This is a genomic window from Pseudomonas morbosilactucae (assembly GCF_023241665.1).
Classification (GTDB): Bacteria; Pseudomonadota; Gammaproteobacteria; order Pseudomonadales; family Pseudomonadaceae; genus Aquipseudomonas; species Aquipseudomonas morbosilactucae.
The window spans coordinates 57,672-114,229 of the sequence record NZ_JALQCX010000028.1; the positions used below are offsets into that span (position 1 = coordinate 57,672).

General features: G+C 63.2%; 49 protein-coding genes and 5 pseudogenes (2 of these 54 cut by a window edge). 23 read left to right on the plus strand and 31 right to left on the minus strand.

Translation table 11 applies throughout. The annotated features are described in order from the left end of the window. The 10 genes and pseudogenes from M1B35_RS15500 to M1B35_RS15540 all read right to left on the minus strand — a co-directional run. On the minus strand, positions 1–288 hold the 5' portion of the coding sequence (locus tag M1B35_RS15500; RefSeq protein ID WP_268262431.1) for a VOC family protein. Its footprint begins 105 nt before the window's first position; 288 of the gene's 393 nt are visible here — the first part of the coding sequence; its start codon is at positions 286–288; the stop codon falls past the left edge of the window. A gap of 141 nt (positions 289–429) precedes the next feature. Then, positions 430–1,293, minus strand: a complete 864-nt coding sequence (locus tag M1B35_RS32260) for a methyl-accepting chemotaxis protein (protein WP_425273417.1) — start codon at positions 1,291–1,293, stop codon at positions 430–432. Continuing rightward, a pseudogene (locus tag M1B35_RS32265) lies at positions 1,285–2,070 on the minus strand (MCP four helix bundle domain-containing protein); the annotation flags it as partial. The pseudogene M1B35_RS32265 and the gene M1B35_RS32260, both read right to left, overlap by 9 nt. Positions 2,071–2,357: 287 nt before the next feature. Beyond that, the gene (pcsA, locus tag M1B35_RS15510; RefSeq protein WP_123335221.1) at positions 2,358–3,077 is read right to left on the minus strand and encodes a phosphatidylcholine synthase; all 720 of its coding nucleotides are present in this window, start codon (positions 3,075–3,077) and stop codon (positions 2,358–2,360) included. Between the two features lie 220 nt (positions 3,078–3,297). Further along, a complete protein-coding gene (gene ampC, locus M1B35_RS15515) occupies positions 3,298–4,464 on the minus strand; it encodes a class C beta-lactamase (RefSeq protein ID WP_268262433.1) in 1,167 nt (388 codons plus the stop codon). 127 nt (positions 4,465–4,591) lie between these two features. After that, positions 4,592–5,590, minus strand: coding sequence for a DMT family transporter (locus M1B35_RS15520; RefSeq protein WP_123335225.1), 999 nt, complete (start codon positions 5,588–5,590; stop codon positions 4,592–4,594). Between the two features lie 247 nt (positions 5,591–5,837). Beyond that, a complete protein-coding gene (locus tag M1B35_RS15525; RefSeq protein WP_123335227.1) occupies positions 5,838–6,725 on the minus strand; it encodes an alpha/beta hydrolase in 888 nt (295 codons plus the stop codon). A gap of 20 nt (positions 6,726–6,745) precedes the next feature. After that, positions 6,746–8,989, minus strand: coding sequence for a TonB-dependent siderophore receptor (locus M1B35_RS15530; protein ID WP_268262434.1), 2,244 nt, complete (start codon positions 8,987–8,989; stop codon positions 6,746–6,748). Between the two features lie 76 nt (positions 8,990–9,065). Then, positions 9,066–10,427, minus strand: coding sequence for a HAMP domain-containing sensor histidine kinase (locus M1B35_RS15535; RefSeq protein WP_268262435.1), 1,362 nt, complete (start codon positions 10,425–10,427; stop codon positions 9,066–9,068). Beyond that, a complete protein-coding gene (locus tag M1B35_RS15540; protein ID WP_268262436.1) occupies positions 10,427–11,119 on the minus strand; it encodes a response regulator transcription factor in 693 nt (230 codons plus the stop codon). Before M1B35_RS15540 ends, M1B35_RS15535 begins: the two co-directional genes overlap by 1 nt. A gap of 242 nt (positions 11,120–11,361) precedes the next feature. On the opposite strand from M1B35_RS15540, the gene M1B35_RS15545 reads away from it, so the two are divergent. From M1B35_RS15545 to M1B35_RS15575, 7 genes are all read left to right on the plus strand, one after another. Continuing rightward, on the plus strand, positions 11,362–12,069 hold the full coding sequence (locus M1B35_RS15545; protein WP_425273416.1) for a substrate-binding periplasmic protein: 708 nt from the start codon (positions 11,362–11,364) through the stop codon (positions 12,067–12,069). A gap of 96 nt (positions 12,070–12,165) precedes the next feature. Next, entirely contained in the window at positions 12,166–12,816 is a 651-nt protein-coding gene (locus tag M1B35_RS15550) for a hypothetical protein (RefSeq protein WP_123335238.1), read from the plus strand. A gap of 157 nt (positions 12,817–12,973) precedes the next feature. Further along, positions 12,974–13,621 carry a hypothetical protein gene (locus M1B35_RS15555; RefSeq protein ID WP_268262438.1) on the plus strand — a complete coding sequence of 216 codons (648 nt, stop codon included), beginning with the start codon at positions 12,974–12,976 and terminating at the stop codon, positions 13,619–13,621. Then, complete coding sequence (locus M1B35_RS15560; RefSeq protein ID WP_123335242.1) at positions 13,618–14,109, plus strand: surface-adhesin E family protein; 492 nt, start codon at positions 13,618–13,620, stop codon at positions 14,107–14,109. The genes M1B35_RS15555 and M1B35_RS15560 overlap by 4 nt, the downstream gene beginning before the upstream one ends. A gap of 106 nt (positions 14,110–14,215) precedes the next feature. Continuing rightward, positions 14,216–14,827 (plus strand): hypothetical protein, encoded by a 612-nt coding sequence (locus M1B35_RS15565; protein ID WP_123335244.1) that lies wholly within the window; start codon positions 14,216–14,218, stop codon positions 14,825–14,827. Between the two features lie 16 nt (positions 14,828–14,843). Beyond that, on the plus strand, positions 14,844–15,431 hold the full coding sequence (locus M1B35_RS15570) for a hypothetical protein (protein ID WP_123335247.1): 588 nt from the start codon (positions 14,844–14,846) through the stop codon (positions 15,429–15,431). A gap of 175 nt (positions 15,432–15,606) precedes the next feature. Continuing rightward, positions 15,607–16,773 carry an alpha/beta hydrolase gene (locus M1B35_RS15575; protein WP_123335249.1) on the plus strand — a complete coding sequence of 389 codons (1,167 nt, stop codon included), beginning with the start codon at positions 15,607–15,609 and terminating at the stop codon, positions 16,771–16,773. 105 nt (positions 16,774–16,878) lie between these two features. Here the strand turns inward: M1B35_RS15575 and M1B35_RS15580 are convergent, their stop codons facing one another. The 3 genes and pseudogenes from M1B35_RS15580 to M1B35_RS15590 form a co-directional block, all read right to left on the minus strand. Further along, positions 16,879–17,286, minus strand: coding sequence for a DoxX family protein (locus M1B35_RS15580; RefSeq protein ID WP_123335251.1), 408 nt, complete (start codon positions 17,284–17,286; stop codon positions 16,879–16,881). A 96-nt stretch (positions 17,287–17,382) separates the two neighbouring features. Continuing rightward, a complete protein-coding gene (locus M1B35_RS15585; RefSeq protein ID WP_123335253.1) occupies positions 17,383–18,252 on the minus strand; it encodes an NmrA family NAD(P)-binding protein in 870 nt (289 codons plus the stop codon). A gap of 213 nt (positions 18,253–18,465) precedes the next feature. Further along, positions 18,466–19,218 (minus strand): annotated as a pseudogene (locus tag M1B35_RS15590) (NADP-dependent oxidoreductase); the annotation flags it as partial. Positions 19,219–19,320: 102 nt separating this feature from the next. Here M1B35_RS15590 and M1B35_RS15595 point away from each other — a divergent pair. The 4 genes from M1B35_RS15595 to M1B35_RS15610 all read left to right on the plus strand — a co-directional run bounded on the left by M1B35_RS15595 (position 19,321) and on the right by M1B35_RS15610 (position 24,523). Next, positions 19,321–20,196 (plus strand): LysR family transcriptional regulator, encoded by an 876-nt coding sequence (locus tag M1B35_RS15595; RefSeq protein WP_268262439.1) that lies wholly within the window; start codon positions 19,321–19,323, stop codon positions 20,194–20,196. Positions 20,197–20,467: 271 nt separating this feature from the next. Beyond that, on the plus strand, positions 20,468–20,983 hold the full coding sequence (locus M1B35_RS15600) for a sigma-70 family RNA polymerase sigma factor (protein WP_123335259.1): 516 nt from the start codon (positions 20,468–20,470) through the stop codon (positions 20,981–20,983). After that, positions 20,980–21,960, plus strand: a complete 981-nt coding sequence (locus M1B35_RS15605; protein WP_123335261.1) for a FecR family protein — start codon at positions 20,980–20,982, stop codon at positions 21,958–21,960. Before M1B35_RS15600 ends, M1B35_RS15605 begins: the two co-directional genes overlap by 4 nt. A gap of 97 nt (positions 21,961–22,057) precedes the next feature. Continuing rightward, the gene (locus tag M1B35_RS15610) at positions 22,058–24,523 is read left to right on the plus strand and encodes a TonB-dependent siderophore receptor (protein WP_268262440.1); all 2,466 of its coding nucleotides are present in this window, start codon (positions 22,058–22,060) and stop codon (positions 24,521–24,523) included. A 245-nt stretch (positions 24,524–24,768) separates the two neighbouring features. Here M1B35_RS15610 and M1B35_RS15615 read toward each other — a convergent pair whose 3' ends face one another. After that, complete coding sequence (locus M1B35_RS15615; protein ID WP_123335265.1) at positions 24,769–25,338, minus strand: DJ-1/PfpI family protein; 570 nt, start codon at positions 25,336–25,338, stop codon at positions 24,769–24,771. Between the two features lie 173 nt (positions 25,339–25,511). Between M1B35_RS15615 and M1B35_RS15620 the strand changes: the two genes are divergently transcribed. The 3 genes from M1B35_RS15620 (at position 25,512) to M1B35_RS15630 (ending at position 27,163) form a co-directional block, all read left to right on the plus strand. After that, complete coding sequence (locus tag M1B35_RS15620) at positions 25,512–25,814, plus strand: YciI family protein (protein WP_268262441.1); 303 nt, start codon at positions 25,512–25,514, stop codon at positions 25,812–25,814. Positions 25,815–25,958: 144 nt separating this feature from the next. After that, positions 25,959–26,381, plus strand: coding sequence for a DUF4952 domain-containing protein (locus M1B35_RS15625; RefSeq protein WP_123335269.1), 423 nt, complete (start codon positions 25,959–25,961; stop codon positions 26,379–26,381). Positions 26,382–26,557: 176 nt separating this feature from the next. Further along, on the plus strand, positions 26,558–27,163 hold the full coding sequence (locus M1B35_RS15630) for a hypothetical protein (RefSeq protein ID WP_268262442.1): 606 nt from the start codon (positions 26,558–26,560) through the stop codon (positions 27,161–27,163). A 243-nt stretch (positions 27,164–27,406) separates the two neighbouring features. Here M1B35_RS15630 and M1B35_RS15635 read toward each other — a convergent pair whose 3' ends face one another. Next, complete coding sequence (locus M1B35_RS15635) at positions 27,407–28,522, minus strand: alkene reductase (RefSeq protein ID WP_268262443.1); 1,116 nt, start codon at positions 28,520–28,522, stop codon at positions 27,407–27,409. 36 nt (positions 28,523–28,558) lie between these two features. Next, positions 28,559–29,068, minus strand: coding sequence for a nuclear transport factor 2 family protein (locus M1B35_RS15640; RefSeq protein WP_268262444.1), 510 nt, complete (start codon positions 29,066–29,068; stop codon positions 28,559–28,561). A gap of 107 nt (positions 29,069–29,175) precedes the next feature. On the opposite strand from M1B35_RS15640, the gene M1B35_RS15645 reads away from it, so the two are divergent. Next, positions 29,176–30,114 (plus strand): LysR family transcriptional regulator, encoded by a 939-nt coding sequence (locus M1B35_RS15645; protein ID WP_268262445.1) that lies wholly within the window; start codon positions 29,176–29,178, stop codon positions 30,112–30,114. Between the two features lie 265 nt (positions 30,115–30,379). Here M1B35_RS15645 and M1B35_RS15650 read toward each other — a convergent pair whose 3' ends face one another. From M1B35_RS15650 to M1B35_RS15665, 4 genes are all read right to left on the minus strand, one after another. Beyond that, positions 30,380–30,706: an AzlD domain-containing protein gene (locus M1B35_RS15650; protein WP_123335278.1), complete on the minus strand. Its 327-nt coding sequence runs from the start codon at positions 30,704–30,706 to the stop codon at positions 30,380–30,382. Further along, positions 30,703–31,443: an AzlC family ABC transporter permease gene (locus M1B35_RS15655; RefSeq protein ID WP_268262446.1), complete on the minus strand. Its 741-nt coding sequence runs from the start codon at positions 31,441–31,443 to the stop codon at positions 30,703–30,705. Before M1B35_RS15655 ends, M1B35_RS15650 begins: the two co-directional genes overlap by 4 nt. Further along, complete coding sequence (locus M1B35_RS15660; protein WP_268262515.1) at positions 31,392–31,523, minus strand: hypothetical protein; 132 nt, start codon at positions 31,521–31,523, stop codon at positions 31,392–31,394. The genes M1B35_RS15655 and M1B35_RS15660 overlap by 52 nt, the downstream gene beginning before the upstream one ends. Positions 31,524–31,782: 259 nt before the next feature. Continuing rightward, positions 31,783–33,297: an FAD-dependent oxidoreductase gene (locus M1B35_RS15665; protein WP_268262447.1), complete on the minus strand. Its 1,515-nt coding sequence runs from the start codon at positions 33,295–33,297 to the stop codon at positions 31,783–31,785. 134 nt (positions 33,298–33,431) lie between these two features. On the opposite strand from M1B35_RS15665, the gene M1B35_RS15670 reads away from it, so the two are divergent. Then, a complete protein-coding gene (locus M1B35_RS15670) occupies positions 33,432–33,842 on the plus strand; it encodes a MarR family winged helix-turn-helix transcriptional regulator (protein ID WP_221178442.1) in 411 nt (136 codons plus the stop codon). 67 nt (positions 33,843–33,909) lie between these two features. Here M1B35_RS15670 and M1B35_RS32040 read toward each other — a convergent pair. Then, a pseudogene (locus M1B35_RS32040) lies at positions 33,910–34,523 on the minus strand (LysE family translocator). Between the two features lie 479 nt (positions 34,524–35,002). Between M1B35_RS32040 and M1B35_RS15685 the strand changes: the two are divergent. Further along, complete coding sequence (locus M1B35_RS15685) at positions 35,003–35,515, plus strand: sigma-70 family RNA polymerase sigma factor (RefSeq protein WP_268262450.1); 513 nt, start codon at positions 35,003–35,005, stop codon at positions 35,513–35,515. Continuing rightward, positions 35,512–38,910 (plus strand): TonB-dependent siderophore receptor, encoded by a 3,399-nt coding sequence (locus M1B35_RS15690; RefSeq protein WP_268262451.1) that lies wholly within the window; start codon positions 35,512–35,514, stop codon positions 38,908–38,910. Before M1B35_RS15685 ends, M1B35_RS15690 begins: the two co-directional genes overlap by 4 nt. 94 nt (positions 38,911–39,004) lie before the next feature. Here the strand turns inward: M1B35_RS15690 and M1B35_RS15695 are convergent, their stop codons facing one another. The 6 genes and pseudogenes from M1B35_RS15695 to M1B35_RS15720 all read right to left on the minus strand — a co-directional run bounded on the left by M1B35_RS15695 (position 39,005) and on the right by M1B35_RS15720 (position 47,308). Beyond that, on the minus strand, positions 39,005–39,352 hold the full coding sequence (locus tag M1B35_RS15695; RefSeq protein WP_268262452.1) for a hypothetical protein: 348 nt from the start codon (positions 39,350–39,352) through the stop codon (positions 39,005–39,007). 41 nt (positions 39,353–39,393) lie between these two features. Beyond that, positions 39,394–39,948, minus strand: a complete 555-nt coding sequence (locus M1B35_RS15700) for a UPF0149 family protein (protein WP_268262453.1) — start codon at positions 39,946–39,948, stop codon at positions 39,394–39,396. Positions 39,949–40,185: 237 nt separating this feature from the next. Then, a complete protein-coding gene (hglS, locus tag M1B35_RS15705; protein ID WP_123335291.1) occupies positions 40,186–41,586 on the minus strand; it encodes a 2-oxoadipate dioxygenase/decarboxylase HglS in 1,401 nt (466 codons plus the stop codon). Between the two features lie 318 nt (positions 41,587–41,904). Further along, a pseudogene (gene ydiJ, locus M1B35_RS15710) lies at positions 41,905–44,963 on the minus strand (D-2-hydroxyglutarate dehydrogenase YdiJ). Positions 44,964–44,967: 4 nt separating this feature from the next. Then, the gene (locus M1B35_RS15715; protein ID WP_268262454.1) at positions 44,968–46,218 is read right to left on the minus strand and encodes a 2-aminoadipate transaminase; all 1,251 of its coding nucleotides are present in this window, start codon (positions 46,216–46,218) and stop codon (positions 44,968–44,970) included. 187 nt (positions 46,219–46,405) lie between these two features. Further along, positions 46,406–47,308 (minus strand): LysR substrate-binding domain-containing protein, encoded by a 903-nt coding sequence (locus M1B35_RS15720; protein WP_268262455.1) that lies wholly within the window; start codon positions 47,306–47,308, stop codon positions 46,406–46,408. 150 nt (positions 47,309–47,458) lie between these two features. Here M1B35_RS15720 and amaB point away from each other — a divergent pair, with 150 nt between their 5' ends. From amaB to M1B35_RS15735, 3 genes are all read left to right on the plus strand, one after another. Continuing rightward, a complete protein-coding gene (amaB, locus tag M1B35_RS15725; protein WP_268262456.1) occupies positions 47,459–48,949 on the plus strand; it encodes an L-piperidine-6-carboxylate dehydrogenase in 1,491 nt (496 codons plus the stop codon). 57 nt (positions 48,950–49,006) lie between these two features. Next, complete coding sequence (amaA, locus tag M1B35_RS15730; protein WP_268262457.1) at positions 49,007–50,293, plus strand: L-pipecolate oxidase; 1,287 nt, start codon at positions 49,007–49,009, stop codon at positions 50,291–50,293. 319 nt (positions 50,294–50,612) lie between these two features. Then, positions 50,613–52,025 (plus strand): amino acid permease, encoded by a 1,413-nt coding sequence (locus M1B35_RS15735; protein WP_268262458.1) that lies wholly within the window; start codon positions 50,613–50,615, stop codon positions 52,023–52,025. 102 nt (positions 52,026–52,127) lie between these two features. Here the strand turns inward: M1B35_RS15735 and M1B35_RS15740 are convergent, their stop codons facing one another. Next, on the minus strand, positions 52,128–52,742 hold the full coding sequence (locus tag M1B35_RS15740) for a TetR/AcrR family transcriptional regulator (RefSeq protein WP_268262459.1): 615 nt from the start codon (positions 52,740–52,742) through the stop codon (positions 52,128–52,130). 92 nt (positions 52,743–52,834) lie between these two features. Here M1B35_RS15740 and M1B35_RS15745 point away from each other — a divergent pair, with 92 nt between their 5' ends. Beyond that, positions 52,835–53,443 carry an NAD(P)H-dependent oxidoreductase gene (locus M1B35_RS15745; RefSeq protein WP_268262460.1) on the plus strand — a complete coding sequence of 203 codons (609 nt, stop codon included), beginning with the start codon at positions 52,835–52,837 and terminating at the stop codon, positions 53,441–53,443. A gap of 30 nt (positions 53,444–53,473) precedes the next feature. On the opposite strand, the gene M1B35_RS15750 is transcribed toward M1B35_RS15745, so the two are convergent. The 3 genes and pseudogenes from M1B35_RS15750 to M1B35_RS15760 all read right to left on the minus strand — a co-directional run bounded on the left by M1B35_RS15750 (position 53,474) and on the right by M1B35_RS15760 (position 55,847). After that, positions 53,474–54,085, minus strand: a complete 612-nt coding sequence (locus M1B35_RS15750; RefSeq protein WP_268262461.1) for a hypothetical protein — start codon at positions 54,083–54,085, stop codon at positions 53,474–53,476. A gap of 60 nt (positions 54,086–54,145) precedes the next feature. After that, complete coding sequence (locus tag M1B35_RS15755; RefSeq protein ID WP_268262462.1) at positions 54,146–54,583, minus strand: hypothetical protein; 438 nt, start codon at positions 54,581–54,583, stop codon at positions 54,146–54,148. 113 nt (positions 54,584–54,696) lie between these two features. Further along, a pseudogene (locus M1B35_RS15760) lies at positions 54,697–55,847 on the minus strand (MFS transporter). A 379-nt stretch (positions 55,848–56,226) separates the two neighbouring features. Between M1B35_RS15760 and M1B35_RS15765 the strand changes: the two are divergent. Beyond that, positions 56,227–56,558, plus strand: partial view of a diaminopimelate epimerase gene (locus M1B35_RS15765; protein ID WP_268262463.1) — the start only. 661 nt of this gene lie beyond the right edge of the window; the window shows 332 of its 993 coding nt (coding positions 1–332); it begins with the start codon at positions 56,227–56,229; the stop codon falls past the right edge of the window.

Here is a 56,558-nt window from a genome sequence, read left to right on the forward strand (position 1 = left end):
TTCGCATTGGCCGCCGAGGCTCAGGGCCAGGGCGTGGGCGCGGTCGACCGTGGTGCGATCCGGGGCCAGCAGGGCGATCATCTGGCCGTTGCCGGCGCAGGCGGGTTGGTCATCGAAGGGGCGGCCAATCACCAACAGCGGGCGCGCTTGCCCGGGTGATTGCCAGCCGGCCCAAGGGTGCTGCGGGTCGATGAATTTGGCTTCAAGGCCCAACAGCGTCACCAGGGGCTGATAGAAGGCCAGGGCCTGGTCGAAGTCGTTAACGCCGATGAATACATGGGAAAACATAGGGGTGTTCCTGAGCGTGGAGGCTGTCAGGCACCCTAGCAGACTGTCCGGGCGTTGATCGACTGCTGGCTCTCAGCCCATCGCCGGCGTGTCTGCTGTGCAAGGCCTGCCAGGGCGGCAGGCCTTACCGTCATTGCGGCCTTACAGCTTGAACTTGGCCACCAGGGTGTTGAACGACACGGCCAGGCGCGACAGCTCATGGCTCGAGGCGCTGGTCTGTTGGGCGCCGGTCGCGGTCTGGGCGGACAGGCCCTGGATGTTCACCAGGTTGCGGTCCACTTCGCGAGCCACTTGGGCCTGTTCTTCGGAGGCGCTGGCGATCACCAGGTTGCGCTCGGTGATCTGCGCCACGCCTTCGGTGATCGACACCAGCGCGGCACCGGCTGCCTGGGCCAGGGCACGGGTGCTGTCGGCCTGGGTCTGGCTGCGGCTCATGGTGCCGACCACCGAGGTGGCGCTGGCCTGGGCAGTGTTGATCATGCCTTCGATTTCAACGGTCGAGGTCTGGGTGCGATGGGCCAGGGCCCGCACTTCATCGGCGACCACGGCAAAACCACGGCCTTGCTCACCGGCGCGAGCGGCTTCGATGGCGGCGTTGAGGGCCAGCAGGTTGGTCTGCTCGGCAATGGCCCGGATCACGTCCAGGACCTTGCTGATTTCCTGGGTCTGAGTGGCCAGCGCCTGGACCTGGGTACTGGAGGCGTCGATTTCCACCACCATGCTTTCGATAGCCTGCACCGCTTCACGCACTTTGCCCTGGCCGGCCACGGCATCGCGGTTGGTACTCTGGGAAATTTCCGCGGTGGACACGGCATTGCGCGCCACTTCGTCCACCGCTGCGGTCATTTCGTTGACGGCGGTGGCGGCCTGCTGGATTTCACCGTTCTGCTGGGTCAGGCCGCGGGTGCTTTCATCGGTGACCACGCTCAGTTCTTCGGCGGCCGATGCCAGTTGGTCCGAGGCGCTGGAAATGCTTTGCAGGGTGTCACGCAGGCTGTTCTGCATGTCGCCCAGGGAGCTCAGCAACTGGCCGGTTTCGTCGCGGCTGCCGGGGTTTATCTGCCGGGTCAGGTCGCCGTTGGCCACGCGGCCGGCGGCTTCCACGGCATAGGCCAGGGGCCGGGTGATCAGCCGGGTGATCAGCGAGCCCATACCGACGGCCAAGCCGAAGGCGATCAGCATGCCGATGATCATGGTCAGTTTCAGGCTGTCGATCAGGCTTTTACCGTCAGCGCCCAGCTCATTGGCCTGGTCGTTGTTGGAGGCGATGATGCCGCGCATTTCCTGTTCGGCGGGGGCGAAGCTGGTGCGCACCTCGCTGGTCAGCATGACCCGGGCCCGAGGCAAATCACCGGAGTTCAACGTGCCGATGAATTGCTCGGCGCTCTTGATGTAGGCCGGCCAGTCGCTGCTGAACTTGTCACCCAGCAGGCGCTCGTCATCGCGCAACGGTGTGGCGCGGTACTCGGCAAAGGCTTTGTCCACCGACGCCTTGCGGGCCGCCAGCGACTGCAGGGTGGCCGCGCGATCGGCGTCCGGGGCGTTGTTGGCGACTTGTGACAGCAGTTGGTACAGGTCACGGTTGTGATAGACCATCTGCTGCAGGGATTCGTTGACCTTGTTGATGGACACAACGTTGTTGCTGAACACCGATGAGAGCATGTCCCCCAGGCGGCTGTTGCCGTTCATGCCGATCAGGCCAATCACCAGGGTGATAACGGCGCACAAGATAAAAGCCAGGGACAGTTTTACGGCGAGACGAAGGTCGAGAAACCAGGTCATGAGGAACTACTCATAGAGGGGAAGTTGGATCGGGTCCAGCCATCGGCTTGCCATTGATCGAAGTAACTATCGGCCGATGTTGAGGTTCTATGAGTCAATGCCCGGACTATTTTAATTAAACAGATGACCGGTTCGATCAAAGGCCCGCCACCGCGTTGGTAGCAGGCTTTTAATGATTATTGATAGCGAATGAACGTTGTGGGCAATACATTGAATTAGTACGGTCGTTTCAAACTTTATATCCGCTTACTTGTAACTAAGACGCCGTAAAGTTGCGTTCTGGTCAATCAGGTCCGCAAGCGCCCCAGCCATTCCAGGGCGGTGCGCCAGATGCAGATGCCCAGGAAGTACGCGGACATCGCCAGCCACACCAGCATCACCGTCGGGTTGTTGGCCGGATGGCTGAGCACCAGCAGCAGGCTGCACAGCAGCCAGACAAAGGTCACGGTGATGTTGATCGGCATAAAGCGCCGTACGCGAAACGGGTGCAGGAACTTCATGCGCGACAGGGTCAGCAGGGCCAGGCCAATGATGCTCAACAGGGTGACCCAGGACGGCGGGTCGATGATGTACAGGCACAGGGCAACCACGTTCCAGGCGGCGGGAAAGCCCTGGAAGTAGTTGTCTTTGCTTTTCATGTTGACGTTGCAGAAACAGAACAACGATGACACCAGGATCAGCGACACCGCCAGCAAGTGGGTGTAGTCCGGCAGGTCGATGTAACGGTAGATAAACAGCGCGGGAATGAACACGTAGGTCAGGTAGTCGATGACCAGGTCCAGCACTGAGCCGTCGATATTGGGCAGTACCGATTGGGTGTTGACCTTGCGCGCCAGGGTGCCGTCCACCCCATCGACGATCAAGGCCACGCCGAGCCACATCAGGCACGCCTGGGGTTGGTTCTCGAACAGCGCCAGGGTGGCGAGGAACGCGGTGACCACGCCAGTGGCGGTGAACCCGTGGGCGCCCCAGGCTTTGATTTGGGCCAGATGCACAGTCGATATCACGGGCGTTCTCCAGAAATTAAAGCGTGCCGGGGGCCGGGCAAAAGGGCTGCCGGCAACCCTGGCCGGGTTGCATCTATCGACCGAACGGGCGGGGATAAGGTTCACCGCAGTTTAGTGATAAATGGGCGTTTTTGCTTTGGTTTGCGTGCGGCTTTGAAGGCCGGCCACCGCGTGTGACGGAGCCGGCCAGGGGCGCTCGACGAGAGGGATTACGCCGGGTCTAGGGCACCGGCGCGCTGTCCAGCGTGCTGAGAATGCGGTAGGCCGCCTTGACCCGTTCGGCATTCGGGTAGTTCTTGTTGGCCAGTAGCACCAGGCCCAGACGCTGGCTCGGGACATACACCACGTAGGCGCCAAAGCCGTTGGTGGAGCCGGTTTTGTTCAACAGCACCTGGCCCTTGGGCGGTTGGGGCGGCTTGAGCCAGGTGATGGCTTGGGGTTCAAGGGCCATCGTCGAAGAATTACCCGCCACCAGCCGTTCCAGGCTGATGGGGTAGGTGTAGGTTTCCCAGCCCAGGCCCTGGGTCATGTCGCCCACCTGGTAATAGCCCTGGTGGGTCAGGGCAATCGCCTGTTGCAGGGCTGGCTCCAGGTGTTTGGGTTGCAGGTTGGCGTCGACAAAGTGGATCAGGTCGGCGGCGCTGGTCTTGATGCCGTAGGCCTCGTCATCCAGTGGGCCCGGGCCGACGCGCACAGGCTGGCCGTCTTTGCCGTAACCCTGTGCATAAAGCCCCCTCTGGGCTTCGGGCACCTTGAGGTAGGTGTGGCGCAGGCCCAGTTTGGGCAGCAGGGTCTGGTTCATCAGGCTGTCGAACGGCTGCCCCAGGCTGCGCGCCGCCAGGTAGCCGAACAGGCCGATGCTGGGGTTGGAATACAGGCGCTTGAGGCCTGGGTCGAAGCGCGGTTTCCAGGTGTTGAAGTATTCCAGGGTCTGGTCTGCGCCTTGGACTCCGTCGGGGAACTGCAAGGGCAGGCCGCCGGCGCTGTAGGTCGCCAATTGCAGCAGGCTGACGTGGTCCAGGGCGCTGCCGCGCAGGGCTGGCAGGTACTGACTGGCGGTGTCGCCCAGTTGCAGTTTGCCTTGGGCCTGGGCGTAGGCGCCGAGGGTGGCGGTGAAGGTTTTGCTCACCGAGCCCACTTCGAACAGGGTGTCTTGGCTGACGGCCTGGCCGTCCGCGGTGCTGGCCACGCCGTAGTTGAAGAACTGCACCTGGCCGTTGACGCTGACCGCCACTGCCATGCCGGCAATGCCCTGGGCCTGCATCAAGGGTTGGATGGTGCTGTCCACCAGGTGCTTGAGGTCGGTCTCGGTCGCTGCGGCGCTGGCGCTGAAGCACAGGGCACAAGCGCCAAGAAGCCCCAGTCGGCTCAGGTGTTGTCGGGTCATGATCCACGGTTTCCCTAAGGTGGTGGCAGCGTAACGGCAGGCTGCCCGGCCCGGGAGCATAACGCGCAGCCGCCCCGGGAAACACCGTGGAATGCATCGGGCGCCATGGCGGACGCCCGGGCGGCGACTAGGGTTTGGCCTGCTGGCTAACGCTCGTTGCGCCGCGTTCGCTGTTCAGCGGTTGGGCCCGTGGGCCTTCGTGGCGGCGCCAGGTCAACAGCACGATGCCGCTGACCACCACGGCGCCTCCGAGGATCTGCCCGGCGCCGAGCATCTGGTCCAGCACCAGCCAGCCCATCAGCAGAGTGGCCAGGGGTTCGATGTTCATCACCGGGGCGTTGCGCGGCATGTCCAGGCGCGGCACCGAGATAAACAGCACGATAAAGGCAAAGCCGTAGAGCAGCACCAAGGTGGCCAGGGCCAGCCAACCGCTAGGGCTGGCCGGCAGGTCGAGGCCACCGGGCAGGGCGCCAGCCAGCCCGGCAAAGTTGACGCTGGTGAACACGATAAAAATGGTCAGCAGGCTGCGCACCGAACCGCGTACCTGGGACAGGCGGTGGTCGGTAATCCACAGGGCGCAGGCAAACACGCTGGCGGCGCAGAAGGCCAACCCCACCCCCAGCCACCAGTCGGCGCCCACGCTGTGTGCACTGGCCAGGCGCCCGGGCACATCCAGCACCAGGCCCAGCCCCAGCAAAATCATCAGCATCAGCCCGGCGTTGCGCGCCGTGGGCCTTGCACCGCCCAAGGCCCAGGTCAGCAGCGCCAGGAGGATCGGAAACACATTGGCCACCAGCAGCGCCACCGCCACCGGTACCCGCGCCACTGCCGAGTACAGGCACAGGCTCTGGGCGGTAATCAGCAAGCCCAACAGCAACTGCCAGCGCCAGGCACCCTGGGCCAGGCGCAGGCTCTGGCGTTGCCAGAGCACCAGGCCGGCGAGCACCAGCAAGGTGCCGCCGGAACGCAGCAGAATCGCCAGTAACACCCCGGCGCCATCGTCGAACGCCACCCGGGCGGCCACATGGTTACCGGCAAAGGCACAGCCCATGCACAGCAGGATCAACACGGCAATGGGGCGGGAATAGGCGGGCGGGGCGTTGGCAGGCGCGGTGTGGCGGGTCATGGCAGGTTTTTCCAAAGCAAGGCATCAGCGCGAGGCCGGTGCCGGGGTGATTTTATTATGTTGTCGTACAACTAGGGCGGAATTTGTAGCCTATTCATCGAGGTGGAGCAAGTTGCTGTCTGCTTTGGAAGGAGGGTGTTTAGATTAAGTTATTGTTTTGTATCAATTTTTATTGATGGATAAAGCCTGTTCAGCAGGTGCCGACCGAAGCCGGCTTTCTGTTGGAGGTCGTATGACGTGGCGTGAGTCAGCGCGCGTACAGGCTTTGCAGCACATAGCGCAACGAGGCGGCCAGGGTCTCGCCGTGGCTCAGGCCGTCGAAGCTGTGGTAATCCAACTGCAGCTTCGGTGCCTGGGCCAATTGGGCGAGCAGTTGCCGAGCCTGGGCGTCTGCCGGCTGGGTCTGCGGCCCTCGGGGGCTGGCCGGCTCAGCGCTGCCGCGCATCAGCAGCAATTGTGCCGGCTGGTCGGGCAGGTTGTGGGCTTCGGCCAAGATCGCGCCGTCGCCCCACCACAACGACGGGCTGGCCGCCGCGTAGTGGGCAAATTCCCCGGGCCGGCTGAACAACGCATGCAGCACCAGCAGGCCGCCATAGGAATGGCCCCAGAGGCTTTGCTGCCGACGGTCGATGGGGGCCTGGGCGGCCACCGCCGGTTGCAGGCGTTCGCGCAGCAGATCGAGGAAAGCCTCGGCGCCGCCGCTGGGTTGTCCGGTCAGCGGGTCTTTTTGCTCCGCCAGGCCCGGGCGCTGGGGCGTGTAGTCCAGGGTCCGAGCGTCGCGCTCGATGCGCAGCGGGCTTTGGTAACCCACCGCCACCAGCAGCGGTGCGCGGTCGGCGGGCAGGCTTTTCAATTGCTCTGCATCCAGGGCGCCGATGGCAGCGTTGCCATCGAGCATCCACAGCACCGGGTAACCCGCCGCCGGGGCCGCACCGCGTGGGCGGCCGATCCACAGTTGGTAGTGGCGCCTGCCGTCGGCGGAATCCACCAGCAGGCTGCTGAAGCGGTAGGGCAGGTCCTGGCGTTCCAGCAGTTGGCGGTCCATGGTCTGCTCCGGCGCCGGTTGGGCCTGGGCATTCAGGCCCGTGACTGCCAGGGCCAGGCTCAGGGCCAGGGTCAAGGTCGAAGGTCTCATCAGCGGCTCCCGTCTGCGGCTTAGAACGATGCGCTGAGGCTGGTGTACAGGGTACGCCCCGGCTCGTTGTAGGTGGCCGCGCCAGCGCCGGCGATATTGTTCACGCCCTGGGCATTGCCCTCGCGGTACAGGCGTTTGTCCAGCAGGTTGTCGACGCCGGCGGTCAGGCTCAGATGGCGGGTCAGGGCGTAGGTGCCGCTGAAACCGGCAATAGCGTAAGGAGACAGTTGTTGGGTGGCGCTGCCGGTCACCGGGTCGCCGTGGTAGTCGTACTTCTTCGGCGTCTGTTTGCCGTACCAGGCCACGCTCAGTTGCAGGGACAGGTCCTGGGTGGCCTGCCAGTCGAGCATCGAGTTGAGGGTGTAGCGCGGGGTCACCGAGAGGTAGTCGCCGGTCTGTTTGTTTTTCGATTGCAGCATGTAGGTGAAGTTGTTGTTCCAGGTCAGTTGCTCGGCCAGGGGCAGGGTCAGGGTGCCTTCCAGGCCTTCGACCAGGGCCTTGGGCACGTTTTCCCACTGGTAGACGGCGGCGTTGGCGAAACTGCCGGTGCCGCCGCTGGCGCTGCCCACCGAGCTCAGGCCCGATTCCACTTTGTTCTTGTAGTCGTTGCGGAAGTACGTCAGGCCCGCCACCAGGCCGTTGGCCTTGTACTCCAGGCCCAGTTCCTTGTTGACGCTGGTTTCGGCCTTGAGGTCGGCGTTGCCTTGCAGGTAGCAACTGGTGGTCTGCCCGTAGCAGCCCTGGCCACGGCTGTAGAGCAGGTAGTCGGGGTTGAGTTGGTAGAGGTTTGGCGCCTTGTAGGCCCGGGCGATGCCCGCCTTGAGGGTCAGGCTGTCGCTCAGGGCCTGGGACAGGTTCAGCGACGGGCTCCAGTTGTCGCCCACCACGCTGTGGTGATCGAAGCGCAGGCCGGGGGTGAGCATGGTGCCGGGCAGCAACTCGATGTTGTCCTCGGCGAACAGCGAGAAGATCTGCGCCGCCGAGTCGGTGCTGCGGTTGCTGCTGGTCAGGCCGCTGACGCTGCCGCCTTCGGTGGTGGCCTGGGTGTTGGCGCTGGGGTCGTCGAGCTTCTGCTGCACCCACTCGCTGCCCAGGGTCAGGGTCTGGTCGACCCCGGCGTGCAGCGGCAGATTGACCTCGCCGTGGGCGGTCAGGTCGCGCAGCACGGCGGTGTAGAAATTGCTGTCGCTGAAGATGCCTTCGGTGCCGCCGGCCAGGCCTTCGTTGATGCGACTGTTGCGGGTCTTTTCGTATTGCAGGTACGCCAGGGAACTGCTGAAGTCCCACTCGCCGCGATGGGTCACGGAAACGTTTTCCCGGTAGGTGCGATTGGTTTCGTGGCCCAGCAGTTTTTTAACCGTGGCATTGCTGTTGGTGTTCTGGGTGTCGCCGGTGTACAGGTTGCCCTGGCGGCTGAAGCCTGCCTCGAGGTCCAGGGTCTGTTCCGGGGTCAGGTGCCAACTGAGCAGGCCGTTGAGGTCCTTGTTGCGCACCCCCTCGCGGCCGGCGGGCAGGGTGCCGGCCTGGTTGCCGATGCGGGTCGACTCGTGGCCAGCGTTGATGTCGGCGTCGTCTTCATCGGTCTTGGCCACATTGCCGTAGACCCGGTAGCTGAGGCTGTCGGTCAGCGGGCCATTGAGGCCGAAGCTCATGCGCTTGGTGGCGCCTTCGCTGCCGTGCTGGGGGAAGGACTGGTACACCGTGGCATTGCCGTGGGTTTGCGTACCGGCCTGCTTGGTGACGATGTTGATGACGCCGCCGGCCGCGCCGTTGCCATAGCGGGCCGCCGCCGGGCCACGGATAACTTCGATGCGCTCCACTTGATCGGCCGGCACCCAGTTGGTGTCGCCACGGCTGTCGCGTTCGCCGCGCCAGCCGTAGCGCACTGAGTTGCGGCTGCCCACCGGCTTGCCGTCCACCAGGATCAGGGTGTTTTCCGGGCCCATGCCACGGATATCGATCTGTCGGTTGTTGCCGCGCTGGCCGCTGGTGGAGTTACCGGTGAGGTTGACCCCGGGCATGGTGCGGATGATCTGCGACAGGTCGTTGGCCGGTGGGCGTTTCTTGAGGTCTTCGGCGGTGATTACCGACACCCCGGGGGCCTGCTTGGTTTCTTCCTTGGCTGTGGCGACCACGTTCTGGGTCGGCAATTCCAGGGCCGGCGGGGCGACGGTGTCTTCGCTGGCGGCCTGCACAGCCTGGGACAGCAGGCAGCAGCTGGACAGCAGTAAAGGCGCCCAGGGGCGCAGGGTGGCGAGGGACATGGGGTGATCTCCGGGCAATCAGCCTGAAACAGGAAGATCACGAATGATAATGACTGTTATTTGCGAGTAAAGCGCATTAACTTTCTAAACACTTCTCGGCGTCGGCGGCGGGCAACAGCAGGTGCATGCACAGCCCGGGCTGGCCGTTGCTGGCCCACAAGCGCCCCTGTTGCAACTCTACCGCCCGCCGGGCAATCGCCAGGCCCAGGCCGAAACCTTCACCAGCGGACGATTCCAGGCGCTGGTAGGGCAGGAAGATCCGTTGCAGATCCTCCTCCGCCACGCCGGGGCCCTGGTCTTCCAGGCACAGGTGCCACGCGTCGCCTTCGCGCCAGCCGCGCAGGCGGACCCGGCCCTCGGGCGGGGAATAGCGGATGGCGTTGCGCAGCAGGTTTTCCAGGGCCTGGGCCAGGCTGTCCAGGTGCACCTGCACGCAGCAGTCGGTGTCCAGCAGGCAGGGCAGGCGCGTGGGGTCCCAGCCGCTTTCAAAGCAGGCGTCTTCGCGCAGGGCTTCCCAGATCGACAGCACCAGCACCGGTTCGGTGGGCAACTGCGGGCGTTCGGTGTCGAGCCAGGCCAGGTCCAGGGTGTCTTCCAGCAGGCGCTGCATGTCGTTGATTTCCCGGTCCAGGCGCTGACGCATCTGCTCCGGCGGCAGGGCGCTGTCATGGGCGATGCGCAGCCGCGCCAGGGGCGTGCGCAGTTCGTGGGACAAGGTGCGCAATAACAGGCGCTGCTGACCCAGGCTCTGGCGCAGGCGCTCGGCCATGTGTTCGAAGGCCAGGGCCAGTTCCCCCAGTTCGTCGGGGCGCTTGACCAGGGGCGTGGCCAGGCCGTCGCTCTCCAGGTCATCGGCGCGCAAGGCGTCGGCGCGGTCACGCAGGCGATTCAGGGGGACGACAAGATGGCGGTACAGCACCAGGCCAAGGAGGGCAGCGAGCAGGGTTGGCATGACCCCGTGGCTGAGCACATGGGTCCAGGGCGTGAGGCCGCCGGGCAACAGGCGCTCGGGCAATTGCATGACCAGTTGGCCCTGCTCCGGGTGCTCAGGGAATGGAATGCTGACGTAAGGCAATTCATCTTGTAGGCGTCGGCTCATCGGCCAGTCCAGCTTGCGCATGTACGTCAGGTGGCTGTACTCCTCGGCCGTCAGCGGCGCAGTCCCCAGGCTTTCCAGGCGTGGTCCGATCACCGCCACCCAGGTGCCTTGGTCCTGGGCCAACTGCTGACGGAAAGCCTCCATCGCCTGGGCGTCCCGGGCCTGCCACAGGTCTTCTGCCTGCTGGGCATAGCGGGCCAGGAACAGGCGGTCGGCGGGGTCGAGAAAATAGGTGCGGCGCTCCGCCGACAAGCCCCAGATCCAGATGATCCAGGTCAGCAACAGGCAGAAGCTGATCTGCACCAGTGCCAGTTTCCACAGCAACGGGTGACGCCGCATCAGGCCGGCTCCGTGTCCAGCAGAATGTACCCCTGGCCGCGCACGGCCTGGATCTGCAAGCGCTGCACGCCGATGGCCGCCAGTTTGCGTCGCAAGTTGCACACATGCACATCCAGGCCCCGGTCGAGGCGGGTGTAGATGCGGTGCAGCACCTGCTGATAGAGGAAGGGCTTGCTCAGGGGCTCCCCGGGGTGTTCGCGCAGGGTCGTCAGCAAGCGATATTCCGAACCGGTGAGCCCGGCCGGCTGGCCGTGGCTGAACACGTCCTGGGCCTGGTCATCGAACTGCAGGGCCAGGTTCCCGGCCTCTGGCGCCGGGCGCTGGGCCCGCGCCATGCGCCGCAACAAGGCATCGGCCCGGGCATCCAGTTCGGCCAGGCTGAAGGGTTTGGGCAGGTAGTCGTCGGCGCCCCGGGTAAACCCGGTGATGCGGTCCTGCTCGGCCCCCAGGGCCGACATCAGCATCACCGGCGGGCTCTGTTCGCCCCCCAGGCGTTCCAGCAACGACAGGCCGTCCATGCCGGGCAGCATGATGTCCAGCAGCACCAGGTCAAAATGCCCGGCCTGCGCGGCGTCCAGCCCTTGGGTGCCGCTGGCGCAAGCGGTCACGGCAAAGCCGCGTTGACGAAAGTGCAGGTCCAGGTCGTGACGCAGCCGCGCGTCGTCTTCGACCAGCAGGAGATGGGGAGTCATGGGGGAAAGGGCTTAAATGAGAATGTTTAACATTTGCGGATGATGCACGAATCGGGGGCCCGTGTGCAATTGCATCTATCAGCGGTCCTGTTGATGGTTTACATAACCGCGCCCGGCGTTTGACCTGTGCCGGGGTCTATACTGCGCTTGCCTTTTTTCATCAGGCTCGCCCTGCTCACTGCACAGCCCACCAGGCAGACCATTTGAAACATTCAGTCCTTGTTGCCGCGTTACTTTGGCTAATGCTGGGTGCTCCCGTCAGGGCCGAGCCCTATCAGGTCGTCACTGAAGAGTGGGCGCCGTACAACTACCGCGAGAACAACCAGCTCACCGGTATGTCCACGGAGATTGTGCGGGGCATCATGGCGCTGACCGGGGATGACTTCGAGTTGCTGCTGCTGCCCAGCATGCGAGCTGCTCGCATTCTGCAAACCCGGCCCAAGACCATCATGTATTCCCTGTTCCGTAACGCGGAGCGCGAACCCTTGTACAAGTGGGTCGGACCGATTGTGGACGAGTCCATCTACCCCTATCAGCGAGCCAATACCCAGCAGCCGGTGAACTCCTTGGAGCAACTGATGCTCGCCCCCCGTATCACCACCCGACATGCTGGGCTGATCCCCCGCACGTTGCAGTCGCAGGGCTTCAACAACCTTGAAAAAACCGCCACCGAGAGCTTGCAGTTGTATCGGATGCTGCTCGCCGGGCGCACCGACATCATCGTCGGCGACACCGCGGCGGGGGTGGCTTACTACAGCCGCCAGTTGAACATCGCCCCCGGCACTTTGCGGCAGATTCCCGTCGAGCTTTATCGTTCGTCGCTGCACATCGCCTTCAGCCTCGACTGCGACGACGAGCTGGTAGCCAGCTGGGCCAAGGCCCTGGAGCAAATGCGCCAGTCGGGCGAGTTGAAGCGCATTCAGGAGCGTTACGACCGCCCCGCCCAGTAATCAATGCCCAGGCCAACCCCCAGGCTTTTTGTGGGATGGCCGGTGGGTGCTGATCCCCTTTACCATTCGCCATCGCAGACCCGAATCAGGTAAGCCATGACCTTTACCGATGAGATAACGGCCGCCTTCCCGGCGGCTAATCCGTTGCCGCCGCTGCTGCGCCAGGCCCTCGTGTTGCTGGAAGAGCAGGGCTGCGTGCGCACCCGCCGCGATGGCGGGCGCTACATGACCCTGCACCCGGAACCGGAATACAGCGATATCGCGACCACCAGCTTCCATGTGCCGGAGCCGGCCGACACCGCTGTGTGGACCGCCAGTAAGGACCCCGAGGTTAACCGGCGACTGGTGATATTCCTACGCACCGGCGGGGACGGTTCATGGGCGGGGCTGTGGCGAGATGACCAGGGGCAGCAGCGCATGGTCCACCTGGGCTCGGGCTCCGGGTCGGTGATGCTCTGTGTGCTGACGCGCAACATGGAGGACCTGCTGCGCCTGCTGGCCATCGGTTACGACGAACTCTGCTGGCCTGAGCAATTTCAGCAAACACCTGATGAGGTCCGAGAGGAGGAGTACGGCGATGGCGACTATCCACCGCCGCCCCGTCTGTTTCGCGCTCACGTCGAACAGACACTTGGATTGAGTATTCCGGCGCGGGCAGCGGACATCGTTCCCACGACCGTGAGCATGGATGATCGGGAGTCGGATGACCCTTTCTGGAATTGGCTCAAGCAGGTGAGAGGGGAGTGAGCGCAGGTCCTGTGCTGCTGGGCGAATCGGGTAAAAGTCGCGACGGGGAGTGGGTGGCTGTCAGGGCGGAAACAGGCTCGATGTCCACACCCTGATTTGTGCCAAGGGCGTCTGGTGTTTAGAGTCGGGTCTTTTTTTCATCAGGAGGCTCCAGACCATGGAATTGACCCGCACGTTTTTTCGCCCCTCGGCAAAGCCGCTGATGGTGCTGCTGCTGAGCCTGTGTGCCGGCCACTCGCTGGCGGCGAACCTGAGCGACAGCCTGACTCAATGCCAACCGGCGTTCTTCAAGACCTTGTACGAACAACGCGGCGAACTGGGGCGCGTGGTGAAGCTGGCCCAGGATGAACAGCGTGGCCTGGCCTGGGTGCCGGTGGCTGACCGTCGCAAGACCGAAACCGCCCTGCAATATTTCTCCAAGCCCCTCGATGACAAGGGCCTGCGGCTGACCGCTTATTACGACCGGGTCTTTGATTTGGGCGAGCAGGGCACCTATTACTTCTGGGGCTTTGAAGTCGACGCCAGTCGCGAGGCGGTCATGGCCGCGTTGCCCCAGGCGGGTTGGCAGGAGGCCGGCGAGTACTTTATTTCCAGGCCGCAGATCAAGTTGAATGCCGAGTCACCGTGGCAAGACAACCCGGCGGCGGCCTCAGGCATCGCTCCGGCGCCCGGCTCGGCGGAAAAAATCCTTATGCTCAGCATCGAAGACGGCAAGACCCGCTTGCTCTGCTCGCTGCAGGGCAGTGTCGATGCGCGGTTGCTGCATCAGGAGCGGCCGGACATGACCCAGAGGGCTGGCCAATGAATCGGGCCTGGTGCTTGAGCGCCGTCATTGTGTTGGGCGGTTGCACTCACGACGCTGCGCAGACCTCTACCCCGCCGCAGGTACAGCCGACCCCGCCCGCCAACATGTTCACGGTGCTGGCAACCCCGGAGCTGGCCACTTATTTTGCCGGCGACTCCTTGGCCCTTTACCAGAACAACCCGCAGTTGCGGCAGTTCTACCTGGTCAACAACTACGGCAAGCCCACTCAGTTGAGCGGTGGCAAACCACCGATCTACAGCTCCCGTGCAACCCGGGTGATCAACTGTGAGCGGGACGAGTCGGCGCAATTCGGTCGGGTGTATTTCTCCGAGCCCTTTGCCAAGGGTGTGGAAGTCATGCGCAAGGAAGACGTGGCGCAATGGACCCCGTTCCCCCGGCAATCGCTGCTGGGTGAGCTGCGCAATCTGGCGTGCGGCATCGATGCGGCACGGCTCAAGGCGCCACCGTCCAAAGACCCTGCCCATTAACGGCGTGGCCGCTGTGCGGCCAAGCCATGACCCCCGAGCTTTTCCTGAAGTCACCGACCCTTGGGTCGGGACCTTGATGTTGTTTGCTCATTAATAAGGATGTTTTGTGTTGAAAACCTTGCTCAAGGCCGCAGCCCTCATGGCCACGCTGTCGATGACCGGCTGTGTTTCCTATAACGTCACCGGCCCGCTTGGCGCTCCGCTACACCCGGCCCCGATCAGCAGCCCGCGCACCGCGCAACTGGCCGATGTGGTGGTATCCGCCCCCGGCATCGACGAAGCCACCCGCACGGCCATCAGCCGCTCGCTCACCACGCAGCTCAACCAGTACGTGAAGACCGGCGCCTACTTCAATCAGGTCAGTGAATACCCGACGCGCCTCGGCGAGAACGACGTGGTGCTCAAGTTCAACATGACCTCCCTCAAGGGCCATCGCGCGCCGCACCCTGGCTACGTGCCCGGGGCGTTGCTAACCCTGACGATCTGGATCTGGGTCAACGGCCCGATCTACGTCGACACCTTCGACCTGGCAGGCAACCTGGTGGTTGTCGACCGCGACGGCAAAGAGCTGGCCAGTGCCCAGGAGCAGGTCAAGTTCGAGCGTAACGTCGGTCTCTATGGCCGTGAATACTGGGCACCCACCCAGGGCGCCAAGCAACTGAATGAACTGGTGTCGCAGTTGCTCGATACCGCCACGGCGCGTTTGCCAAAACACTAAGTTCAAGGAGCAATCTATGTTGGGTTCAATCAAACATGCCCTGGTGCTCGCGGCCGTTCTGCTGACGGGCTGCGCGTCCTACTCGCAACACGAACTGCCCCCGGTCAAGGCCTGGCCGCCAACCGCCGAAGCGCCAGCGCAAAAGCCCAGCGCCTTTGTGCGCACCACCGCGATGTTCCAGGTCAACGGTGGGCCGGCCAACGCCGCCGCTGGCGCCCCGGCCGCGGCCTGGGAAACCGCGGTGGCCGAGGCGTTCCGTGAGTCCGGGCGCTTTACCCGGGTCAGCACCGACAAGGTCGAATCGGACCTCTATGCCGAAGCCACCCTGTACAACAACGAACAGTTCAGCATGGCCTCGGCGATCATCACGGGCGCGACCTTCTTTATCATTCCGTCCACGGCGAAAAACACCTTCACCCTGGAAACCGTGTTCAAAGACAAGGACGGTCAGGAAGTGGGGCGCATCCGTAAAAGCGAATCGGTGCGCACCTGGATGCAATTGCTGCTGATCGTGGCGATTCCCTTCCAGCAAGACACCCGCGACGTGGTCCAGGAACTGGCCCGCAGCACCCTGGAAGAAGCCGTGCAGCGTCGCCTGTTGTAAACGCGACGCGAGCGGCACTGCTGCCGTTGAAACGCCGCTTGGCCTGACGGGCAAGCGGCGTTTTTTATGGGCGTGAATCGGGCGATGGGGTGGATGCGGATTGGACACCCAGGGCTGATTTCGATTAAATCTGCGGCCTGTTTTCCCGCTGCTTGAACCCCAGGAATCGATACGAATGGATGCGATCGTGCGCATAGTGTTGTTGGCCGCGCTGGCTCTTTTGAGCGCGTGTGGCAGTGCCGGCAGAGACCTGGGGGACGAGGGCGCTTATGACCCGTACCGACAGCCCTCTGTCGAAGGCGCGGCGACCGGTACTCTGCCCAAGGTGTCCGACCCGGCGCGCAATGCGTTCGTCGACAAGATGACCGGGATCGTCACGGTGTTCTTTGCCACTAACCGTAACGTGCTTTCCGACACAGGCTGCGTTGATGCGCTGGGCCAAAAGCGCGGCAAATTGCTGGTGTACGGCTACTGCCATGTGAAGATTCCGTTCGACCACAAGACCGGGGTGATCGAATCGCCGTCCTGGTTCAAGCTCGAGTGGTCCGAGAACCCGGATAAACATATTGCCATCCTCGGCGGGGGCGTGGTGGCCAAGGCCGAGTTCGATCAACTGATCAGCCATCGCCTGAAAGAAAACGGCTCCAGTTTCATCTATGTGCACGGCTACAACGTGACGTTTGAAGACGCCGCCAAGCGCACTGCGCAGATGGCCTACGATCTCGATTTTAAAGGGGTGCCGGCGTTCTATAGCTGGCCCTCGGCGGGCAAGCCCCAAGAGTACGTGCCGGATGAAGCGGCGATCGAGGCGGCCAAGACCAAGTTTTACGCGTTCCTGGTGGACTACCTGAAAAAGCCCAGTGTGAAGAAGGTCTACCTGATCGCCCACAGCATGGGCAATCGCGCCGTGGCCAGTAGCCTGGTGACCCTGAACATGCAGCACCCGCAGCTCAGGGGGAAAATCAAGGAAGTCATCCTGGCGGCGCCGGATATCGATTCCGATGTCTTTGCCGATGAAATCGTCCCCGGCATCACCCCCGCCAAATGGCCGGTGACCCTGTATGTCTCGGATAAGGACTGGGCGTTGCTGGCCTCCAAGACCTTTCACAAATACCCCCGCGCGGGCTTTGTATCCGACAACCTGATGGTGGCGCCCGGCATCGATACGGTCGACGCCAGCCTGGTCAAGACCGACTTTCTCAGCCACTCGTACTACGGCGATTCGACCACGCTGATCTACGACATCTACAACATCATCAACACCGGCAAACGCCCAGGGCAGCGGCAAAAACTTTCCCAGGTCACTGATGGGAACGGGGTGTATTGGCGCTTTACGCCTTAGCCGTAGCAGCCACTGACGTCGATGGGGAGCAGGGCCATGAACGACCGTTTCTCGCGTGTACCCAGGTGGGTTGTGGCGGTGCTCGTGGTTTCGACTCCCGTTACGTCAGGCGCGTGTAGGACGGAGAAGGTTCAAAATGCCTGCGCGGTGGAGCCAGGCGATGCTCGACGTGATCAGTAGCAGCATGATGGCGGGCACGGGACTACCGCCAATAACCACCAGGTGGGTGAAGGTCGCAAAACCCATGGTGATCGCGAGCAGCAGACCCGCCAGCCCAGCGCTAACGGGGATCAGCAGGGCGATAGCGGCGGTAACTTCGATCAGCCCCGTCACGCTACAGAACCACTGGCCCACGCCAATATGTTCGAAGACTTCGACCATCATGGGCACGCCAGCCAGCTTGGCACCGCCAGCGGCCAGGAATGCTGCCGCAGCAACCAGACGTAATCCGAGGGATGTGTACTTTAAAGCTCTGCTCGGGGTGTTCGACGCGGTGGACGCTTGGTGGCTCATCGTCGTGTTCTCTTTGGAGGGCTCAGCGCCCAACGAGTGCAGCGTTAGTAAGGGGGAGCGCACAGGCCAAGGATCAAGCCCCTCAGCCCTGACTGTTTAAACGCCCGCAATGGCCTCACGGACGAAGTCTTCATAGGTGCGCAGCGGGTGCCCAATGATGGCCTCAAGCCGGTCCACGGTGCCTTCAGCTGCTTGCATGCCGAACGTCTGGATACCCGCCATCATCAGCCGCATGTCATAAGCCAGCCACGTGGAACCGTACGCCGCCAGCCGCCCTTCAAAGGCCGCCACATCGTCACCACCGTAAGCCATCTCGCGACCCAGGGCTGAACCCCACGTCGTTGCCACGGATGCCCCCGTCAGTGCTTGTGGCCCAACCAACTCCAGCGTCACACGTTCGAGAGCAGAAGGCGCCGTGTCGCGTCGCAGCAGTTCTGCCACGGCGACATCGGCAATGTCGCGCGCATCGATCATCGAGACGCCGGCCGCGCCGATTGGCATCGGGTACACCGCGTAGTTCTGGATCGTCTGTTGGACCATGAGGTCGTTTTGCATGAAGTAGGCGGGCCGCAGAATAGTGGCGGGGATGTTAAAACTTTCGATCATCCGTTCAACGGTGTGCTTGCCGGTGAAGTGCGGAACATTAGTGAACTTGTCGGCATGAATTACCGACAGGTAAACCAGGCGCTCGATGCCGACCTCGCGAGCAAGGTTCAGCGTGATGAGGGCTTGCGTCACCTCATCGGGCGTAACAGCGTTGAGCAGAAACAGCGTCCGTACCGAAGACAGCGCAGCGCGCATCGACGGTACATCGGTGAGGTCTGCCACCACTTCAGTGACGCCAGCCGGGAAGTCGCGCTTACCCGCTTGGCGCACAAGCGCTTTGACCTCGGCGCCCGCAGCAGCCAGGCCCTGAGTGATGAGTGAACCAATGGTGCCCGTGGCACCGGTAACGAGAATGCTCATTTTGAATCTCCTGCAGTGATGGAGGGGGGGATCAGCGAGCGAAGTCCGCCACGACTTTTCCAGTCCCGGAAACGGTGCGATTGCGTTCAATCGCCTGGGGGATGTCTGCGAAGCCAACCACCTCGCCGATCCTGGACCGCAGCGTGCCGTTGGCGATTTCCTTTGCCAGCGCAGCCAGAAGTTCGGGATCGGGTTGTTCATGAACCACAGCCCTCGGCGATTCGCTGGCGTGCGCGCCAGAATGTCGGGTGATGACGTGCCGACAATGACGCCGTCTTCCGACAGCACCTGCCACGAGCGATCCAGGACCTCACCCCCGACGTAGTCGAGCACCAGGTCGATGTCCTGGACGACGTCCTCGAACCGTTGGGATTGATAGTCGATGACATGATCCGCGCCGAGGCTGCGCACATAACCCAGGTCCGCTGTGCCCGCAGTGGCGAAGACCTCGGCGGCGGCCCGCTTGGCGTATTGCACGGCGTAGGCGCCGAGCCCGCCTGCCGCGCCGTGAATAAGGATGCGCTGGCCTGGATGAACCGGCCCCGCATGATGGAGGCTCTTCCAGGCCGCCACGGCGGCGACGGGAACAGCGGCAGCATGGACGTCATCGAGGTTGTCAGGCGTCAGGGAGAGGCTCTGTTCACTGACGGTCAAGAAGTCGGCGTAGGCGCCCAGCCCGCCCACCGCCCCCATGACACGATCGCCCACACGAAAGCGAGAGGTGCCGGGGCCCACCGCGTCGACAACGCCTGCCATTTCGGCGCCCAACACTATTGGCAACGGCAGTGGGAAAGCATGTCGCACATGGCCTTCGCGGACCTTCCAATCGATGCCGTTTACGCCCGCGGCTCGAACTCGAACCAGAACCTGGCCTTGCCCGGGTTCCTGCTTTTCGATCTCGGCCACTGTCGCGGCGTTGGCATCACCGTAGGCCAGGACCCATATAGCGCGTTGCAGAGTGCTCATTGCAGTTCCTCGTACCGAGTTCCGATGACGAGAAGATAGGCTGTTGCGCAGATAAATCGCAGACACCAAAATGCAGACACTTCGTTTCAAAAGTGGAACACCATGAACCTGAACGCTTTGATCGACTTCGCGCTTGTCGCAACCAATGAGGGGCTCGGCAAGGCGAGCCGGGCGAGCGGCATATCCAAGGCAACCTTGTCGCGTCGCATCGCCGACCTTGAGGAGCAACTGGGCGTCAGGCTGATCGAGCGCAGCGCCCGCGGCCTGAAGCTCACCGAAGCGGGCGAAAGGCTGATGGCTCGAACGGAAGGTCCGTTGGGAGAGGTGATCGAAGCGATGGCGGCGGCCCGTGAGGGGCTGTCGACGCCTCGCGGGCGTTTGCGTGTCGCCTCACCAGTCCTGTTCTCCCAGCTCGCGATGGGGCGCATTGGAGCCGAGTTCTGTGCCGTCTACCCGGAGGTCGAAATCGAAGTGGTGGCGGAGGATCGTCTGGTTGACCTGGTGGAGGAGCAATTTGACGTCGCCATCCGCATCAACCCCAGCCCAGACAGCCATCTCGTCGGCCGCTGCTTTGCCAAAGACCGGCTGGTGGTCGTGGCCGCGCCAGAGGTACCCAAGCCAATGCCTGGCGCAATCAGGCCAGTTCCAGGCATCGTCACCTCGAGTTTTCAGCCCACCCACTGGAGCCTCGATGGAGGGCTCTTGGTCCTGGAGCCCATTCCCAGGCTACGGTTCTCTTCGTTACTCATGGTCCGCGATGCGGCGATCGCCGGTGGCGGTGTTGCCCTCATTCCACAGTCCATCGCATGGCATCAGCTGGCCCGTGGCGAGTTGGTCCAATGGGGCATGGTATCGGGTGTAGAACCCGAACTCTGGGTCTTGCACACGTCTCGGCGGCTTACGGCACCGAAGGTTCGCGCCTTTGTCGATTTCATGTGCGCGAAGTACCCGGACGGGTCTCTGGTGCTGAGGGGGTAGGGCAGCGCTCATGGGGCTCGGGGACGGATTCGCATGTCCGATGATGGCGGTAGCGGCCTTGTGCTACAGGCTGAAGTGGGCCCGAGGCTCGCATCGTGCGCTGGCCTCCAGCAGCAACTGATGACCCGCACTTGGGCGGCGGGGTGGGGGCGGCGTTAAGAAGGTCTGTCTTCAGGCAGGAATAATCGCAGTCTGCACTTGCTGATGACGGCTTACTAACACTAGGATGCGATAGATTCTCAAATGCACTGAGTTCTTGCAGAGGCTTTCTGTGTCGTCGCCACCCACGCTTCCAGCCACTCACGCCGATGTCCGCGCGCTGTACATCAATCATCACGCCTGGCTGCTGGGCTGGTTGCGCAGACGGCTGCGCCATGGCGACAACGCGGCCGACCTGGCCCACGACACCTTTGTGCACATCCTTGGCAAACCTGAACGGGTGCAAGAGTTGCGTCAGCCACGGGCCTGGTTGAGCACCGTCGCACATGGGCTGATGGTGGATCGCATTCGCCGCCAGCGTATTGAACGGGCGTACCTGGAAGCCATTGCGCACCTGCCGGAGGCTGAGGTGCCATCGCCCGAGTCACAGCTGATTCTGCTGGATACCCTGGCGCGCGTGGATAGATTGCTTGATGGCCTGCCTTCCAAGGTGCGTACGGCCTTTCTGATGTCCCGGCTCGAGGGCCTCAGCTACAAGGAGATCGCCGAGCGCCTGGCCGTCAGTCTGAGCTCGGTGGAGAAATACATGGCCAGCGCCATTCGCCATTGCTACCTGGCCCAGCGATGAGCGCTCATTCACTTCCTGAACTGCCCGATAACGTACTCGACGAGGCCATCGGCTGGCTGGTGAGGTTGGAGTCGGACGGCTCAAAACCACAGGTTCTGGAGGCTTGCCGACGCTGGCGCGAAGCCGATGCGTTGCACGAGGCTGCCTGGCAAGCGCTGCAGAAAAGCGACGCCAACTTCAAGGGCTTGGCCGCGCTGCCCGGTACCCTCGCGCTGGATACGCTGGAGCGCCTGCAAAGCGGTCGTCACAGCCGACGCCAGGCGATCAAGCTGCTGGGGATGGGGGTGGTCATCAGTGGTGTTGCCGCCTGGTCGGTACGTGACACCACACGGGTGCCGTGGGGGGCGGACTATGCCACTGGGGTGGGCGAGCGTCGTCAGTTCGTTCTGCACGATGGCACCCGCCTGCAACTCAATACCGCCAGTGCGGTGGACGTGCAATTCACCGCCCAGCGTCGAATGATCACACTGCGCCGCGGCGAGATGTTCATCGATACCGGCAAGGACAGCGCCACGCCCGGCGGGCGCCGCAGCTTCTGGGTCAACAGCCGCCATGCGCAGTTGCAAGCCATCGGTACCGCCTTTGCGGTGCGTGATGAACAACGCGGCACGCGGGTGCGGCTCGAGGACGGTGTGGTGGCCATTCATGGCAAGGGCGAGCCGATCCTGATAGCCGCCGGTGAGGAATACCTGATCGATGCCAACGGCAGCCACCGCGTCCAGGCCAGCCCCCTGAACGCCAGTGCCTGGACTCGCGGGCAACTGGTGGCCAAGCGCATGCCTCTGCACGAGTTGACGGCCGAACTGGAACGCTATCGTCACGGCTGGTTACGCTGCGACCCGGCCATCGCGCAACTGGAAGTCTCGGGTGTGTTCCAGCTCGATGACATCGACCGGGCCTTGAGTGCCCTGAGCGATTCGTTGCCGGTACGTGTCGAGCGCTTTACGCCGCTGTGGACCCGTGTTGTTGCCCGTTAAGCCTGATGAGAAAAAATCTCAAAAACAGTTACGGGTTTTTCCGAGCCCTTCGACAGACAGGGAATACACCCAGTCATTCGAAAGGAGCTCGTCGTTCATGTCCTCTGCTTTTATTCCTTCTCGGCCTCTGCAGCACCGTGTCCTGGCGCTGACCCTGCGGAGCATTTTGCTGGCCGGCATGACCGGTCTGCCGCTGGCCAGTTTTGCGGTGCAGGCAGAGCAAGCCGATAGCCGTCATTACGACCTGGCGGCCGGGCCGTTGGAAGACTCGCTCAACAGCTTCGCCCAGGTGGCCGGTATCAGCCTGCCCTTCGACCCGGCCCTGGTGCAGGGCAAGCGTGCGCCGGCGTTGCGCGGTGACTATGGGGTGCATGAGGGCCTCAACCGTCTGCTCGTCGACAGTGGCTTGACGGTGACCCGCACAGACAGCGGCAACTACCTGCTGATTGACCATGGCCAGGGCGGTGGAGCCCTCGAACTGGGCGCTACCAACATCAGCGGCCTGAGCCTGGGGTCGACGACCGAGAGCAGCGGTTCCTACACCACGGGGGCCATGCAGACGGCGACCAAGCTGCCGCTGTCCCTACGGGAAACACCGCAGTCGGTGACGGTCATGACCCGTCAGCGCATGGACGACCAGGGAATGCGCAGCCTCGATGACGTCGTCCAGGCCACGCCCGGGCTACGCTTGTCGGCTTCGCGCCCGGCCAACAGCGAGTTCTTCGCCCGCGGTTTCCCCATCACCAACCTGATGTTCGACGGCCTGCCCACCACCTATAACGCCGATTGGGTCGCCAGCGCCGACTTGGCTCCCTACGACCGCGTCGAAGTGGTACGCGGCGCTACCGGCATGATGCAAGGCGCCGGCAACCCCTCGGCCGCCATCAATATGGTGCGCAAGCGTCCGACCAAAGAGTTCCAGGCCAGTGTCACCGGCAGCGCCGGCAGTTGGGACAACTACCGCAGCGAGCTGGATGTCTCTGGCCCGGTCAATGCCAGCGGCACCGTGCGTGGCCGCTTTGTCGGCGCCTACAACGACAAGGACAGCTATCAGGATTACGCCGGGCGTGAGCGCGGTGTGTTCTACGGGGTCAGCGAGTTCGACCTGAGCGATAGCACGACCCTGACCGTAGGGGCGTCCGACCAGAACGACAACAACAACATCAACTGGGGCGGCTTGCCGGTGAGCCCTGATGGCAGCCACATGGGCTTCTCCCGTTCCAAGACGTTCGGATACAGATGGTCGCACCAGGACGTCGACAACAAGACGCTGTTCGTCGAACTCGATCAGCGCTTCGACAACGACTGGCGCCTGCACCTGGGGGCTTCGAAAAACTGGTCCGACTTCAAGATGATGGGCGGCGTCCTGGAACGTAACAACGACGCGACCTACCGCCAGCGCGTGTTCAACCAGAACCGTGACTTTGACCAGTCCACCTATGATTTTTTCGCCAGTGGCCCCTTTGCGCTCCTGGGTCGCCAGCATGAACTGGTGGTGGGCGCCAGCAAGCGTCAACTCAAGACCGAGGCCATCGGTGGCCACCGTTTTTTCAACAATATCTACATCAACAGCTTCAAACCCACCGATTTGGCCAGGCCAACCGTTCCGGACGTTTACTCCCTCAGTGACAAGGTCGACCAGGAAGGGCTCTACCTGACCACCCGCTGGAATCTCGCCGACCCGCTGAAAGTCATTCTCGGTGCTCGTCTGGACTGGTACGACGCGACCTCGATCTACGACCAGACCAACGACCAGTACTACACCTCGGGCAAGACCAAGGAAGTACGCCACGTCACTCGTTATGCCGGTGTCATCTATGACCTGGACGACAACCATTCGGTCTATGCCAGCTACACCGATATCTTCCAGCCCCAGACCGAGAAGAACGGTGCGGGCACTGGGATCAAACCGATCACGGGTGAAAACTACGAAGTGGGCATCAAGGGCGAGTACTTGGGCGGTGCGCTGAATGCCAGTGCCTCGCTGTTTCAGATCGACCAGCTCAACCGGGCGGCGGAAGTGGCAGACGCCCGCCTGTGCACGGTCATCCCCGTGGGCAGCTTCGGGTGCTATGAAGCCGCCGGCAAGGTTCGCAGCCAGGGCATCGAACTGGAGATCAACGGTGCGCTGACCCCCAACTGGCAAGTGGGCGCCGGTTATACCTTCGCCCAGGCCAAGTACGAGAAAGATGCCGACAAGACCAAGGAAGGCACCTTGTTTGACACCGACGTTCCCCGCCACATGTTCAAGGCCAATACCACCTACCACCTGCAAGGCGACCTGAAGCCGTGGCGTATCGGTGCCAACCTCTACAGCCAGAGCGCGACCTTCAACAAAGGCCGCAATGTGTTCGGCAACTTCCATATCGAACAGCAGGCCTACGCCTTGGTCGGGCTGATGGCCGGCTACCAAGTCAATAAGCACCTGGACACTCAGCTCAACATCAATAACGTCTTCGACAAAAAGTATTACCAAGGCATCGCCAGCAACTCCACCTGGAGCCCGTACGACGTCTTCGGCGATCCCCGTAACTTCACGGTCACGGCGAAATACAGCTTCTGAGGACATCGCGGGCCAAAGCGTTGCAAACGCCTAAAAAATCCGCAGCCACGACAGGGTGCGGATTTTTTTTGCTCCATGAGAAGCCCCATTCGACTAAGCGTGCAATCCAGTCACTTTCAGGGTGCGGATCATTACTGAACGTTCAAATTCAATAGCCACTGCGCCGCCAAGGCGCGCAGTCGGTCGGGGGTAGGGGAGGTGATGTGGCCGAGCCCAGATCGAATGGGCTGTGTTGTCAGGTGCCGTTAACGATGTTCCGCTGCCAACATTGATCTGAACTGTGAAATGTTTTCTGCAGATAGCCCGGCAGCCTCGAACACTGCGCAGGTGAAGCTGACGGGGGCAGGGCCGGGGGCAGTGATGATGCCGTCTGCAACCATCGCGACTGAACGGCTCTGATAGAGCGCCCCCCCGTTATAGTTTTCGGCATTGTGCTGCAGGAAGTCCGCGCTGTTCGAGGTATGAGGAATCGTGTCGAGAAGCCCGGCTCTTGCCAGTGCAAGCGTCCCGCCGCAGATACCGGCGATTGTCGCGCCACTGTCACGACTGGCCTGAAGAAAGTCTCGAACATCCGGTGCTTCTGCGCCTTCCCAGGCCATTCCGCCAATGACCACGACAACATCCGGCTTCCACTCCAGGCAGTGCTGCAAATGGCTATCCACCGTTGCAGTCAATCCGCCCTGCGAGCATAACTGCCCGGTAACAGGGGCGAAAAACCTGACGTCTATCCCATAAAACGGGGATGCAGTGCCGGCAATGAACGCATATTCCCAATCCGCAAAACCGGGTGTCAGTATCAAACCTATCCGTGCCATTCGTCAGACCTCTCCATGAATCCCGAGACCATAGAGAGGCCATACACAGATTTCAAGGGCTGCTTCGGGTCGATTGAAGACCTTTGAAATCGGCCAGTAACCTTGGCTACCGAGTATCATCCAGCCGCTGCCCGGGCAGCGCCCGTCTAACCGTGTGAACAAGGAGAACGCGCATGAACGAATACATATTATTCATGCACCGAGATGCCAACGACCTGGCTGCAGCCGGTGACCCAGAGCGGTGGGCGCGGTACATCACCAGGCTGCGCGGCACGGGGTTGTTTGACGGGGGTAGCTCTATCGGTGAGGGCGAATGCCTGCGCAAAGGGCACACGAGCGTGGCCGCTGTGGCGGATATCAGTGGATTTGTTCGAGTTCGGGCAAAAAATCTTGAAGATGCGAAAGCCTTTCTTGCCGGCAACCCGGTTTTTGAGGCCGGCGGCACAGTGGAGATTCGCGAGCTTCCCCGCCAGTAGACGGTATAGGGTCAGGCGTTAACGGGGGCACGCGCCTCAGCCGGAAGCGACCCATCAAGTCCTCTCTCTACTGGGAGGACTTATGGGGCATTAGGCGTAAGAGGGGAGAGGAAATACATTGGCACGCCTATCCTGGGAGCATCAATGAACAGACTGATTGGCGGACTTGTCTTGGTAGGTGGGTCCCTGGTTGCCAGCCACGCGATGGCTGAGCCGCAATGCGGGGACCTGCTCGCGGAACTCAGCGAAAAGCCTGAGGTTGTAGAGTTTCTGGAGTGCACTAAAAACAACGACGAGCTGGGAAAACCCATCGTGGCTCGCTACCGCGTAAAAGGCTCGGAGGCCCTTGAGGCTGAGCGCTACATGAGCCGGAGCTTCAGGCAGCCGAAGCTCCGGTACATCTGCTGCGGCTGGGATTCAACGATTTATTCCTATCGCGATGAAGCAACACAGCGTTGGTACACGCTCGGTATGGGGTCCGAGGAAACGCCCGTCAACCAACGGGAATCATGGTCGAAAATAACGTATTTCTACATCACGGCATCCATCACGACTGAAGAGTTCTGAAGGGAAAAAGGATGGATGTGCCTTCCATGCAGTAGCCGGGGGGCGGCGAGTAAGGGTCTACACCATCATCGTTGATTCAGTGTGTGGTCAATGGCCAAGAGGAACATTTTGGGGCCGCTGCGGAATGCATTCCCGGTGCTGTGGTCTGTACAACAACGCCGCCAAGGACCCGTGTCATGTCTGTTCGTCGTACCCACTGCCTGCTGATCCTGCCGTTGTTTGCCGGCTGCCAATACCTCCCACAGACCCACTACTTCATTGCACCGGAACACGAGCCGAACCCCGCTTGGATCCGTATCGTCAACTTCACCCAGCACGCCGATATATACCAATACGAAAACGGTGTGCGTTCGGGAGGGGTCGTTCGCCGAGGGCCCTTGCCCTTTATCAATACACAGGATGCGGGCCTGCCTAAAGCAGGGCAAAACCTGACGTCCGACTACTTTGAAACACCCGTCCGACCCGGCATCGAAACCCATGTGGGGATGTTTTGGGAGGGGCCGCGTACCCAGTCTTGCTCCGTGACAGCGCAGTTCACGCCACAGGCCGGGCGTTATTATCAGTTCAGAATGACGTCGGGTTCGGGAGGGACTTGCACGCTGTACCCTTCGCTGATCGAGCGCGACAAAGAAGGCACCGGGTGGCATCTAACGCCCAACCCGGAGGTCACTTATAAATACGCCGGGCCCACGGCCAACACCTATTACCGCGAGAGTCGTTTCGAGAACCCCGACGGTTTATCTGGAGATCCGCTTCATCGATTACGCCGGCCAGCAGATTGAAGGCGACCATTTGATGCTGTCCTTGGAAGATGCCCTTGAGTCTGCCCGTGTTGATTACGGCATTCTGCAGGCTGATTGGCGTGCGATGAGGCCAGCGGAAATTGCAAGGATCCCCTGGTAACGATGGCGCTCACCCGAACCAATATTGTGTCGTCCTGGTGAGGTGTTCTAAAGGCTGCGTTTGGCCGCTTGCGAGATTTAATCGTTGGAGGGAGACGAATCTCCCCCCGGGCTTTGCGCGACTTAATTCGTCACCGTTTCGCTGTACGCGGGATAGTCGGTATAGCCTTTGGTTGGGCTGCCGTTGACGCCATAAAAAGTAGCCCGATCACCTTCTGCTATCGGCCAGCCGTTTTGCATCCGTTCGACAAGGTCGGGATTGGAAATGAATGGGCGACCAAAGGCAATCAGATCCAGATCGCCGGCCTCCAGCACAGTCTCTGCCAGCTCCCGATTAAAGCCTCCCGCAGCGATCAAGGTGCCTTGATACGTTTGGCGGAATCGAACGGCAAACCCCTCGGGAATCGCTTCTGCGCCAATCGTGAGCTGATCACTCAAATGCACATACGCCAGGTCTCGGTCATTGAGCGCCGAGGCCAGGCTCAGCCAGGTATCGGTTTCTTCGGCGTAGGGGTGCATGTCGAAAAGGCGACCAAATGGGGACAACCGCACGCCTACCCGGGCACTGCCAATTGCTGCGGCCAAGGCATCCAGTGTTTCGAGCAGGAAGCGTTGGCGATTGGTGATGGAGCCGCCGTAGGTGTCCTGGCGAGTGTTCAGCGCACCGTTCAGGAATTGCTCGAAGAGATAGCCGTTGGCACCGTGCAATTCGATGCCGTCGAAACCAGCGTCCAGCGCACGTCGCGCGGCGCTTGCAAAGTCACCGGTGACCCGATGCACTTCGGCTGTGCTCAAGGCTCTTGGGCGGCTTGCCTGCACGGGGCCGGGCTTGTCTTTTTCAACCCAGCCGTAGGCATTCGAGCTGGCGGCAACGGTAGCGACCGATGACACCGGAGAGGCGCCCCCAGGCTGAAGTGACACATGGGACATGCGTCCGACATGCCACAGTTGCGCGAAGATCCGCCCGCCTTTGGCGTGGACGGCATCAGTGACTCGCCGCCAGGCTCGAGTGTGTTCATCGCTATACAGACCGGGGTTGAACAGGTAACCACAGCCCTCGCGGGAGATCGGGATGCCTTCACTGATAATCAGCCCGGCAGAGGCTCGTTGGGCGTAGTAGAGAACCGTGTGTTCATCCGGAATATCGTCAAGGGCTCTTGCCCGTGTCATAGGGGCCATGACCACGCGATTGGCCAACTCGGTACCGGCCAGATCGTAGGGTTTGAATAATGTGTTCATCAGAAACTCGGGAAGTCAGTGAAAAGGGGAGAGGGATCAGGACGGCAGAACCAGCCCATTGCCTGGATCGCCGCCGCCGACATTGGGCTCAGGCCAGACGACATCCAGGCGGGTACGGCTGATCAGCCATTGGCCCTTCACGCAGCGATACTCGTCGGCATACAGCCCAACCAGCAGAAGCGGGTTTTCGTCGGCAGCCCTTTGCGTGGCGAAGTCGATCAGGTAGCAACGCCCTTCGGCCCGGTTCTCATCGAGAATCTCGATCCAGTGATTCGACACGGCGTGCATGAAGGGATACGCCCCGCGTTGTTGCACATCGAATGCTGAAAAGGCTTGGGACAAGCCCTGCTGGATGGCGTCACGGCCTCTCCAGCAACCGCGAGCAACCTGGCAAATGGCGTCCTCGGTAAACAACTGTGCGAGTGCATCCATCCGATTGGCATCGAGATGATGGCAGTAGCGCAGTCGCAGGTTCCTGATCGCTTCAAGGGTGAGCAGTCGGTTCACATCGGCGTTCACAGTGGCCTCCAGGGGAAGGTCGTTCAAAAGGAAGGCCACCTTAATCCAGTCCAGAAAATCTATTAATTCGTGAAAATTACAATCAGTTGATCCTCCAGGGATAGAATCGAGCTTTCAGCAATGTGGAGCCCGTCATGGATTCCTTTCAATTCGATGGCATTCCGGAGTTCACCCTGGCGGCTCAATGCGGGAGTTTCACGGCGGCTGCGTTGCAACTGGGCGTGACCAGTTCGGCAGTGGGCAAAAGCGTCACCCGCCTGGAAAAACGCCTCGGTATCAAGCTGCTGCACCGCACCACGCGCAAACTGAGTTTGACCAGTGAGGGAGAGGTTTACCTCGCCAGTTGCTTGCGAGTCATGGATGAATTGCGGGGTATTGAAGGGAGCTTTCTCAACGGCGTCGCCGAGCCCAAGGGACGTGTGCGTATCGATCTTCCTGCTGCATTTGGCCGACGCCATATTGCCCCCATGCTGATTGCTCTGGCCCGGCAATACTCGCAGCTCGACTTGACGGTGACCTTTGGTGAGCGGACGGTCGACATGATCAACGATGGCATTGATTTGGCGGTACGAATCGGCGACCTCAAGGATGACCCGGAGTTAGTCGCACGCCGGCTCGGTGAGCAGCATCTGGTGGTTTGTGCGGCGCCCGACTACGTGAGCCGCTGCCCGCCGATTCTGCACCCGTCCGCGTTAAAGGAATGCGATTGCATCATTGCCTGGCGTAAAGGGCTGCGCATGGCGTGGTTGCTAAGGAATGCCAAGGGCGAGGCACAAGAGCAGGAAGTGCGCGTGCGCCATGAGTTCGGTGACGGTGAAATGATGTTACGCGCGACCCTGGATGGCTGCGGACTTTGTCAATTGCCCACCTGGCTGGTTTCGGAGTATTTGCGCAGTGGGGCTTTGGTCACTGTTCTGGACAACTACGCAGGAGCAACCATGCCCATACACGTCATTTGGCCGCGTACGCGTTACATCCAGCCGAAAGTGAGGGTTGTCGTCGATGCCTTACTCAAGATGGCCAAAGAGCAAGCAACGCTGTTCGGCGCAAGTCACAGCATCGGTTTGTCGTAGAGCCTGATGATGCCCGTGAGGTTTATGCGGCGATCTGCAGTGGTCGTCATTGGCCGAGAGCCACTGGGCGTGAGGGGCCGCAATCGCCCCGAAGCGACCCCCTTGAACCGCACACCTTCAACTCAAATCCCCCTCGACAATGATCAGCTCGCGTGGCTGTACACGGGGTCGTTGTCGCATACTCTGGCTTGTGCGTAGCTTGGAAAACCAACCGCCAGCGCAGGGCTGTTCGAGAGGGCGCGTCAACGCATTAAAGGTCAGCGCTTCACCCCCCAATCAACTTGAAAAGCAGCAGTGCGGCCATGCCGACCGCCAGGGTCAGGAGCGTATTTCGAGTTTTCCACGCGACCCAGGCGGCGATGATGGCGGCGGGGATTTGCGGGTTGGCGAGTTCGAATTCAGTGTGCCCATTGGGGTACACCACGGCGGGCAGTACCAGCGCGGCCAGCACGCTGGCCGGTACATAGAGCAAGGCTCGGTTCAGCCACTCGGGAATGCGCCAGCGGCCATAGAGTTCGACAAACGAAAGACGCATGACAAAGGTCCCTACGCCGACTGCCAGAAACAGACCCCACAACGCCAGATCGCTCATTGGGTTTCCCTCTCAACATCGTCTGGACGTTCGGTGCTCGAAGGGCGGCTACGCATTTTCTCAATCAGTAAGCCGGCCACAACGCCTCCGATCGAAGCCATGACCAACCCCAGGTTGTAGGGCATGTTGATGGCCAACACGGCGATCGACCCGCCGACCGATGCGGCGCCCAGGCTCGCCGCATTGCGCAGGTTGGGCACCAGCAATGCCAGGAAAGACAGGGGAATGGCAAAGCTCAATGACCATGACTCGGGGATGCTGGCCCCCAAGAAGACCCCGGCCAATACCGACAGCTGCCAGACCAGCCACATGGCCACCGCCGTACCGGCGTAAAAGTAATGCCCGAAGCGCCCGGGTTCGCCCGACGAAAACCTGAGGCTGTACAGCGCGAACGACTGATCGGACAGCAGGTAGGACATGGGCCATGTCCAGCGACGGGGCAAGTGGTGCAGGTGCGGCGCCAGCGAGGCGCTGTACATGATAAAGCGCAGGTTGATGATCAACGCAGTGACCACAATCGCCACCGGCAAGACGTTGTTGTGCAGCAGTTGGAGGGCAACCATCTGGGCCGAGCCCGAGTAAAACAGCAGGGTCATGCCCAGGGTCATGCCGGGTGACATGCCCATTTCAATGGCCATCACTCCGGTGACCAACCCGAAGGGCACCACGCCGGGGGTCAATGGCATCAGGGTTCGAACGCCATGAACGAAGGCTTCCGTTCCAGTTCGGTACTGCATTGCATGTCCTTGTTGTTTTTGTGCAGCCGGTGCGGCAACGGCAGGTTGCCTGTTTCGAGGCTGGAAATAGAGGAGGGCATACGATACCTGCACCTGAGATCCGTGGGGGTGGATATTCGCATGACCCGTGCTGCGCCGGGCGTTGAGGGGGAGCGTGTAGGTACCGGAGGATGCCGCTGAAAGGCGCGAGCGCTGCTTCAGCCAACACCGCCGGGGTATCGTCCTCGGGCACAGGGGAGAGCTCACCAATCGCTCGGTGAAAGCGATGGGCAGCCTGTGGGAGAAATACCCGGCATCCAGGCCTGCGATGTGGTTGAAAAAAGACGCGGGGCCGTTGTGTCAGTCATGGCTGTTGTTGCCAGCCCCCAGGCCGACCTGCTGCAGGTAGCGCTCCAGGCTTTGAACATCGCCCTGGGCGACGATCGCGCCGACGTAGCCATCCGGGCGCACCAATACCCAATCATCGATGGCCGGCTCGTACGCTTCCTGGAAATGCCCCTGGTCATCGAACAGGTCGCCGTGGGGGCTGAAGGTGTGGATGCGCAGCCCAGCTCGGGGCGGCACCGCATCGCGCTCCAGACCGTAGCCCAGCAAGGTCCAATGGGGGCCTTGGTAGAGGTCGAACAGCCGCGACGGATGGCCGGCTGCACCCCAGATCGGCGCGTCCGGTGCTCGATCGCCCGCCGACAGACGACCGCTGCGATCGGGGCGCATAAGGGCCAGGCTGGATTCGGGGTAGCCGATATCGAGTTGGTGCACGTCGCGGCCGCGGCGCATATCGCCTTTTTTCTGCGCTTCAAGCAGCCGGGTCGCCAAGCCAAGCATCGACGCGGCCACCGGCCGGCGCTCCTCCTCATAACTGTCCAGCAGCGCCTCGGGCGCCCCCTGGATCACCGCCGCCAGTTTCCAGCCCAGGTTGTAGGCGTCCTGCACGCTGGTATTCAGGCCCTGGCCACCGGTGGGCGGGTGGATGTGCGCCGCGTCCCCCACCAGGAACACGCGGCCGATGCGGTAACGGTCGGCCAGCCGGGCGTTCATGGTGTAGGGCGAAGACCAGGACACGGATTGCACCTGAATATCGTTGCGGCCGGTGCGCTGCGCCACCAGGGTCGTCAGCCCTTCAGCGGACAGATCAATGTCGCCGTCGAGGGGGATCGGGCCCTGGATTTGAAACAGCTGGGTGCCGGCCAGCGGGCACAGCGAAATCTGCCGCGCCATGTCGCCATCGCTGAAGCGGTGCCAGTAATCACGGGACAGGCCCGTTATCACTGCATCGGCCACCAGGGCGCGAACGCCGAGGGTCTTGCCGGGGAAGTCGATGCCCAGGCTATGGCGCACAAAACTGCGGCCGCCATCGGCGCCCACCAGCCACTGCACGCGCAGGGTTTCTGCTCCGGCCTTGCCCGTCAGGCGGGCGGTGACGCCATCGGCATCCTGTTCGAAGCCGACCAGCTCGCAGTCAAAGTCCGCGTGGTGCCCCAGTTCCAGCAGGCGCTCGCGCATCACCCGTTCGGTCAGACATTGCGGCAGCATCAGCGGCACGGGATAAGGCTCGGCCGGCGTGGGGTCGAAATGCTCGATCACATCCGCGTCGCTGTGGCTGCCATCGTCGCGGTATCGCCGCTCAGTCGGATAGACTCCCCCCGCAGCAACGATTCGGTCGAGGATGCCGATGTCCTCGAATATTTCCTGGGTTCTAGGCTGAATACCTTTACCGCGGGACCCGTGGAAGGGCAGGGCGTTTTTTTCGATCAGGCGCAACGAAATGCCCCTTCGTGCCAGGTCAATCGCCAGCATCAGACCGGCAGCGCCCGCGCCGCAAATCAATACGTCAACTGCGAGTGGCTGTTTCATCACGCTCTCCGATATGTGCAAGATGCACATAGTTAAGCGAAGGAAAAAACGTGTCAACAAATAATGTGCAAAATACACATATAAGCGCACAGCTTCGCGAGCTCCATGGCGCACTGCTGGAGATTGTCGCGGTCATGAACCGCCCGCAGCGTGACGAGGCCATGGTGCGCGAAGCGGGCATTTCCCTGGACCGCGCCTTGTTTCCGTTGCTGGTTCTGGTGGAGCGGGTCGGGCCCATTGGCGTTGTCGAACTGGCCGACCGTGTGGGGCGCGACTACACCACCGTCAGCCGGCAGGTGACCAAGCTGGAAAGCCTGGGGCTGATCAATCGTCAGGAAAGCGCCACCGATCGCCGTGTACGCGAGTCGGTCATCACCGAGAAGGGCAAGGCGATGACCGACCGTGTCGATGAAGCGCGAGAGCGCATTGGCCTGGCGATTTTCGCCTCGTGGGAGGACCAGGACGTGGAGAACCTGGTGCGCCTGATGCGCAAGTTTGCCGATGGCATCCAGGACGATGCGTTGGCGGCGCTGGAGCATCCGTAACGCGGGGCCTAAGATCACCCGATTTGTGAAGATCACGGCGACCTTGCGCTATAAAGTTTCGGGGTCGCTAAGCCAACTGACGGATCCCCAGGGACACAATCAATCCTCCGCACAGCCGGTCGATGGCTTTTTTTCTTCCTCGATATGCATCGGCAATCTTGGGCTGGGAAAGAGCCATGGCGACCAGCCCGTACCAGGTCATTGAAACCACCACGACCACCGCCAGCATGGATGAAAACGTGCCCAGCGAGACATGGGCGGGGGCTGCGGCTGAAAACACAGCGGCATAGAAAGCCATGGATTTAGGGTTGCCAATGTTGGTCACCACCCCCTGAAAAAACGACTGCCTGCAATGACTGCCGACGCAGCGGTGAGGGGGCCAGGGGTGGTTTTACCCGCGTTGATCAGCAGGCGGAGTCCGAACCCGATGAGGTAGGCAGCCCCGAGGACTTTGACCACCAGCGCTGCCCAGGGGAACGCAGCAAATACCAAACTGAGGCCTGCAAGCGCACAGGTGGACCAGAACAGGTTGACCAATACGATCCCCGCAACCAACGCCAAGGCTTCTGACCGAGTGGCCGCCACCGCTTTATGCACCACGGCAACGAAGTTCGGCCCGGGGATAACGACCCCGGCCAGGTAAACCAAAAAGACGGTCAAAACGGCAGATCCATCGATCATGTGTTTTCTCAAGAGTGCTGTGGACGGTGGCCGTCCTATCAATGAGGGGTCCAAGAGCAAGGGTGTATGTGACCCCAGCCACCCGGTGAGAAGAGTTCTACACGAGGCGTTTTAGGTGGAGGTTGTTTACGTGTATCTCGCCGCAAGCAGTCGGACGAACGTAGTTATAAAGCGCTGACGTGTGCATTTCCAATACTGAATTAGGCAACCGCTGATTCCGATGTTGGTCAATTCCCTCGATCCGCAATAGTTACCGCCGCGAGCAGTTGGGAATGTTGAGAGTCAGGGCGCTTATTACCCGAAAGAAGCGTTCCCTGATCGCGCCAGACCGCCCCTCCAAAGCACACTAATAATAACGCTTCCTATTTGCGTTTTAATTTTCCAGGCTCTATCCTCGCCGCGCCGCCCCCGCTGGCTGGGGCCGGCGCCCCTTGCGTCGAGCGTTCGACGTGTTGTCTGCCCGATCAGAGGCTGCCGGGATGGATTGGAACGGAATCAATTTGCGCTGGGCCTACACCGACTTGCTCTTGAGCCTGAGTCGCCGGACCCAGTGTGTGCAGCGGGCCTACGATGTGCTGCACGATGCCTTTATCCGTTTCCTGTTGGCCAGCCAGCGCACACCCATCGAGCAGCCCAATGCCTATTTGCGCCGAGTGGCGCACTCGGTGTTGATCGACCATTTCCGCGAGGCGGCGCGCTATTACCCGATGCCCGAGGAGCAGGGCGAGCCCTGGATGGACCGGCAGGAAAACGCGGACTTTGCCCCTTCGGCGGAACATCTGGCGGATCTGCAGCAGCGTCTGCAGGCCTTGCAGCGCATCCTTGATTGCTTGCCGCCGCGCTGCCGGGAAGTGTTCTGGCTGGCACGGATCGAGGGCCATCGGCAGCCGGAAATCGCCCGCATGTTGGGCATCAGCCTGTCGATGGTGGAGCGTCATCTGATGCGGGCCTTGCTGGATTTGCGCCAGGCCCGTGAGGTGCTGGCGCCATGAGTTCGACCCGTCAGCAGGCAGCGCGCTGGTTCACCCGGTTGCTCGATTTGCCCGCCGATCATCCAGAGCGCCAGGCGTTCCAGGCCTGGCTTGCTGCCGACCCGCGCCACGCCGCCGAGTACCAGGTGTTCAGCGAGTTGTGGGGGGATTTTTCCTCGACCCCGAAAACCGCGGCCCTGGCCGGCGCCATGGAGTCCCTCGGCCGTCGGCGGTTTGTGCGCAACGGCCTGCTCGGTTTGGCAGCCTTGTCTAGCCTGGCGTCGCTGCTGACCCTGCGTTACCGCGCCCTGGGGGATTTGCAACTGGTCACGGGCATTGGCGAGCGGCGCCGGGAGACGCTGTCGGACGGCAGTCAGTTGGTGCTGGACGCCGCCACCCGCATTCACGTGACTTTTACCGAACACGGCCGCCAGCTGTTTCTGTTGCAGGGGCGGGCGATTTTCGACGTGCGCCCCGACCCGCAGCGTCCGTTCACCGTGGAGGCCGGTGTGGCCCAGGTGCGGGTACTGGGCACGCGTTTTGTGGTGGAGCGTTTCGAGCGGCGGGTGCAGGTCAGTGTCGATCGCGGCCGGGTGGAGTTCGGCAGTGCCCGGCAGCGCCTGGTGCTGGAGCGCGATCAGGTGGCCGAGGCGGATGAGCGGGGGCAGGTGCAACGCATTCAGCGGGCGGCGGCGGGGGCCTTCAGTTTCGAGCAAGGCAGCCTGACCTTCGACCGCGCCGACCTGGTGGAGATTGCCGCCGGGCTGTCGCGCTACCGGCAACGGCCGCTGCGGGTGGAGGGCCGGTCGAGCCTGAGCCTGACGGCGGTGGTGCAGACCACCGACGTCGACACCTTCCTCCACAGCCTGCCGCAGTTGGCGGCGGTGCGGGTGGAGGAGCGGGCAGCTTTACCGTGCTGGTGGCCCGCTGAATTTTTTTCGCAGCCGACATCAGGGATTTGCTCACCCCCTTCGTCAATGGGTATCTGCCGACCCTTAACGAGAAACACCATGCTGCGCATTTCGCTCAATAACCTGATCGCCGCCAGTGCCCTGGCCGGCGTGTTGCACGCCCAGGCCGCCCCGCTGGAACTGGCCTTGCCGGCCCAGCCCCTGGGCCAATCCCTGCGCCAATTGGGCAGCCTCGCCGGCCTGACCCTGGCGGTGGACGATCGCCTGGTGGCCCAGCGTTCGGCGCCGGCCCTGAGCGGCCGTTTCGAACCCGATGCAGCCCTGCGCCTGCTGCTCGCCGGCACCGGCCTGAGTGCCCGCCAGCAAGGGCCGGTGTGGCTGATCATGGAAGACCTGCCAGGGGCCTTGAACCTCGCTGCCACCACGGTTCGTGGCGGGCAATTGGGCTCGACCACCGAGGGCAGCGGTTCCTACACCACCGGCGAGATGCGCACCGCGACCAAGCTCAACCTGAGCCCGCGGCAAACCCCGCAGTCGGTGAGTGTGGTCACGCGCCAGCGCATGGACGACCAGAACATGACTCGCCTGGAAGACGCCTTGAGCCAGGTGACCGGGGTCAATGTGCTGTACGAGACGCCGGACCAGGCGCGTTTCTATTCCCGGGGGTTTGCCATGGACAACGTCCAGCAGAACGGCGTCAGCTCGCAGTTCCAGGGCAGTGTGCCGGGCATGGGGTCGGCCGAAGCCTCCAGCGATTCCCCCGACCTGGCGATCTACGACCGGGTCGAAGTGCTGCGTGGCGCCTCTGGCCTGACCCAGGGCACCGGCGAACCGGGCGGCACGGTGAACCTGGTGCGCAAGGCGCCGACCCGGGACGTTCAACTGTCCACTCGCTTGAGTGCCGGTTCCTGGGACAAGTACCGCAACGAGATCGACGTCTCCGGCCCCTTGAACAGCGATGCGTCGCTGCGTGGGCGGCTGGTTACGGTGTATCAGCAGAATCAGTCGTTCGTCGATTACGTCGGCGGCGACCGCCAGGTACTGTTCGCCAGCCTGGCCTATGACCTGTCCCCCGACACCAGCCTGACCACCGGCTTCAACTGGCAAAAAAGCCACAGCGTGCCCAACCTCTACGGCGTGCCCATGTCCACCGACTACAGCAGCCTGGACCTGTCGCGCTCGACCTTCCTGGGCGCCAGCTGGAACCACATGACCTATGAAAAGACCCACCTGTTCGCCGAGGTCGAGCATCACCTGGACGACAACTGGACCCTGAGCAGTGCCCTCAACTACACCCAGTCCGACGCCGAGGAGCAGTTTATCGGCGTGTTCGGCAACGGCACGGCGGGAGTGGGGGCGGCCGGTACGGCGCGCTTGAACAACTACATCGCCCGGCACAACCAGGGCGACCAGTATTCGGCCAACCTCAACCTGGCCGGCAAGTTCCCGCTGCTGGGGCGTGAGCATGAACTGGTGCTGGGTGGGGATTATCAGAAAGAGCTCTACGACAACCTGCGGGGCATCGGCGCGCAGACGGCAGTGATCGACGTCTATGGCTTCGACCCCGCCAGCCTGGACAAACCCGAGGTGCCGTATCGCAACCGTTACCGCTACGACAACTACCAGCGCGGCCTGTACGCCACGACGCGGTTCAACCTGAGCGACGAGCTCAAGCTGATCCTCGGCAGCCGCTACAGCAGCTTCTATTTCAACTCCCGTTTCAAGAACCTCGGCACCGGTGTCGAGAGCCGCTCGCCGTACCGCGAAGACGGCAAACTCACGCCGTACGGCGGGCTGGTCTGGGACTTCAGCGAGCACCTGTCCTGGTACGCCAGTTACACCAGCATCTTCAAACCGCAGAACCTGGTGGACGAGTCCAACACCCCGCTCAAGCCCATCGTCGGCGCCAATTATGAAACCGGGATCAAGGGGGAATACTTCGGCGGTGACCTCAACCTGTCGGCGGCGCTGTTCCGCATCCTTCAGGAAAACCGTGGCATCGATAACGGCAACCCGGCCTGCCAGGACAACTGCAACGAGGCCTCGGGCAAGGTGCGCAGCCAGGGCCTGGAACTGGAAGCGTCCGGCGCCCTCAGCCCGCGCTGGCAGCTGTCCGCCGGCTACACCTTCACTCGCAGCGAATACCTGGAGGACGTGTCCAGCACCGTCAAGGCCGGGGACCCGTTCAACGAATGGTTCCCCAAGCACCTGTTCCGGCTCTACACCGACTACCGCCTGGCCGGCGACGGCGAGCGCTGGAGCATCGGCGGCGGCCTGACCACCCAGAGCAGCACCGATACCACCCGCGACATGTACCAGGGCGGCTACACCCTGTTCAGCGCCAACCTCGCCTACCGCGTCGACCAGCACACCACCCTGAGCCTGGTGGGCAACAACCTCACGGACAAGACCTACTACATCCCGGTCTCCAACCGTCACCGTGGTGGCAACAACTTCTATGGCGACCCACGCAACGCCACGCTGACCTTGAGCTGGGTGTATTGAGCTAGGGGCAGAGGATAACCGGGCTTAGCAGGCGCCAAGCCCGGGCCTGGTGGGGAAGCTCGACCAGGTGCTGGTTCGGTTCATCGGCCGGCGTTCAATCGTGCTCCTGCGCCCGGTAACCGCGCTCGCTCTCGAACTGGTTCAACAGCTGTTGCCGCGACAAGGTCTCGGTCAGTTCGTCCAGGTGCTGGCGGACCAGCACGCTGGCGCCGGCGCCTTCCAGGCGGTCGATCAGGTCGAGCAAGGTGTGCTGTTGCTGCTGCAGGCCTGCGTCGTCATCAAGGCTCAGGGGGAAGTCCGTGGTGTCGATTTCGACCACGGGCTGCTCGCTGCCCAGTTTGCCCGCCAGTTCGCCGACGCTGGCCGTGGTGTACGGGCGCAGCAGCTTGATCAGGCTGGGGGTGTGGGGGGCGACGGTCACGGCGATGGAGTAGACGGACATGGGGCTTCGACTCGCTAGATGAACGGGCTGTTCGGCCCGGCTTAGCGCCGGCTCGACCAGTAGTCGTGCAGGGCGCGGGCGGCGGGTTCCAGGGCGGCCACGCGCTGGCGGTGCAGTGCCACGTCCAGGTCCACCGGCAGTTCGAAGTTGTCCTGGTCGGCACAGTCGCTGATGGCTTGCAGCAGGGCTGCTTGCGGGGCCGGCAGGTCGGGCCAGTTGCCCACGGCCACGCCGCGCAGGTAACCGAAGCACCATTCTTCGGCCAGGGTCAGGGGCTGGCCGTTGTGTTCGGTCTGTTCGAAACGGGCGCTGAAGCTCTGGGGTTTGAGGGCCAGTTGGCTGGCCAGGGTGTTGATGTGGCGCACGCAGAGTTCGATGAACTGCTTGCACTCGGCGGGGCTCTCCCAGTCCGGGTTCTGCCCGCCCCAGATGGTCGGGAACCATTCGGCGATGTCCACCTGTGCCGGGCTGGAGACCAGGGCGGTGAAGTAGCCGTCGAGCTCCGACGGGTTGAGCACGGAGTGGTCGTCGCCGTACTTGAGCAGGGTGTCTTCGATGAATTCGAAGTCGGCGGCGGTCAGGGGCTGGTCGTGCATGTTGAGGTTCCTGAAGGGGCCGATGGGGCCGGAAAAAGTCGCGGAGGATGAACCCTGTGGCGGATTTTATCCAGAAGCCATGCGCTGATTTTTCCCGGTGACGACAGAGGGGGTCGTCTGCGACGCGTTCAGTGGGCTGATGCGGCGAGTATTCCGGCGCTCGGGATCATCCTGCGCCGCAATATTCGCACTGTTGCCGCTTTCAGCGCCAGGCACAGAGCGTGCCCGGCGCCACGATCACACCAGCGGCGCTACCCGCAATTCGGTGGCGCATTCGAGCAGCGAGCGGCGCTGGGTGTCGGCGTACAGTTGCAGCTCGTTGAGGGTGTCGCGGCCCAGGGCGCGCTGGAACTCGGCCTGGTTGGAATGGGTGCTGTAGTGGGACTGAGCCTCGTCGCCGAGGTTGGACTGGAAGATGCCCGCGGCGCTGACCGGCAGGAAGTCTTCATAGACCAGGGGTTCGAAGGCGATGTGCCCGGCACTGATCAAGGCTTCCAGTTCCTTGAGAGGCAGCTCGTTGCTGCGGGCGGCGATGCCTTTGGCAGTGGGGAAGTAGCGGAAGTAGGCCAGGCCCAGGCGGCGCATGTCGTCGTGGTTGTCGGGGAAGTCCTTGAAGCTGTTTTCAAGGGTGGCCATGTAGCGTTCGGCGTTGGCTTCGTTGGGAAATTCACCCAGTTGCTCGCGGGCGCTGTTCAGCAGTTGGTCGTACAGGGCCCGGCCCTTGGGGGTCAGGGCGGCGCCGCGTTGTTCGATTTCACCGAAGCGTGCCGAGTGGCTGCCGCTTTCATCGGCGTGCTGGCCGACAAAGCGGATGGTTTCTTCCAGGGCCTTGAAGCTGGTCTGGCGCAGCAGGATCGGGCACTGGCGACGGGGCGGGCCTTCGATCACCGCCTTGGGGGTGATGCCGTGCCGGGGCATGCCGGCCTGTACGGCGTCGATGTCCAGGGTGCGCGGCGTCAGGTGGTTGATGTGGGGCCCCTTGAAGGCCACCACGTCAGCGATCAGCCGGTGCTGGGCGTTGAGTTTCTGGTACTCGGCCAACGACACTGTGGCCTGGTTGTGCCAGCGGAAGGTTTCCAGGGCCTGCTGCACGAAGTCCTTGGCATCGCTCGGGCTCAGGCCGCCGTCGAGTTCGGATTTCTCGATCAGCTCAATGACCCGTGGGGTGAAGATGCTGCGGCGGCTCAGGACCCATTCGGCGAATGCCCGCAGGCCGTCGTCCTCGATCAGTTCCAGGCGCAGCAACGACGTGAAGACGCGGAACGGGCTGACTTGCAGGGCGTCCTCGTGCACCGCGCGAAACGCCGTGGAGTGCACCGGCACCCCGGCCGGTGTCAGGTCGTAGTAACCCACGGGCTGCATGCCCATCACCGCGAACAAGCGGCCCAGGGTCGCCAGTTCGGCCGCCGTGCCGACGCGGATCGCGCCGTGACGCTCCATGTCCAGGCGCTGGATTTCGCCGGTCTGTTGCAGGCTCTGGGCAACCGCGCGGTCCTGGTTCATGACCTGCTGGTTGGTCGCGGCGACCAAGTCCATCAGGGTGCCGTAGAGCGGCACTTCGTCCTTGTACATCTGCGACATGGCGCGGGAAAAGTCGGCTCGGATCTGGTCGCGATTGGCGAACTGGGCAGTGCTCATGTGGATCGTTCTCCGCAAACGGTTTGGCAGGTTGCCTTGGAAGTGCCTGTGGGGTGAATTCTGCGGGCTGGCCGGGGCCGCTTCAAACGAATAAATGGCCGCGTGTCATTCCAAAAAATACTGACCTTCAAGGCGTCGCCGGCCCCTCGCGTTGCGCCGTCTGGCGCGGCTGGCCATTGTCCATTCGCCCTGGAGCATAGTCGGCAGGGCACGCGCCTAGGGGGATGCCGATTCGAGGCGGTTGTAGGTCAGTCATGGGGGGAATACAGATAGGGTGCGCCCCTCACGCAGCAGTGAGGGGGGCGCGGGCGTGGCGGGTTACGTCGGCTGGGTGTCGAGGTGGCGCAACAGCGCCTGGAGCGGGTGCTGCAACGCCAGGTGTTGCAAGCGCGCCGCCTGGCTGCGACACGAATAACCGTTGGCCAGCACTTGGCCCGACGCGCCGTGTTGCTGCAACAGCGGTTGCCAGGACTGGCTGAAAATCTGCTGCGACGTGGCCAGGTTGCGGGCTTCATGCCCGTAGGTGCCGGACATGCCGCAGCAGCCGCTGGCCAGCACCTGCAACTCCAGGCCCAGGGCCTGGAAAATCGACGGCCACAGCGCGGTGCTGGCCGGAGCGTTGGTTTTTTCCGTGCAGTGGGCCAGTAGCTTGTAAGCGCCAGCGCCGGCTGTCGACGGCCCCGCGATCTGCGCCAGGGGCAGGCCTGCCAGCCACTCCTGAGGCAGCAGCACCTGGGGCGCGGCCTGTTGCCCCAGCAGCTTCTGATACTCCTGGCGATAGACCAGGGTCATGGCCGGGTCGAGGCCCAACAACGGGATGTCGAAGCCGCTCAATGGCTGCAAGCGCCGGGCGTTTGTTCTCGCGGCCTTGGCGAAGGCGCCGAGAAACCCCAGCACTTGCAGCGGCTTGCCATTGGCGCTGAACGGCGCCAGCCAGGGCTGGTAGCCCAGGCGCCGGATCAGGCGGATCCAGTCGCCCACCACCTGGGTGTCGAAGTAACGGGTGAAGGCATCCTGCACCAGGATCACGCTGCGCTGCCGCTGTTCCGGGGTCAGGGCCGCCAGGCGTTGCGGGGTGGCCAGTTCGACCCCGGCCTGGCGCAGTACCGACTTGAGGTCGAAGCGACTGAGCAACGGGCTGTCAACCATGCCTCCGGCCTTTTCCAGCAGGCGGCGCACCGGCGCGGCGGCCATCAGGCCGTTGTACAGCCAGGGCACCCGGGCCAGGTAGGGGATGCTGTATTCCAGGGAACCGATCAGGTAGTCCTTGAGTGGACGCAGGTAGCGCCCGTGGTACAGCTCGAGAAAGCGCGCGCGAAACTCCGGCACATTGACCTTGACCGGGCACTGCCCCGCGCAGGACTTGCACGCCAGGCAGCCGGCCATGGCGTCGAACACCTGATGGGAGAACTCGTGCTCCGCGCTGCGGCCAAACAGGCTGTTCCAGGCCTTGGCCGGCAGCGTGGCCAATGGATTGGACTGGCGGATGCGTTGCGCGGCTGCCAGCACATCGACCCCGGCCTGCTGTTGCAGGCGCAGCCATTCGCGGATCAGCGAGGCCCGGCCCTTGGGCGACTGGGTGCGGTCGCGGGTGGCCTTCCACGACGGGCACATGGCGTCGTTGGGGTCGAAGTTGTAGCAGGCGCCGTTGCCGTTGCAGTGCACCGCCGAGGCGTAATCGGTCCACACCCGCTCATCGATTTGCCGGTCATGCTCGCCCCGGGTCGGCACCTGGTCGATTTTCAGCAACGCATCGTGGCTGTCGGTGGGCGTGGCGATCTTGCCCGGGTTGAGCTGGTTGAAGGGGTCGAACGCGGCCTTGAGCTGTTGCAGCGCCGGGTACAGCTCGCCGAAGAATTTCGGCGCGTATTCCGAGCGCACGCCCTTGCCGTGCTCGCCCCACAACAGCCCGCCGTACTTGTGGGTCAGCTCGGCCACGGCGTCGGAAATCACCCGCACCAGGGCGGCCTGGGCCGGGTCTTTCATGTCCAGGGCCGGGCGCACGTGGAGCACCCCGGCGTCGACGTGGCCGAACATGCCGTAGTGCAGTTGATGGCGGTCGAGCAGGGCACGGAACTCGGCGATGTAGTCGGCCAGGTGTTCCGGCGGCACCGCGGTGTCTTCGACAAAGGGCTGGGGCCGGACCTCGCCCTGGACATTGCCCAGCAGGCCCACCGAACGCTTGCGCATGCTGTAGACCCGGCTCACCGCCTGGGCGCCCTGGGCCAGGGTGTGGCCCAGTCGCTGCACGCTGGTGTCGCGTTCCAGGTGCGCGACAAAGGCCGCCACCTGTTCCAGCAAGAGGTCTTGATCGTCGCCGCTGAACTCCACCAGGTTGATGCCCTGGGTGGCCGCCGCCGGGTAGGCCGGAAAGAACTCGGCGACGTCATGCCAGACGATGTCCTGCATGGCCAGGCCGAGCACCTTGGAGTCGACGGTTTCAATCGACAGCGGCCGCATGGCCATCAGCGCCTGTGCATCGCGCAGCGCGTCCATAAAGCTGGCGTAGGAGACATTCACCAGCACCGAATGCCGGGGAATCGGCAGGACATTGAGCGTGGCCTCCACCACCAGGCCCAAGGATCCTTCGGAGCCGCACAGCAGGTTGTTGAGATTCAGGCGCCCTTGCTCATCGTGGATATGGGCCAGGTCGTAGCCGGTCAGGCAGCGGTTGAGGCGCGGGAAAGTCGCCTCGATCAGCGCGCCGTGGCGGGCATGAATCTGTTCGGCGCAGCGGTGCACGTCGCCGAGAATGCCGGGCTCGGCCAGGGCCTGGCGCAAGGCCTCGGTGGCCAGGGGCGCGCTGTGCAGGCATTGGCCGCCCAGTAGCACGGTCTTGAGTTCCAGCACGTGGTCGCGGGTTTTGCCGTAGGTGCAACTGCCCTGGCCGCTGGCATCGGTGTTGATCATGCCGCCCAGGGTCGCGCGGTTGGAGGTGGACAGCTCCGGGGCGAAGAACAGGCCATAGGGCTTGAGGGCGGCGTTGAGCTGGTCCTTGACCACCCCCGACTGCACCCGCACCCGGCGTTGCTCGGGGTTGATCTCCAGAATCCGGTTCAGGTGCCGCGACAGATCCACCACCAGGCCGTGGGTCAGGGACTGGCCGTTGGTGCCGGTGCCGCCGCCCGGGGCGTCAGCACGATGGGCCGAAAGCGTGGTTCGGCGGCCAGGCCCATCAGCAGCGTCACGTCCGCTACGTGCCGCGGAAACAGCGCCGCCTGGGGCAGGCGCTGGTAGATCGAATTATCGGTGGCCAGCACGCTGCGGTTGGCGTGGTCGGTGGCGATTTCACCGCTGAAGCCAGCGTGGTGCAGGGCTTCGAGAAACTCACGATACAGCGTGGCGAGGGCCGCCGGCGGAGCAATCTTGGCAATCATGGGCTCAGCGGATTCCCGCAAGGCAGTGTTCGAGAATATCGAGGCCTTCGTGCAGCACCTCGGGTTCGATGGTCAGGGGGGCCAACAGGCGAATGATGTGCCGCGCCTTGCCGCTGGGCATCAGCAACAGGCCGGCGTCGCGGGCGCTGGCCAGCAATTCGGCAAGCTGGGCGGTGGCCGGCGTGCCCTCCGGGGTCAGTAACTCGATGCCGCGCATGGCGCCGACGCCGGTCAACCGGCCCAGGTAGGGCGACAGTTGACGGGCCTGCCAGGACTCATAGCGCGAGACGATGGCGCTTTCTTGCAGCTCGCCCCAGCGGGACAGCTGGGCATCGCTCATTTGCTCCAGAGTCGCCAGGCCCGCCGCACAGGCGATCGGGTTGCCGGAATAGGTGCCGCCCAAGCCGCCCTTGGGCAAGGTGTCGAGCAAGGCCTTGCGGCCGACCACGGCGCCCAGCGGCACGCCGCCGGCAATGCTTTTGCCCAGCAGCAACAGGTCCGGTTCGATGCCCAGGCGGCTGAAGGCAAAGCGCTGTCCGGTGCGGCCGAAGCCGGACTGGATCTCATCGATCACCAGGAGGATTCCACGCTCATCGCAGAGGCGGCGCAGAGCTTGTGCAAAGTCCGGGTTCAGGGCCAGGAAGCCGCCTTCGCCCTGCACCGGTTCAAGGATGAAGCAAGCCACGTCGTTGATGTCGATCTCGACGCTGAACAGCCGGTCCATGGCCTTGAGCGCCTGTTCGGTGCTGACCCCGGTGTCCGGGCTCGGGTAGGGCAGGTGGAACACCGGCCCCGGCAAGACGCCGACTCGCTGCTTGTAAGGCGCCACTTTGCCATTGAGGTTGAGGGTGGCCAGGGTGCGCCCGTGGAAGGCGCCGTCGAAGGCGATGACCGCGCTGCGCCCGGTGACGCCGCGGACGATTTTCAGGGCGTTTTCCGCCGCCTCGGCGCCGCTGTTGGTGAGCATGCCGCTCAACGGGTAGGTCACCGGAATGAACTGCTCCAGGCGGTCCATGAATTGCAAATACGGGGTGTGGGGCGCGGCGTTGAAAGCGTAGTGGGTCAGTTGCGTGGCCTGGTGCTGGATCGCCTGCACCACGTGCGGGTTGCAGTGCCCCAGGTTCAGTACGCCGATGCCGCCGACAAAGTCGATGTAGCGTTTGCCGGCGGTGTCCCAGACTTCGGCATTCTTGCCGTGTGACAAGGTAATGGGGTGAACGGTGGAGATGGATTGGCTGATGTTTTCACGGCTCATGACAGAACGTTCTCCGGCAACGTGTGAGTGCAGGGCGTTCCAGGGATCAGTGCAAGGTTGGGGGTCGGGCACGAAGACAAGGGGGCACCTGCTCGGGTAGCTGTTTTTTCTATCTAAGCGAACAAGCCCGGTGCCTCACAAACGAAATAAAATCGCCCTGTCATTCCTTTAATTCTGAAACTTGCTGTTACAGCGGGTTGCCCAGGGCCACCCGCTGGCGGATCCATTCGACGAAGGCGCGGACCTTGGGCACCTCGGCCGAATGTTCGGCGTGGGCAATAAAGTGCGAGCCGTCGCTTTGCATCGGGTAGTCCCAGGGGATCACCAATTTGCCCTGGGTCAGTTCCTCGCTGACCAGGTAGCGCGGCACTAGGGCAATGCCGCAGCCGGCCTGGGCCGCGCGAATGCACATGTAGAAGGTGTCGAAGCGTGGGCCGTGGTAGCTGTTCTGCGAGTGCAGGTCCTGGGCCAGGAACCATTCGTGCCAGGCCTCGGGGCGCGAGGTGCATTGCAGGAGGATGTGCCGGGTCAGCGCTTCGGCGCTGTCGAAGGCCGTGCCGGCCAGCAATTCCGGGGCGCAGACGGGAATCACCTGCTCCTTGAACAGTTCGATGCACGTGGCGCCGGGCCAGGTGCCCTGGCCGAAGAAAAAGGCGATGTCAGCCTTGGCCTGGACCAGGTCGAAGGGCTCCAGCACGCTGCGGATGTCCAGGTGAATGCTCGGGTTCTGGCCGCTGAAGCCCTTGAGATTGGGCACCAGCCAGCGGTCGCCGAAGGTGGGCTGGGTGGCGATTTTCAGCACTTCGGTCTCGCCGCCGTACGACAGGATGTAGCGGCTCGACATGTCCACCTGGATCAGGATCTTGTTCACCTCCGCCAGGTACAGAGCCCCGGCCGGGGTCAGGTGCAAGCGCCGGCGAACCCTCTGGAACAAAGGGTTGCAGAGCATTTCCTCAAGCTGCGCCACCTGCTTGCTGACGGCGCTCTGGGTCAGGTGCAGCTCCTGGGCGGCGCGGGTGAAGCTCAGGTGGCGGGCGGCCGCTTCGAAGCATTGCAAGGCGGTGGTGGAGGGCATCAAACGCTTGGACATGGCGAATCTACCTGCAGAAGAACGGACGCTGGTTCATTCCAAAAAGGAATCATGTTTTTCTAAAACGTCGTTTGTGGGGAGGCGCTGGGAGCATGAATACTGACCTACATCAACACATTCAACCAGCGTCAGTTGCAGGGGATTTATAAAGTGGTTGCCGACCTATTAGTTCGTCTTGGTGTGAACAAAAGTGCCTTCAGCGACGGGACTTATCCCGTGTATACGCCCATTGATGGCAGCCAGATTGCCGCCGTCAGCCTGGAGAATAAAACCCAGGTCCTGAGCCGTATCGAACAGGCCCACGCAGCCTTTCTGCAGTGGCGCAATGTGCCTGCGCCACGCCGTGGCGAGTTGGTGCGGATCTTCGGTGAAGTGCTGCGCGAGCATAAGGCCGAGTTGGGCGAACTGGTGTCCATCGAGGCCGGCAAGATCACCCAGGAAGGCTTGGGTGAAGTGCAGGAAATGATCGACATCTGCGACTTCGCCGTCGGCCTGTCGCGCCAGTTGTACGGCTTGACCATCGCTTCCGAGCGCCCGGGCCACCACATGCGTGAAACCTGGCAGCCCCTGGGCGTGGTCGGGGTCATCAGCGCCTTCAACTTCCCGGTCGCGGTCTGGGCCTGGAACACCACCCTGGCCTTGGTCTGCGGCAACCCGGTGATCTGGAAACCTTCCGAGAAAACCCCGCTCACCGCCTTGGCCAGCCAGGCGCTGTTCGACAAGGCGCTGAAGATTTTCGGCGAGGCCCCGGCGGGCCTGGCGCAACTGGTGATTGGCGACCGTGAGGCGGGCGAAGCCCTGGTGGACGACCCTCGTGTACCGCTGATCAGCGCCACCGGTAGCACCCGCATGGGCCGTGAAGTCGGGCCGCGGGTAGCCGCACGCTTCGGCCGCAGCATCCTCGAACTCGGGGGCAACAACGCGATGATCCTGGCGCCCAGCGCCGACCTGGACATGGCCGTGCGCGCCATTCTGTTCAGCGCCGTGGGCACCGCCGGCCAGCGTTGCACTACCTTGCGCCGTTTGATCGTGCACCGTTCGGTCAAGGACGAAGTGCTGGCACGGGTCAAGGCCGCCTACGCCAAGGTGCGCATCGGCGACCCGCGCCAGGACAACCTGGTGGGGCCGCTGGTGGACAAGCAGGCGTTCAGCGCCATGCAGGACGCCCTGACCCGGGCCCGTGACGAAGGCGGCCAAGTGTTTGGCGGCGAGCGTCAATTGCAGACCCAGTACCCCAACGCCTACTACGTGGCCCCGGCCATCGTCGAGATGCCGGGCCAGAGTGCGGTGGTGCGCCACGAAACCTTCGCCCCGATTCTCTACGTGCTGGCTTACGACGATTTCGATGAGGCCCTGCGCCTGAACAACGAAGTGCCCCAGGGCCTGTCGTCGTGCATCTTCACCACGGATATCCGTGAGGCCGAGGCGTTCCAGAGCGCGGCGGGCAGTGACTGTGGGATCGCTAACGTCAACATCGGCACCAGCGGTGCGGAAATCGGCGGTGCCTTCGGTGGCGAGAAAGAAACCGGCGGTGGTCGCGAATCCGGTTCCGATGCCTGGAAGGCCTACATGCGCCGCCAGACCAACACCGTGAACTATTCCCGCGAGCTGCCGCTGGCCCAGGGCATCGTTTTCGACTGAACCCCTTGGTGCCGGGCCCTTCGGGGCTCGGCCTGGCCTGTGCTCTGGAGTTTTCACATGGCGCAATTTCATCGTGGCTGTCTCTGGGAACAGTTGACGCCGGAGCGCCCGATCAACCCGCCCCTGGTGGGCGAGCGTACAGCGGATGTATGCATTATCGGGGCAGGTTTCACCGGGCTCTCCGCAGCCCTGCAACTGCTGGAAAACGGCAAAAGTGTGTGCCTGGTGGAAGCTCATCAGGTGGGTCACGGCGGTTCCGGGCGCAACGTCGGCCTGGTCAACGCCGGGACCTGGGTGCCACCGGACGACCTGGAGCAAACCCTGGGCAAGGCCGAGGGCAACCGTTTGAACACGGCCTTGGGCGCGGCCCCGGCGCTGGTCTTCTCGACCATCGACAAATACGGCATCGCCTGCCAGGACACCCGCACCGGCACCCTGCACATGGCCCACAATGCCGCCGGCCTGGATGACCTGCGCAGCCGGGTCGAGCAGTGGCAGCGCCGTGGCGCCAACGTCGAGTTGCTCACCGGCCAGGCCTGCGCCGACGCCTGTGGCACTGACCAGGTGGCGGGGGCCTTGCTGGATCACCGCGCGGGCACGGTCAACCCCATGGCGTACGCTTCGGGCATGGCGCGCAATGTGGTTCGTCTCGGCGGTCAGTTGTTTGGCGACTCTCCGGTCACCGGCCTGCAACGCAGTGGCGATGGCTGGCAGGTGCTGACCGAGCGCGGCCGTGTACGCGCCGAGCAAGTGATCATCGCCTCCAACGCCTACACCGAGGGCGAGTGGAGCCAGGTCAAGGAACACATCTTCGCCGGCTACTACTACCAGGTGGCGTCGCTGCCCCTGAGCGGCGCTGAGCAGGCGGGCATTCTGCAGGGCGGCCAGGGTTCGTGGGACACGCGCACGGTGCTCAGCAGCATTCGCCGGGACGCCCATGGACGGTTGGTGCTGGGCAGCCTGGGCAACGCGGCGAACTACCCGTTGTGGTTTATCCGGCAATGGGCCGACCGCATCCAGCGTCACTATTTTCCGCAGTTGGGCCAGGTCGAGTGGCAATGCACCTGGACCGGGCGCATCGGCTTTACCCCCGATCACCTGTTGCGTCTGTTCGAGCCGGCGCCGGGCTTGCTCGCGGCCACCGGCTTCAACGGCCGCGGGGTAACCACCGGGACCCTGGTGGGCAAATGTTTTGCCGATTACCTGTTGAGCGGGGATGCCAAGGCGCTGCCGGTGGCCTTCTCCGGCAAACCGGCCGTCAGCGTCCGGGGCCTGCGCAGCCTGGCCTATGACGCCGGCTTCAGTCTCTACCACGCCGGGCAGTGCCTGCGCGTCGTGCTGTAACCGCTTCACGCCATAAAACAAGAAAACCCCATGCAATTTCAGCTGCCGCCGGAACCATGAAAGGACAAGCAAATGGCACCTTCACTGCACGGTTGTTATCGCCGTGACCCCGCTGTTGACCCCCTGACGATGTCTTGGCACGCCGTCACCGCTCTCACTGCAACCCAAGGTCCGCCCATGCCGGGCGCCTGAGGGCAAGAGCCATAAAACAGCCTGCGGGCTGAACTAACAAAAACGCTTGTGCAAACCCGAGTCGGGCGTGCGGCGTCCGCTTGGGCGGGTGTCGGCGCGCGCGGCTTTTTGACCTTGAGGGTGGATCATGACCACAAATGAAAAACGTCAGAAACGCTCGTTGAAACACGGCTTGACGTCACGCCAGGTTTCGATGATTTCCATTGCCGGCATCATTGGTGCCGGCCTGTTTATCGGCTCGTCCAACGCCATCGCCACTGCGGGCCCGGCGATTCTGATTTCCTACGGCATGACCGGCCTGCTGGTGCTGCTGGTGATGCGCATGCTTGGCGAGATGGCCATCGCCAACCCCGACAGCGGTTCCTTTTCCACCTACGCCGGGCGGGCCATCGGGCCCTGGGCCGGGTTCACCATCGGTTGGCTGTACTGGTGGTTCTGGGTGCTGATCATCCCGGTGGAAGCCATTGCCGGCGCGGACATTCTTCACGCCTGGATTCCGGCAGTGCCGTCCTGGCTGTTCGCGTTCCTGATCATGATCACGCTGGCGTGCACCAACCTGATCAGCGTGAAGAATTTTGGCGAATTCGAGTACTGGTTCGCCTTGATCAAGGTGATCGCCATTCTCGGCTTCATCATCGTCTGCGCCATGGCGGTCCTGGGTTTCTGGCCCCTGGCCGAAACCTCCGGGGTGCAGCAGCTGTGGCAGAACGGCGGCTTTATGCCCAACGGCTTCGGCGCGGTGCTGGGCGGTGTGCTGGTGACGATCTTCTCGTTCTTCGGCGCCGAGATCGTGACCATTGCCGCCGATGAAACCGCCAACCCTCGGGAGAAAATCCGCAAGGCCACCAACCTGGTGGTGTACCGCATCGCGATTTTCTACATCTTCTCGATCTTCTTTATCGTGTCCCTGGTGGCCTGGAACGATCCGCGGCTGTTGCAGGTGGGCTCGTTCCAGCGTGCCCTGGAAATCCTCAATGTGCCCGGCGCCAAGCTGATGGTGGACATCGTGGTGCTGGTGGCCGTGACCAGTTGCATGAACTCCGGTTTGTACACCGCTTCGCGGATGCTCTATTCCCTGGCTTCTCGTGGCGAGGCGCCGCGCCAGGTGGCGCGCATCTCGGGCAATGGCGTGCCGACCGTGGCGGTGGTGCTGTCGACCCTGGCAGGCTTTGTCGGCTGCTTCCTCAACTACGCCTTCCCCGGCAAGGTGTTCGGCTTCTTGCTGTCCACCACCGGCGCCATTGCCTTGCTGGTGTACCTGGTGATCGCGGTGTCCCAACTGCGCATGCGCGCCATCACTGACCGGGAAGGCACGGTCCTGGCGTTCAAGATGTGGTTGTTCCCCTGGTTGACCTGGCTGGTGATCGGCCTGATTACCCTGGTGCTGGGCTACATGCTGATCAGCCCGAACTACCGCTACGAAACCCTGATGACCGCTGCGGTGGCGGGGGTGATCCTGGCCATCTCGCTGTTGCGGCGCAAGCCGGCGCAGGGCCTGTACAAAGGGGCTGAACCGAGTGCGGGTGAAAGCGCCGGTTGATCGGCGCCGACCCAACGCGTGACGGCAATGCCCGGGCCTTTGGCCCGGGCATTTTTGTCTGGGGCATCCATCTGCTGGCGAGTGGATCGGGGCCCGAGCGCTTCAGCGCTGGCTGCGCTCGACCATCGCCACGATCACCGCAAACAACTCTTCCTCGGCCTGCTCGGCGCTGAGCTCGCCGGTGGCCGCGCCGTGGGACAGGGCTTCCGCCGCCCCGAGCATGGCCCGCAAGCCGGCGTTGGAGATCTGGCCGGTGCCGACAAAGGGGGCGAGGGCGGCACGGCACTTGTCCATGAAGATCGCCTCGTACTCGCCCTTGATCTGCTCCAGTTCCGGCGAGCTGGCCAGGGCCGCGATCACCCCGGGAATTTCCCGCCCTTGCAGCAGCACGCAGGCCACATAGGCCCCGGCAATCACCCGGGCCCGGCTGATCAGGGTGGCGTCGCTGTGTTCCAGGGCTGTGTCCAGCAGCCGGGTCTGGCGGCCGTCGAAATCCTGATACAGCGCCGCCAGCAACCCGGCCCGGGTGCCGAAATGGTCATAGGTCACGGGCTTGGTGACTCCAGCCAGCTCGGCCAGGCGGCCCAGGGTCAGGGCGTCGCTGCCTTCGTCGCGGACCAGTTGCCAGGCGACGTCGAGCAGTTGGCGCTGCCGTTCATCCCGGGCCAGGCGGCGTTTGGGGGGCGCAGCAGAAGGATCGTGTGGGTGGCTTGACATGAATAACCTACCAAAAGTAACTTACTAAAAGTAACTTGATGCAGCATATAAGGTCCGTGCTGCCCTCGCAATCATTGCCCAGGAGTGTGCCCATGCATGCGCTTATCGTTGTTGCCCATCACGATCCCCGTTCCCTGACCCACCATCTCGCGGCCCAGGTGGCCCTGGGCATCGACCGGACGCAGGCCGGGCATTCCCATGAAACCGCCGACCTCTGGGCCGAAGGGTTCGACCCGCGCTTCGGCCCGGCGGACCACGCCGTGCATCGCCAGCAAGCCGCACCCCCGGCGGATGTGGCCGCCGAGCAGGCTCGGCTCGACCGCGCCGACGCCTTGGTGCTGGTGTTCCCGGTGTATTGGTGGTCGATGCCGGGGCTGCTCAAGGGCTGGATCGACCGGGTGTTCGCCAATGGCTGGGCCTTTGATTTCAGCCCTGAGGCCAAGCTGGTGAAGAAGCTCGGCCGCTTGCCGGTGCACCTGTTGGCCGTGGGCGGCGCCGACGCCCCGACCTATGAGCGCCACGGCTACGAGCACGCCATGCGCACCCAGATCGAACACGGGATTTTCGATTACTGCGGCGCCCCGGTCCGCACCTGGCAACTGTGCCTGGACTCGGAAACTCAGGACCCGGCCGCCCATGAGGCGGCGGCGCTGGAGTTGGGGCGGCAACTGTTTGCCCCAGCGCTGGCCAATGTCGGATAGGGCGAGCAAGGGCGCGCCCGTGCCGGTGGTTCAGGTGGCGGTGTTGCCCCAGTAATGATCAAAGTGCCCGGGCAGTTCACGCAGGGGGTAGGCGCGCTGGAAGTACTCCGAGGTGCGTGGCAGGACTTCGATAAAGCCTACTTGGGTTTCCACCGCGTATTCCCCCAGGGCCTGGTCGAGGAACAGGTAGGCGAGTTGCTGGAACTCGCTGTGGCGGTCCTCGTGGTAATCGTCGAAGAACAAGGCGATGCCGACTTTCGGCTCGTCCGCCGCCAACAGGTAATGCACGTCGTCGGCGCTCACCCGATGTTCGCCCATGCCCAGGTCATAGAGGGTTTGCATGCGCTGCCGGAAGGCGGTCCAGTGCCAGCGTGGCAGGTCGGGGGCGCAGCGGTGCAGCGACTCCACGGCCGGGAAGGCTTCGAGGATGCCGCCAGCGCTGATGACAAACTCCCGTTTGCCATCGGTGATGGGGCCCAGTTCGAAGGTCAGTTCAGGGGCAACGTGCGACAGGGCCTTGGCCAGTTCATCCAGCAGGGGCTCGTCGGGAAATTCGAAGGCGAACAGGCGTGCTTCCTGGCGGGTGAACCAGTCCCAGAAGGTGCGTTCGGCGGCGTTGGCGGTAGGGGTTGCTGCGGTCATGACATTACCTGAATGAAGAGGGCAGGATCGAGGCGCTGGGGTGGCCCTTGGCGCCGGGCCTTATTCGGCTTGTGGCCAGGTGGCGGTGGGGAAATAGGCTTCCAGCCCCGGGGCCTTGTGGTCCACACCGTTGCGGGTCCAGTAGCAGGTCAGGCGGCTGTAGTTGTCCAGGTCGCCCCTTACCAGACAGGTGGCGCCGTGCTCGGGCCAGGTGAAGCTGAGGACGTCGGCTTTGGCGATGGTGGTGCGGGTGACCTTGCCGATGGCCCGGGTGGTGATGCCGTTGACGGTTTTCACCAGGCTCAGGGCGCCGTTTTCGAAGCGGATGCTGGCGTGGCCTCGATAGGCCGCGCCGCCGTCCGGTTCCTGGCCGATCACGGCGTATTCGCCGGGAACCATGCCGTAGTAGAGGTGCGTTTCCTGCGGGTCGGCGGCGAAGGCGCTGCTGCTGGTGAGCAGCAGGGCACAGAGGGCGTGGCGTAGAGAGAAAGGCTGCATGGAAGACCGAGTCCTTGTCTTGATGAAGGCGCCCATGATTCCAGACTCAAAGCGTCGGGGAAATGCTCTGTAATGCCTTGACCCACAAACGCGAATCGTCGGCGCCGCCGCCCTCAGACCTTGAGTATTTTGCCGCTGACGGCGACGGCCAACAGCAGCACGGCAATCAGGCCAAAGGCCACGCTCAGGCTGCTGCCATGGGCGACGAAACCGATCACCGCCGGGCCCGCGAGAATGCCGGCGTAGCCCAGGGTGGTGATGGCCGGTACGGCGATGCTTTCCGGCATGACGGTCTGTTTGCCCACGGCGGTGTACAGCACCGGCACGATGTTGGAACAGCCTGCGCCGACCAGGGCGTAGCCCACCAGCGCGGCTTCCCAGGCCGGTGCCAGGGTGGCCAGCAGCAGGCCGCTGGCCGCCGTGGCGCCGCCGATGATGATCACCCGGCGGGCCCCCAGGCGGTGGACGATGGCGTCCCCGGTCAGGCGTCCGGCGGTCATGGTCAGGGCGAAGGCGGCGTAGCCGAGACCGGCGTAGGCCGCGTCCAGGTTGCGTTCGGCGGTGAGGAACACGGCGCTCCAGTCCAGCACCGCGCCCTCGGCGAGAAACACGATAAAGCACAGGCAACCGATAAACAGCACCACGCCATGGGGCACGGCGAAGGCCGGGCCGGCACTCTGGCTGCCGTAGGGCAGCATGTGCGGAGCGGCCTTGAGCAGGGCGATGAGGATCAGCACGACCACCACCAGGGTGGCGCCCAGGGGCGACAGGCCCAGGCCCAGCAACGCGCTGACCCCGGCGGCACCGACGATGCCGCCCAGGCTGAACAGCCCGTGGAAGCCCGACATCATGGTCTTGCCACTGGCCCGTTCGACGATCACCGCCTGCAGGTTGACGGTGGAATCCACGCAGCCTAGGCCCGCGCCGAACAGGAACAGCCCGGCCACCAGCAACGGAATCGAGGTGACGGTGGCCAGCAGCGGCAAGGCCAGGCAGATCAGCAACGAACCACCGGCCATCACTCGACGGCAGCCATAGCGCGAGGCCAGGGCGCCGGCGATCGGCATCGACAGAATCGAGCCTACCCCCAGGCACAGCAGCAACAGGCCGAGGGTGCCTTCGTCCAGGTTGGCCCGGGCCTTGGCGTAGGGCACCAGGGCGCCCAGGCGGCGATGCCGAAGCCGGCGATGAAAAAGGCGATGCGCGTGGACATCTGTTCAAGGCGCCCGGGCGTGACCTGGGTATGGGAGTTGATAGCGGTCATAGATCAGTCCTTGTCGATCAGGCCAGGCCCCGCTGGGGAAACCCTGGCTGACCCAGTGTGCCGTTTCAGCGGCCCTGGGCTGGATGCCGCGGGCGCTGGAATGTACAGAGGCTGTGGTGCGGCGGCGGCAGAAAACGCGACATCCTTGCACATCAGGCCGGCTGCCGCGAGGGCCGGTTGCCAGCGCCCAGGGCTGTGACCGGTCAGGGCGCTGAAGGTTGCAGCCGGCGCGGCGGGATCGCCAGGGCGAATCAAGCCCAGGATCAATGACCACAGCCGGACCGGCTGCGCCGAGTGTTGATCACGGCACGAACTGGGCTTGGCCGCGCCAGGGCATTGGCAGTACTGTCTGCGCCACGATTTTTCTGGAGAACCGGCCATGGCGGCTTTTTATGATGCACGGGGCAATCTCTATGGTGTGGTGGCCCCCGAGGCCCTGCGTGCGCTGGGTATTGCGCTGCCGGCCCAGGCTGGCGAAGCCGCCCAGGCCCGGGCGCAGTGGACCGGGCAGGCCATCGAGGCGCTCTGTGATTGGGCGCCGGGCCAGCGTCCGGCCGGGGCCAAGGCCCATCGCAGCGATGGCTTGCTGGTGGGGCCGTTTCAGAAGCAGCCGCCGTTTGACCTGCTGATCGTCAACACCGACGGCACCCTGGCAGAGCGCAGTGGCAACGGCCTGACGATTTTCTCCCAGGCCCTGACCGAGCAAGGGCT

Excerpts from the sequence above, each read along its gene's own strand:
- M1B35_RS32260 (WP_425273417.1), bottom strand. The coding sequence starts at position 1,293 with ATGCAGAACAGCCTGCGTGACACCCTGCAAAGCATTTCCAGCGCCTCG.
- ampC (WP_268262433.1), bottom strand. The coding sequence starts at position 4,464 with ATGACCCGACAACACCTGAGCCGACTGGGGCTTCTTGGCGCTTGTGCC.
- M1B35_RS15520 (WP_123335225.1), bottom strand. The coding sequence starts at position 5,590 with ATGACCCGCCACACCGCGCCTGCCAACGCCCCGCCCGCCTATTCCCGC.
- M1B35_RS15525 (WP_123335227.1), bottom strand. The coding sequence starts at position 6,725 with ATGAGACCTTCGACCTTGACCCTGGCCCTGAGCCTGGCCCTGGCAGTC.
- M1B35_RS15530 (WP_268262434.1), bottom strand. The coding sequence starts at position 8,989 with ATGTCCCTCGCCACCCTGCGCCCCTGGGCGCCTTTACTGCTGTCCAGC.
- M1B35_RS15535 (WP_268262435.1), bottom strand. The coding sequence starts at position 10,427 with ATGCGGCGTCACCCGTTGCTGTGGAAACTGGCACTGGTGCAGATCAGC.
- M1B35_RS15540 (WP_268262436.1), bottom strand. The coding sequence starts at position 11,119 with ATGACTCCCCATCTCCTGCTGGTCGAAGACGACGCGCGGCTGCGTCAC.
- M1B35_RS15545 (WP_425273416.1), top strand. The coding sequence starts at position 11,362 with ATGCTGGGTGCTCCCGTCAGGGCCGAGCCCTATCAGGTCGTCACTGAA.
- M1B35_RS15550 (WP_123335238.1), top strand. The coding sequence starts at position 12,166 with ATGACCTTTACCGATGAGATAACGGCCGCCTTCCCGGCGGCTAATCCG.
- M1B35_RS15555 (WP_268262438.1), top strand. The coding sequence starts at position 12,974 with ATGGAATTGACCCGCACGTTTTTTCGCCCCTCGGCAAAGCCGCTGATG.
- M1B35_RS15560 (WP_123335242.1), top strand. The coding sequence starts at position 13,618 with ATGAATCGGGCCTGGTGCTTGAGCGCCGTCATTGTGTTGGGCGGTTGC.
- M1B35_RS15570 (WP_123335247.1), top strand. The coding sequence starts at position 14,844 with ATGTTGGGTTCAATCAAACATGCCCTGGTGCTCGCGGCCGTTCTGCTG.
- M1B35_RS15575 (WP_123335249.1), top strand. The coding sequence starts at position 15,607 with ATGGATGCGATCGTGCGCATAGTGTTGTTGGCCGCGCTGGCTCTTTTG.
- M1B35_RS15580 (WP_123335251.1), bottom strand. The coding sequence starts at position 17,286 with ATGAGCCACCAAGCGTCCACCGCGTCGAACACCCCGAGCAGAGCTTTA.
- M1B35_RS15585 (WP_123335253.1), bottom strand. The coding sequence starts at position 18,252 with ATGAGCATTCTCGTTACCGGTGCCACGGGCACCATTGGTTCACTCATC.
- M1B35_RS15595 (WP_268262439.1), top strand. The coding sequence starts at position 19,321 with ATGAACCTGAACGCTTTGATCGACTTCGCGCTTGTCGCAACCAATGAG.
- M1B35_RS15605 (WP_123335261.1), top strand. The coding sequence starts at position 20,980 with ATGAGCGCTCATTCACTTCCTGAACTGCCCGATAACGTACTCGACGAG.
- M1B35_RS15610 (WP_268262440.1), top strand. The coding sequence starts at position 22,058 with ATGTCCTCTGCTTTTATTCCTTCTCGGCCTCTGCAGCACCGTGTCCTG.
- M1B35_RS15615 (WP_123335265.1), bottom strand. The coding sequence starts at position 25,338 with ATGGCACGGATAGGTTTGATACTGACACCCGGTTTTGCGGATTGGGAA.
- M1B35_RS15620 (WP_268262441.1), top strand. The coding sequence starts at position 25,512 with ATGAACGAATACATATTATTCATGCACCGAGATGCCAACGACCTGGCT.
- M1B35_RS15625 (WP_123335269.1), top strand. The coding sequence starts at position 25,959 with ATGAACAGACTGATTGGCGGACTTGTCTTGGTAGGTGGGTCCCTGGTT.
- M1B35_RS15630 (WP_268262442.1), top strand. The coding sequence starts at position 26,558 with ATGTCTGTTCGTCGTACCCACTGCCTGCTGATCCTGCCGTTGTTTGCC.
- M1B35_RS15635 (WP_268262443.1), bottom strand. The coding sequence starts at position 28,522 with ATGAACACATTATTCAAACCCTACGATCTGGCCGGTACCGAGTTGGCC.
- M1B35_RS15645 (WP_268262445.1), top strand. The coding sequence starts at position 29,176 with ATGGATTCCTTTCAATTCGATGGCATTCCGGAGTTCACCCTGGCGGCT.
- M1B35_RS15650 (WP_123335278.1), bottom strand. The coding sequence starts at position 30,706 with ATGAGCGATCTGGCGTTGTGGGGTCTGTTTCTGGCAGTCGGCGTAGGG.
- M1B35_RS15655 (WP_268262446.1), bottom strand. The coding sequence starts at position 31,443 with ATGCAGTACCGAACTGGAACGGAAGCCTTCGTTCATGGCGTTCGAACC.
- M1B35_RS15660 (WP_268262515.1), bottom strand. The coding sequence starts at position 31,523 with ATGCCCTCCTCTATTTCCAGCCTCGAAACAGGCAACCTGCCGTTGCCG.
- M1B35_RS15665 (WP_268262447.1), bottom strand. The coding sequence starts at position 33,297 with ATGAAACAGCCACTCGCAGTTGACGTATTGATTTGCGGCGCGGGCGCT.
- M1B35_RS15670 (WP_221178442.1), top strand. The coding sequence starts at position 33,432 with ATGAACCGCCCGCAGCGTGACGAGGCCATGGTGCGCGAAGCGGGCATT.
- M1B35_RS15685 (WP_268262450.1), top strand. The coding sequence starts at position 35,003 with ATGGATTGGAACGGAATCAATTTGCGCTGGGCCTACACCGACTTGCTC.
- M1B35_RS15690 (WP_268262451.1), top strand. The coding sequence starts at position 35,512 with ATGAGTTCGACCCGTCAGCAGGCAGCGCGCTGGTTCACCCGGTTGCTC.
- M1B35_RS15695 (WP_268262452.1), bottom strand. The coding sequence starts at position 39,352 with ATGTCCGTCTACTCCATCGCCGTGACCGTCGCCCCCCACACCCCCAGC.
- M1B35_RS15700 (WP_268262453.1), bottom strand. The coding sequence starts at position 39,948 with ATGCACGACCAGCCCCTGACCGCCGCCGACTTCGAATTCATCGAAGAC.
- hglS (WP_123335291.1), bottom strand. The coding sequence starts at position 41,586 with ATGAGCACTGCCCAGTTCGCCAATCGCGACCAGATCCGAGCCGACTTT.
- M1B35_RS15715 (WP_268262454.1), bottom strand. The coding sequence starts at position 46,218 with ATGAGCCGTGAAAACATCAGCCAATCCATCTCCACCGTTCACCCCATT.
- M1B35_RS15720 (WP_268262455.1), bottom strand. The coding sequence starts at position 47,308 with ATGTCCAAGCGTTTGATGCCCTCCACCACCGCCTTGCAATGCTTCGAA.
- amaA (WP_268262457.1), top strand. The coding sequence starts at position 49,007 with ATGGCGCAATTTCATCGTGGCTGTCTCTGGGAACAGTTGACGCCGGAG.
- M1B35_RS15735 (WP_268262458.1), top strand. The coding sequence starts at position 50,613 with ATGACCACAAATGAAAAACGTCAGAAACGCTCGTTGAAACACGGCTTG.
- M1B35_RS15740 (WP_268262459.1), bottom strand. The coding sequence starts at position 52,742 with ATGTCAAGCCACCCACACGATCCTTCTGCTGCGCCCCCCAAACGCCGC.
- M1B35_RS15745 (WP_268262460.1), top strand. The coding sequence starts at position 52,835 with ATGCATGCGCTTATCGTTGTTGCCCATCACGATCCCCGTTCCCTGACC.
- M1B35_RS15750 (WP_268262461.1), bottom strand. The coding sequence starts at position 54,085 with ATGACCGCAGCAACCCCTACCGCCAACGCCGCCGAACGCACCTTCTGG.
- M1B35_RS15755 (WP_268262462.1), bottom strand. The coding sequence starts at position 54,583 with ATGCAGCCTTTCTCTCTACGCCACGCCCTCTGTGCCCTGCTGCTCACC.